The following is a 57,671-nucleotide window of genomic DNA, read 5'->3' as shown; positions in this document are numbered from 1 at the left end:
TGCTCGTCACCGGCACCGAGGACGCGCTCGGCAACCTCGTCACCGTCGGCGAGCGGGACGCCGAGGAGCGGGCCCTCGGCAACGGCAACGACTACCGGGTGCTCCAGCCCCGGCTGGTCACCGATGCCAACCGCAACCGTGCCGAGGTCTGCTTCGACGCACTCGGCAGGGTGGCGGGCACGGCGGTGCGGGGAAAGCGCGAGGAGCGGCTCGGCGACTCGCTCGCCGGGTTCGACCCGGATCCGGCGGACGAGGCCGTGACCGGCTACCTCGCCGATCCGCCGACCGACCCCGCGGCGCTGCTGGGGGACGCCGGAACCCGTGTCGTCTACGACCCGCTTGCCTACTGGCGCACCCGTGACGACGCGGAGCCGCAGCCCTGCGTGACCGCGACACTGGCCCGCGAGATCCACACCGGCGACCTCGCGCCCAGCGAACACACCAGAGTTCAGCACAAGTTGGACTACTCCGACGGCTTCGGCCGGACGGTCCAGAGCAAGTCCCTCGTAGAGCCGGGCCCGTTGACCGACGGCGGTCCGGAGCTCGGCACCCGCTGGGCCGGGACGGGCTGGACGATCTTCGACAACAAGGGCAACCCGGTCCGCGAGTACGAGCCGTTCTTCACCGCGACCCACCGTTTCGAGTTCGCCGCGGCCACCGGGGTCGGCACGGTGCGCTTCTACGACCCCGTGGGACGGGTCGTCGCCGAACTGCGCCCCGACGCCACCTACGCCAAGACGGTGTTCGGCCCCTGGCGGCAGGAGACCTGGGACGGCAACGACACCGTACTGACCGATCCCCGCCGTGATCCGGACGTCGCCGGATACGTCAGCCGCCACCTGGACGGCATCGACGGCTGGACGACCTGGTACACCCGCCGCGTCGACGGCCGGCTCGGGCCGGCCGAACAGCGCGCGGCCGAACAGACCGCGCTGCACGCGGGGACACCGGCGCGCTCCTGGTCCGACTCCCTGGGCCGCACGTTCCTGACCGTCGCGCACAACCGGTTCCTGCGCGAAGGGAACCCCGTCGACGAGATATCCGCCACCCGCTCCCGCCTCGACATCGAGGGCAACGAGCGGGAGCTGCGCGACGCTCTGGGCCGGGCCGTCGTGCGGTACGGGTACGACATGCTCGGCAGCCGGGTCGCCCGGTCGGGCATGGACACCGGCGGCGGCGTCCTGCTGGCTGACGTCGTCGGCAAACCCCGCTACAGCTGGAACTCCCGGGGCTTCCGCTTCCGCACCGAGTACGACCCCCTGCACCGCCCGGCACGCTCCTGGGTCCAGGGCCCCGGACTCGCCGGGGAGGTGCTCCAGCACCGCACCGAGTACGGCGAGGGGCAGCCGGACGCGGCGGCGCGGAATCTGCGCGGCCAGGTCCACCGGCGGTTCGACGAGTCCGGGGTCGCCACCCACGAGTCGTACGACTTCAAGGGGAACCTCCTGGCCGCCGACCGGCGCCTGACCCGCCGGTACCAGGACACCCCCGACTGGAACCACGACGTCGAGACCGAAGAGCGCAGCTACCCCGGCACTACCCGCTACGACGCGCTGAACCGGCCGACGAGTGTGACGACACCGGACGGCAGCGTCCTCCACCCCGTCTACAACGAAGCCGGACTGCTGCACAGGCTGACGGGACGACTGCGCGGTGCCGCCGAGACCACGGTCCTGGTGGCCCGCCTCGACTACAACGCCCGCGGCCAGCGCACCCACATCGCACACGGCAACGGCAGCCGCACCGGCTACACCTACGATCCGGCGACCTTCCGGCTCACCGGCGTGCGCACCGAGCGGAACGGCCGGCGCCTCCAGGACCTCGCCCACACCTACGACCCGGTGGGCAACATCACGGCGGTGGACGACCGGGCCCAGCAGACGGTCTTCTTCCGCAACCAGGCCGTCCGGCCGGAGGCGGCCTACGTCTACGACGCGCTGTACCGCCTGGTCGAGGCGACCGGGCGCGAGCACCTCGGACAGACCGGACCGGTCCCGCCGCAGGCGGCCGACGCACTCCGGGCCGGACTGAGCCACCCCGGCGACGGCGCGGCGATGAGCCGCTACATCGAGCGGTACGTCTACGACGCCGTCGGCAACATCCAGCGGGTGTCCCACCGTACGACGGCCCGCGGCGGCTCCGGCTGGACCCGCGCCTACGCCTACGCCGAGCCGAGCCTGCTCGAACCCGGGCGGCACGGCAACCGCCTGAGCCACACCACCGCCGGAGGCGAGGCGGCCCCGCCCCAGCCGTTCCGCTACGACCAGCAGGGCAGCATCACGGAGATGCCCGAACTGCCGGTCATGTGCTGGGATCCGCAGGACCGCCTCCGGTCCAGCGCACGGCAGGCGGTCGCGGACGGCGTGCCGGAGACCACGTACTACGTCTACGACGCCACCGGCCAGCGCGTCCGCAAGGTGACCGAAAGCGCCACCGCTGCCGCGGGCGCCGCCCCCCGCCGCATGTCCGAACGCATCTACCTCGGCGCCTTCGAGATCCACCGCGAGTTCGGCGCCGACGGACAGGTGAGCGTGGAGCGCGAGACGCTCCACGTGCTGGACGACCAGCAGCGCATCGCACTCGTGGAGACCCGCACCCTCGGCGACGACGCCGGCCCGGAACAGCTGATCCGCTACCAACTCACCGACCACCTCGGTTCGTCCGTCCTCGAACTCGACGAGACCGCGCGGGTGATCTCCTACGAGGAGTACTACCCGTACGGCAGCACGTCCTACCAGGCCGTACGCGCCGGGACGGAGACCCCGAAGCGATACCGCTTCACCGGAAAGGAACGCGACACCGAGTCCGGCCTCTCCTACCACGGGGCCCGCTACTACGCGCCCTGGCTGGGCAGATGGATCAGCAGCGACCCGGAAGGCACCGCCGACGGCCCCAACGGCTATGAGTACGCGCGGTCTTCGCCGACCCGCTTCGTGGATCCCACCGGGCGGTCGAACATCCCCTTCACGGACGCCGACATCGATCAGGCGCTGAGCCGCCTGGAGAGCGGCGCCCGAGCCGTGGGCAAGGGGCTGAGGGGAGCCGCCGCCAGGATCAACATCGACGAGATCCAGGCGGTCGCGCGCGGCGGCAGCTGGGACGATCCGGCGAACAAGCAGTTCCTGGAATCCATGACCAACCAGGTGTCGAAGGGCGCTCGCATCGATCCACGGGTGGTGGCCCCGCGACCGCCGTTCTCGCTGGCCCAGGCGGCCACCGAGGGCGAGGAGGCGTTCCGCCGTGCGGCGGGGGAGATGCTCACCCGGCCCTTCTCCGAGGTACAGGAACTGGAGGCGATCACGCGCGACGCCCGCGGTGCGATGACCTCGCTCAACAGGACGCCGCGGAAGCTCGCCGACGCGATCAACTCGGCGATCAGACGGCGTATCGCGACGGGTGCCACGACCGAGGCCGGTCTGGTCAACCGGGCACTGCGCACCGTGGGCATCGACCCGTCGACCTTGACCCAACTGCCCCAGCAGGCCTCAGCGGCCGCCGGGCAGGCGCCCGCCGCCGCGGCCGCGGGCGAAGGAACCGCGGCGGCGGCCACCGCCGTCACGGCCGAGGCGGCCGGGACCGGCGCCACCGTCGCCAAGACGGCGGCCACCGCCGGGCGCCTCGCCCGTGCCGCCGGGACGGCCGCCCGGGTGGTACGCGCGGCGGCTCCCGTCCTGCGCGCGGTCGGCAAGGTGGCCGGACCCGTCGCCCTCGCCGCCAGCCTGCACCAGGCGGCAACCGCGCAGAGCACGGCCGACAAGGCGGACGCGGCCGTCAATGTCTCCAGCAGCGCGCTCGCCGTCGCGTCGTCCAACCCGGTCACCGGCATCGCGGCGGGTGCGCTGGTGGCCGGTGGCTACGTGGGCAACAAGGTGGAGAGCGCGGTCACCGAAGCGACCGGGAGCCGGGCCGCCGGGGTGGCCTCCGGGACGCTGGCCGGGGCGGCGACCGGGGCGGCCATCGGTGCCGTCGTCGGATCCATCGTGCCCGGCGTGGGAACGGCGGTCGGCGCCGGCGTCGGTGCCGCGGCCGGAGCCGTCGGCGGCTTCATCAGGTCGTACTGGAAATAGCGCAACGGCAGACATGGACAGGGAGCCCGATCGTGCCCGACTTGATCATCGTCAGACTCCACCCGACGGAGCCGGTGACGGCCCAGACCTTCACACAGGCGTTGACCGGGCTCACGATCACGGCCTACGACCTGACGTTCGGCGACAGCACCCACGGTGTGGCGATCGGCACGGCGAAGGGGCTGGCCGATCCTCATGTGCCGCCCGGCGGCATCGATCCGGTGGACGACTCGGTGGATCTGACACAGACCCAGATCATCCAGCACTACAAGGACGTGACCATCGGTCTCGGTACGAAGGTGCGCGCGCTCCAGTCGGCCGCGACCGCGGTCATCGTGGCCGACCCGCCCGGCGGCCACACCGAGTACCCGACCGCCAACTCCTTCGACCTGCGGCTGGACATCAGCCGCAACGGAACGCAGATCGCCGACAAGACGCTCGACTTCAACATCGTCGTCACCACCGTCACCACTCTGCCGACCGACCAGCCGGCCTGCTTCGGGATGGCTCCGAGCGCCTACGCGACGCTGCCGCCGCTGCTCGGGAACACGGTGATCGAGGTGCCGCCGGACGGCACGGCACCCGCCTTCGACCGGTTGGCCAAGGCGATCGACGCGGTCCTGGCCAAGGATCCCGCGGACGGTGTCGCGCTCAAGGACCGCGGCCCGCTGACCGCGGCGCAGAGTCGCCAGATCGCCTGGGAACTGGTCTGGGACCGCACCGTCTATCCGCCGCCCGCCGAGCCCCGCCCGCTCGGCGAGATGTACACCAAACCCTCGGACTCCCAGGACATCGACCGGGACGCCGACAACGACCGCAAGCGGTTCGAGGGGGAGCTCACCGGCTACCACGCCACCCATGGCGCCGAGGCCGACCGGCTCGCGAAGTTCGTCTTCACCGCGTCGGCGGCGGTCCAGTGCGAGCTGCTCAGCGCCGGCGGGACGATACCCAAGGCGGGTGCGTCCGGAGAGGACCTGGTCGGGGCACGGCTGGCGGCCTTCCCCTTCCCGGTCATCACCGGCGCGGGCGCGCCCCTGGACACCGCCGTCATCCTGCAGCCGGCGTCCGGGGCGACCCTCGTCGACCAGTTCACCGTCCCGGCCGCCTACTTCTACGCGCTGGCCGCCTCACTCCCCGCGCAGGTGGGCGTCGGCCAGCGGTACGACATGGCCCGGTTCGGCGCGGAGACCAAGACGCTCCAGGAGATCCGGACCGCGATCGACGCGGGATCCGTCACCGTGTCCGAGCAGCCTTCCACCCAGCCGTCCGCGGCGGTCAACCCCGCCCAGGCCGCCCGCCGGCTGCACGCGCTCGGCACGGTTCCCGGCTCGCTGCCCGCGGTCCGCTATGACGCGTCGATCGGGCTCCTCGTGACGGACTGGCTGGCCTACGCCGACTCCACCGCCGAGATCGACGCGAAGTTCTGGCAGGCCGAGGTGACCGCCACCCACCCCGCCGCCTACCTGGACCTGCTGCTCCACGTGGTGACCGAGAGCTTCCAGCCGCTCATCGACGCGATCACCGGACCGCCGCTCGGCATCACGTCCGCGCCCGCCCTGGTCGCCGTCACCGACCAGCGGTGGCGCGACCTGTTCCGCACCCCGGAGCCCCGGCTGGACCTGCTGCCGCCGTTCACCCAGCCGGGGACCCCCGCCCAGCGGACCGAGGCGTTCATCCGCCGCCTGCGGAAGTTCTTCACCGTGCCGCCCGGAGCCGTCAGCGGCACCGGGGCGACCCCCGAGGGCCCACCGGCTCTGCACACCTCCGCCGCGGACGTGTTCGCACGGTTCAGCGCCGCCTACGCGGCCCACGGCGGCGGCACCTTCGCCTTCGGCACCGCACGTGACGCGGACGCCTCGTCCGCCGCCGTCGCCGACACGTGCCCCGGGGACCGCGAGGCCCAGGCATGGCTGGCCGAAACACTGGACATCGTCGACGCGCTGTGCCGACTCACCGCGTTCGCCGCGCCACCCGACGCCCGGGCCGAGCTGCGCTTCTCGCTCATGGAAGCGCTCTACGCCCGGGGCTTCAGCGACGCCGAAGGGGTACGGGCGCTCGCCCCGGCCGACTTCCAGGCCGCGCTGGCCGGTACCGTCGCCCACCCCTACGCCACGGACATCCAGGCCGCGGCGGGCGGTTCGACCGCGTCGGGACCACGGGCACCGGAGGGGTTCCAGCCGGTCAACCCGGACGGTGCGCTGACCGACTGCGTTCCGCCCGCCCACCTGTCGCCCTTCGGCCCCGTCGGCTACCTGCACGAACTGCTCCTCGCCTCCGCGGCCTCCACCCTCGCCCAGCCGGTGGTGCCCGGCGACCCCGACCCTGTGGGCACACTGCTCGCCGGGCGACGCGGTCCGCTCGGCCGGCTGCACGTGACGCGCGCCAACCTGGAAACGCCGCTCCCCGCCATCGACCTGGTGAACGAGAGCCTGGAGAATCTGGCCGCCGCGGTCGCCCCCGGCGGATCGGCGGCGGCCGCGGGCGCGGTGCACGACACGGCCTCCGACGCACTGGCCGGCCATGCGCTGCATGGGCCTGACGCTACGTCAGGACACGATCCGGCCACCCTGTTCGCCGCGATCCCGGAACACTCGTCACCGGCGGCGGTGGCCGCGCCCGCGGCCGGAACCGCGGCCTACGCCGCACTGCGCACCGACTTCTCCGCACCGCGGCTCCCCTACGATCAGCCCCTCGACGTGGCCAGGTCGTACCTGCGCCAGGCGCGCACCACCCGGTTCGAGGCGATGCGCCGATTCCGCCGGCGGATCACCGAGTTCGTCCTCGATCCGGAACATGAGCCCGCCGGATTCGCCGACCACCTCTGGCGTTACCCGGTCAGCTTCGACATCGCCCGCGAGTACCTCGGCGTCTCCACGGAGGAGTACGACCTGCTCTACCGGCAGGACATCACCGACGACGAGAACCCCGGCGCGGGCCGCCTCGCGCTGCACCAGCTCTACGGCTTCGCCTCGGGCACGCTGAACGGCACCCCGTGGACCGAGATCGTGCTGGACGTCGCCACATTCCTGCCGAGGACCGGGCTGGACTACTGCGAACTCCTCGACCTGCAACGCTGCGGCTTTGTCGGTTTCGTCCGCGCCGGCTCGGGCAACGGCGAGCGGGCCGACGGGGAGAGGCCTGAGGGGGAGCGGGCCGGCGGGGAGTACGGCGGCTTCCCGCCGTGTGAGCCGTGCTGCCTTGACGATCTGCGGATCGCCTTCACCGACCCGCACCACGCGCAGGATCCCACGACCGCACTGCGCAAGCTGGCCGTCTTCATCCGCCTGTGGCGCACCCTGCGCAACGGACCCGTCCGGCACCTCACGTTCGCCACCGCCGCTCGCCTCGCGAGGGAGCTCCACCTGTTCCACGGCGACACGGTCAACCCGGACCACCTCCGCCAGCTCGCCGCGCTGCTGATGCTGACCGGAGAACTGCGGCTGCGCGGGCAGAGCCCCCTCGCGCTGCTCCCGCTGTGGCAGACACCGCGGCCCGGCACCTGGGAGGACACGGTCGCGCTGCTCCTCGACGCGGCCGAGGACCACGCCGAGGCACGGCACCGCTGCCCCCGCCGGGGCCCGGAATTCCGCAAGGTCATCGCCGACAACCTCGGGCCGCTGTCGGTCCTCGCGGGGTTCGATCCGGACACACCCGGCGACACGTGGTACGCGCTGCCCACCCACACGCTGCGGCTGGTCGAGGTACTGGGCAAGATCTACGCCTCGGACTTCACGGTCGGCGAGATCCTGTTCCTGTTCACCACGGGCGGCCACCTCGACGGCGACGACCCGTTCCCGCAGCAGGACGCGAACGAAGCGCTGGACGACCCCCTGGCGCTTCCGGAAGCCGAGGAGGGGGAGGAGGGGGACGGCGAGCATTCCCTGTGGGCCCTGCGCCGCACGCTGCTGGGGATCCGCGTGGAGAGCGAACAGGCCCGGCAGTGGAGCTGGCCGAGGATCGTCGCCTCGCTCCGCGAGGAGTTCGGACACCTCACCCCCAGCGGCGGACCGGACCCGCTGACCGCCCTCGGCCGGCGGTTCTTCCCCGGCACACTGCGGCGCTGCGGCCACTCCGCCGACCCGCGGGACCAGCAGTACCGCACGCCCCTCGCCGCCGCCGACACCTCCCCGCACATGTGGACCGCCCCACCGGACGGGCCGTTCGGCTACGACGAGGCAGCCGAGGAGCTGTGGACCAGTCTGCCGCTGACGGACGCGGCGGTGATCCGGCGGCTGAGCGTGCTGCGGCCGCTGGGGGACGCGGAGCGCGTCGCGGTCCGCAACCTGTACTTCGCGCCGCGCGCCGCCCTCGCGCCGATCGCCGCGGTCTTCGAGAACTTCGACCACGCCGTCGACCGGCTCGTCCAGGAGCCCGACGAGGCAGCGCGGTTCACCTTCTTCCAGCACGAGTTCGCCCGCTTCCACCTGCGCTGCCGGGCAGTCGCCGAGCATCTCGCCGCCCACGTCCGCGCCGTCACCGGCCGAGCGGAACCGGGGGACGGCCACGCCGCCGCATGGCGGGTGCTCCGTGCCCTGCTCGCCGACGAGAACGCCGCCCGCACCCCGTGGGAGGACGACTCGGGACGGCCGCCGGAGACCACCTGGGGACCGCGGCCGAGCGGCGGCGCCTTCTCCGCGCTGCTCGGCCTCGCCGGAACGGGCCTGCTCGGCGAGTTCCGTACCGCCGGCGGCGACCTGGTGTGGCGCGAGACCCGCGGCCCGCTGAGCGCGTTCGGCCCCGTACGTGACGCGCACAACGCGCCGGTGCCCACCGTGCTGCCCGCAATGGGCCTGGAACTGACGCAGGATCAGCTACGGTTCGTCGGTGCCCGCAACGGCTTCGCGTTCCTCGACAGCGATGGTGAACCGCTCGGCGGCGCCCAGCCGTTCAGCGTGTGCTGGAGCGGGGTGCTGCTCGTCGAGGAACGCGGCGCCTACCGCTTCCACGCCGGCCCGCCGGCCGGCGACAGCGGCGAACCCGGCCCCGAGGCCGCGGCACACCAAGGCTGGCGGATCACCGTAGGACGTGGGCAGAAGACCTGGACGCTGCTCAACCACCACTGGGGCGGCGAGGACGCACCCGCGCACCACTCGGAACCGCTGACGCTGCGCCGAGGCGCCTACCGCATCCGCGTCGAGCTCGCACAACACCGCCCCGCCTTCGACCGGCCCGAGGACATCTGCCCGGTCACCACCGGCTTCCAGGTCACCTACGCCGGTCCGGACACCGGCGGTGTGCCCCAGTCCCTCCCGTACGACCGGCTGTTCCGCGACACCAAGGACAGCACCCTGGGATCCGGTATCGTCCGGCACGACCACACCGACGTGCCGAACGACTCCGGCCCGCGCGGAGCCGCCGACCCGATCCACGCCGGTGAACAGGCCGCCGCCTACCTGGACCGGCACTACACCAGCACACTGCGGGATATCCGCCGCACCTACCAACGGGCCTTCAAGGCACTGCTGTTCACCGAACGCTTCCGGCTGTCCGCCCACCCGGTACCCGGGTACCGGCAGTCCGAACTCGGCTTCCTGCTGGACTCGCCGCAGGCCTTCGAAGGCACCGCCCACCCACGGACCGGCAGCGGGTCCTTCGGAGTCCACCACGCCTGGTTCGACCCCGACCTGCTGCCCGTGGCCGACCCGTACCCGCCGGTGGAGCTGCTGGGGCGTGACACCGCGGTGCCCGACCAGCGGTCCGACCCCAGCCCGCAGCGCCAGGCAGCGCTCTTCGACTGGTGGGAGCGGATCTTCGACTACTGCGCCCTGCGCGCGCGGACCGAACGCGCCAGGGAACGGCCGGCCTGGCTGCTCTTCGCCGAAGTGGCCGAGCGCAAGCCGGACAACCCGGCCGAACTGCTGCGGCATCTCGGCGTCGACCTGCGCCACGCGCCCCTGGTCCTCACGCAGTTCGACCCGCGGGCCACACCACCGCTGTACGCGGTCGGCGACCTCGGAAGCCCGGATCTGACCGACGAACGCTGGCCGGTGCGGATCTGGCACGCCGAGACCTGGCTGAGGGAACTGCGCCGCCACTTCGCCGTGGCCCGGATCGAGACCGCCCGGCCCGCCCTGTGGGCCGCCGACGACCCGGGCGCCCAGGTGGACGCCCCACCCTGGATCTCCCCGCCGCAGTCCGGGAACGCCAACCTCACCCGGTTCCTCCAGGACGGCTTCCTGGAGCGCGGCGAGCCACGCCGGTACGAAGACCTCCGGCGGCTCAACGACGGACTGCGGGAACGCGCCCGTAACGCCCTGCTCGCCTACCTGTGCGGGAGGGACCGGGTGGCGCTGCCGTGGGCCGCCGGCCGGTACGCCCGCACCCCGCAGGACCTGTCCGACCTGCTGCTCCAGGACGTGGAATGCGGGCTCGCGCAACGGGCGAGCCGCGTCGAGGAGGCCGTCGGGGCCGTACAGACGTACATCCAGCGCGCCAGGCTCGGCCTCGAACCCGGGTTCACCGTCACCCCGGCGTTCGCCCGTCTCTGGGAGCGCAGGTTCGCCGCCTTCCCTGTCTGGTCGGCCGCCAGGCGCCGGGAGATCTACCGGGAGAACTGGATCGAATGGGACGAGCTGCGCACGGCCGACGGCTCGGAGGCGTTCCGGTTCCTCCGAGACGAACTGCGCAGAAGCGCGCTCACCGTTCCGGTCCCCGGCGGGCCCGAGTGGTGGCCCGAGCCGTCGGGCGGACGCCCGCCCGCGCATCCCGCCCTCGTCGCACGGCAGGCCCTGGAGCCCGCCGAGATCCACCTCCTGCCCACCCCGCCCGAGGGGCTCGGCCTCCTCGGCACTCCGCGGCACGCGGCGCAGCCGTCCTGGCTCGCACCGGTCTCGTACGGCGACAACGACGGCGACAGCGGACAGAGCGGTGAACGCGGAGGCGAGGACGCCGCGGTGGCGGCCACCGGCGGCGCCCCGTCAGCCGACGGCCGACGGCTTCCCCTGTGGCTTCAGGCCGCCGCCAACCTCGGCGCCCGCTTCGTCCGCGTCGCCGCCGCCGGGACACCCCGGGCATCGGCCGCGTTCGTGCCCCGCCCGCACCTCCGCGAGGACGACTGCCGCGCCCGGTACGGCCAGGAGCGGCCCGCGACGGTCGACGAGTACTACTTCTGGCTCGCCGACGCGCGGTTCTTCGCGGAATCCGGGGCGCCGCAACACGCCGACGCCGGGATCGTCGTGGAGCACGACCCGGCCGTCACCGCCCAGCAGACCTCGGACTGGCACCGCCCCGACGCCCTGCCGGGGCTGCTGAACTGGGAACCGGAGCAGCAGGTCCACCTGTACTGGTCCCGCCTTCGGGACGGCGAGTTCGAGCCCCCGCGGCGCTCGGACGAGGCGCTGGCCGTCACCGGCGAGGCGACAGCGCTGCGCTTCGACGGGCGCACCGGGGACTCCCTGCGGTTCGAGGCGGTCGACGGCCCGGTCAACGTCGGTGTGACACCCACCGGATACGGGAACTACCCCGGCGCGCCCGCCCCCGGCTTCCGGTACGACCTCGCCACCGACTCCGCCGTCGTGCTCCCCCTCGTGGCCGAGCCCGGCGGCCCCGCGCAGCAGGAACACTTCGGCCTGCCCGCGTACCCCTTCTTCGCCTACGCGGCACCGGGTGCCCCGCTTCTCCCGCAGTCGCCCTTCGCGGTCGCGATGACCGTGGCCGGTGCCCTGCGCACGCGGTGCGGCTTCGAGGCCGCACTGAAATGGTACGAGCTGGTCTACGTGCCGACCTCCCGGGACAACACCTGGGCTCACTGCTTCACGGACGGCGCACGCTTCACGGACGACGCAGGCCTCACGGACGACGCACGCGCGCGCAACCGGCGACGGGATGTGGAGTGCTGCCCCACCTCGCCGGTGACCGACGATCAGGCCCGCGACCGTGCCGTTCTCCTGGAATACCTGGACACCCTGCTGCGCTGGGGGGACTCCCTGCTGTGCCGGAACTCGCCCGAGAGCTCCCGGCAGGCCGCCGTGCTGTTCGAGACCGCTGACCGGCTGCTCGGCGCCCGTCCCACCGTTGTTCCGGCACAGGACGACACGGGCACCCCGCGCACCGTCGCGACGTTCCGGGCCCGGCCCGCTCCTCTCAACCCGAGACTGACCGCGCTGTACGAGCGGACCGCCGACCGGCTGGCCATGGTCCGCCATGCGCTCAACGGCCGTCGGCTGCACGGCCGGAACGGGGGAGCGGACCGGGCGTTCTGGGGTGACGACGCCCTCGGCGACGAGGGGTACGGAGCCGCCGTCGACGCATGCGACGCGGAGTGCCCGGGTGGTCAGGAGTGCCTGTGCCGAACCGGGCCGTACCGCTTCGGCTATCTGGTGCAGAAGGCCCTCGACCTCGCCGGCGAGGTCCGTTCACTCGGAGCCGAGTTGCTCGCCGCCTACGAGAAGGGCGACGCGGAGGCTCTCGCCGCGCTGCGTGCCGCCCATGAGCGGCAGCTGGCCGAACTCACCCGGAGCACCCGTCAGTTCCAGTGGCGCGAAGCCGACTGGCAGGTCCAGGCGCTCCAGAAGACGAAGGAGGGCGCGCTGGCCCGGCTGCGCTACCACCAGCAGCTCATCCTGCGCGGCCTCAACGCCGGGGAGACCGCGTACGAGGCGCTCACCGGGGTCTCCATGACGTCGCGCACCGTCGGCAACGTGTCCGAGGCGATCGCCCAGGGCATCGGGATCATCCCCGATATCGCTGTCGGCGTGGCGGGGCTCGGCCCGTACGAGGCCACCCAGCTACCGATCGGCACGAAGCTGGCGAACGCGAGTTTCGCCACCGCGGCCCGGATCATGAACGCGCTCGCCGATATCGCGGGCACCGGCGCCGGTCTCAGCCTCACCGAGTCGGGCTGGCAGCGGCGGCTGGAGGAGTGGCAGCACCAGGTCGAGATCACCGGCATCGAGATCGACCAGATCGAGCGGCAGATCCTCGCTGCGGAGCGGCACCGGGACGCCGCCCTGCGCGACCTCGACAATCAGCAGCGGCAGTACGAACACACCGTGGAGGTACAGGACTTCCTCCGCGACAAGTTCACCCACACCGAGCTCTACCTCTACCTGCAGAAGGAGACCGCGGCCCTGCACCGGCGGCTGTACGAGGTGGCATTGCGTACGGCACGCCGGGCGCAGCGGGCGTACACCCACGAACGCGCCGAGCCGGGCCGGGCCTTCCTGCCCGAGAGCGGCTGGGACAATCTGCGGGACGGTCTGGCGGCGGGGGAGCGGTTGCAGGTCGCCCTGCGGCAGATGGAGATCGCCTACCTGGAGGCCAACTGCCGTGAGTACGAACTGACCAAGCACCTTTCGCTGCGGCTTGACTTCCCGTCCGCCTTCCTGCGCTTGCAGACCACCGGTACGGCCGAGATCGAGATCCCCGAGTGGCTCTTCGACCTGGACCACCCCGGCCACTACCTGCGCCGGATCAAGAATGTGACCCTCAGCGTCCCGTGTGTCGTCGGCCCGTACACCGGGGTGCACTGCCGGCTGACCCTGCTGAGCAGCACCACACGGCTCACCCCGCGGCTGACCGCACCGGTCGCGGGCTGCTGCGGGGAGCGCGGCGACGAGTGCCACTGCCCGGACGGCTACCGGCCGCTGCCCGACGACTCGCGCCTGACCCGCAGCTTCGCGGCCACCGAGGCGATCGCGACGTCCAGCGGCCAGAACGACTCCGGACTGTTCGAGCTGAACTTCCGGGACGAGCGCTATCTGCCCTTCGAGTTCGCCGGCGCGGTCAGCCGTTGGCGGATCGAGCTGCCGCCGGAGAACAACCGGTTCGACTTCGACACACTCGCGGACGTGGTGCTGCACCTGAACTACACGGCACGCGAGGGCGGTGAGGCGCTGCGGCGCGCGGCCGGCGCACTCGCCCAGCGGCACCTGCCGGGCGCCGGACTGCGGCTGTTCGACATCCGCCACGACTTCCCGGACGACTGGTACCGGCTGACCTCCGGCGAGCCCGACGGCCGGCACGTGCTGCCACTGAAGCTGGGCCGGGAGCACTTCCCGTTCCTGCCCGGCGAGCGCGATCTGAAGGTCACCCGGGTGGAACTCTTCGTCGAACTAACCGATGTCGAATTCACCGATCCGGACCGCCGTGCAGCACTGCCCGTACGGTTCGTCACCGAGCACGAGAGCGACCACGGGGTGCGGGAGGCGTGCCGGTGCTCCTGCCACGACATCGAGTGCGTCTCCAGCGCCGAATGGCCCGCGCTTTACCACGGCGTGCTCGATATCGCGCTGCGGCCACTGCGTCATCGCGGCGACCGCGAGCTCGGACAGTTCCATTTCCCGGCGCTGCGGCAGCCGCTGGGCCGGGTATTCATGATCTGCCGCTATTCCGCGTCGCATGCGAAGGGAGGGCGGCGCTGATCGGCCATGAGGCCATGAAGCTTTGAGGGCCATGAAGCTTTGAGGCCACGGGACCCCGGGGTGGCGCGCTGCCGGCGTGTCGCCCCGGTATTCCGAAGACCGGAAAATGGCCGGGTTTACCTACCGCTAAAGCCGCAGCTGCGGCCGCATGTGCCGCCCCGGGCCGGCTGGGGCGACGGGCCGTACCGCCTCCCGGACGAGCATCTGGAGGGCGGGCGACGGCGCGACGCCGAGTTCGCGATGGAGCAGTGTCCGGTAAGCGTGATAGGCGCTCAGCACCTCGCTGTGATTCCCCTCCGCGATGTGGACCTGGATCAGCAGCCGGTGCGGGGTCTCGCGCAGCGGATCGGCCCGCAGCGCCCGCAGTGCCGCATCGAGTGCGTCCGCGTAGCGCCCGGTACGAAGGTGGTGCGCCGCGAGATTCTCCAAGCCGTGCAATGCGCACTGGCGAAGGCGTTCCCGCTCCACCAGTACCCATTCGTCGAGCCAACCGGGCAGCAGCTCGCCGCATCCGTGAGCCAACAGGGCTGCATCCGAGGCCGAGTTGTCGTCGGTGAGCACCAGCCGGGCGGCGTGGACGAGCGCGTCGACATCGACCTGCACACGGGTGTCGAGGGCGAGGGTTTCCCCCTGGGCGACCACGATCCGCGGACCGCACTGCTGTAGCCGCCACAAGGCCGTGCGCAGACTGCCCAGGGCCTTGTCCTCCCTTACCTCCGGCCACAATCCGCCCACGGTGTCTGCCCGTGTGGTCCGGTGGCGCAGTCCAATGAACGCGACCAGTCTCTGGAGCGTCTTCGGCAGCTCGACGTGCGTTTCGCCGTCGGCCAGCGTGAATCCCCCCAGCAAGCCGAGCCGTGTACCGTACACCATTCCCCCCGCAAGAATGCGATGGCCAGTCAGCCGGACTGGCCATTGAGGCCCAAACGAGTTATCGACATTCCGCTACTTCATTCGAACGATCCCATGGCCTTCTCGCTGGGATAGGTGAGAAAGAAGTGAATGGATTCCGACTGTGAAACTGGCAGTGAAGTAGGAAGATGCGGATTCCTCGCTGCGGCCCTCCAAGGTTCCTCGCCAACAAGGTCAGCGTCAAGATAGAAGGTTTGACGTCCCAGCGGGAAGTTTTTTGCGTCTACTCGGATGGTGAGTACCTGTACTCATGTTGGGTTGCCCACAGATGGGGCGAGTTGTGCTTCATATACAGGAAGGGCATGATTCGTGGCGTCTTCCGGCGGTATCGGCGCATACGTCGCGCTGATGCGCCGGCGGCAGTTCTTGCTGGTGTGGGTGGCGTCCTGGTGTGCATGGTCGTACCCGCGGGTGCGACCATCGCCTACCTCGCGATGGCGCAGGAGCGGCGACACCGCGGTGGCCGGCCGGTGGCGGGATGAGTGACGGGCGGGGCGTTCCTCGGTACCAGGGGCTACACGGTTGTCCCCGTCCGGCTACATCCCCGCGGATGTCGTGCAGCGGAGAGCGAGTGTCTCAGCGCCGGGCGAAAGAGACGAGAATATCCGGTCGGTCCGGCCTTCGGCGCCCGCAGACGGGGTGGCGGAGGCCGGTGCCTTTTTGCCTGCCGCGCTTCTCCCTTGTGCTCCCTGGAGCGTACCGCCGCGCCACGAAATAGCACTTAGGTCTACCTAACTTGGCACCCTGGTCCACAGTCCGCTTCCCGCGCTCGTGATGGAATCAATTCCAGCGGATTTCACCGGAGATGACGGAGCGTTGCGCTCCCCAGGGCCACCGGAGAACGCTGCCGCGACACGAAACGCGCAGACCTTCGCCATGGCGAGGGCGGGAAAGGAAACTCCCAAGTGACTTCTGATATTTCGCCGAGGTTCCGGGGCCGGTCGGCCACCAGCAGGCGCACCATGGTCATGGCCGCAGCGGCCTTGGCGGCGGTCATGGGCACCACCGCGGCTGCGACGGATGCCGCAGCCGCACCGAGGCCCGACCGGAGCAGCAGTTCCGCCGACACGACCGGCGACTGGCGCACCCGCGCAACGCAGCCCAAGCCCTACGTCACGCACCTCCACGCCGAGACGTTCCAACTGTCCGCGAAGCCGTCACAGGCCGAGGAGCAAAGGCGTCTGAAGTCCTCGTTCCAGCTGAGCGGTGCGGAGAGCACCGGTCTGTTCCTGCCGCCGAACAGGCGGGTGCTCGCCGATGTGGCCGACACCCCGGACAGCCGGGCAGGAAAGGTCAAGCTGCGGATCGGTGTTCCAGGCGCCGAAGGCGAGGGGGGCAACCAGCGCGTCCTCACCCTCAAGCCCGGCACCAACCGCATCGGCGACGAGACCGGCGGCATGCTCTACCTCACCGTCGAGGGGAACTCGTCCGCCACCACCTCGGTGGAGCTGCTGGGCGGGATGGCGAAGGCCCCGCGCTTCGTGCTCGGCGAAACGAGCAGCGAGGAGTTCCGTGCCATGCTCGACGACGCCGGTGCACCGTGGGTCGAGTACGTCAGCAAGCGGGCCATCGTCACGGTGGACCGGGCCACAGCTCTGAAGTACCGCGACCAGAACCCGGAAAGGCTGATGCGGCTCTACGACGACATCGTTCGCATACAGGATGGTGTCAACAATGTCGGGGAAGGCCGAGGATTCGCCCCCAGTCCGCTGCGCCAGCACGTCGTCCTGGACGGCCTCAAGAAGAACGGTACGGCCCAGGCCGCGGATGGCTATATGGCCTTCGATCCCGCCCACGCCGATGTCCTTCTCTCCCCGGACAAGTTGTCCAGGGGTGGGACCGCTTGGGACGTCTGGCGAGAGCTGAGCCGCCCGCGTCAGCTCAAGCCCATGAGCGGTGGAGGGCTGAGCGAGGCGGTGGGGGGCATCTACGCCGCCCAACTCGACCGGCTCCTGGGGCGTTTCGACGTCGGATTCAGTGTGGGGCTGTGGTCGTGGCACCCCAACACGCTGGAGAAGCTCCGCGAGACGAACCCCTCGCTGGAGAGTGTGCGAGGGGCCGTCATGCTCGACCAGCTCACTCTCACCTATGGACGGAACTATTGGAGCAAGGTCAACGACCTGATCCTCAGGGGCAATCCCAAGAACTCGCGCGGTGCCCAGGACACCCTGATCCTGACGACCAGTGTCATCGCAGGTGAGGATCTGCGGGACTTCTTCGCGAAGTCGGAGATATTCGCAAGCGGGTCCGCCGGCAAGGTCTTGGACAGTCTGGACCTTCGGAAGGCGAAGGCCGATCCGTCCACCCGCGGGGGTAAGAAGAAGTCCTCGATAATGCCCCTCGCTGAGTAGTCGGGGCTCGGTGCTAGATAGCCCCGGATGACGGGTGTGGATCCGGATAGGGATGTTCGCCTTTCAAGTACCTTTCCGGGGCTGTCAATCCTGATAGTCCGGCTCTGACGCGCTGTCAAGAGGTTACGCGTGCGAGTGTGGTTGGTTACGTATGGCCCTTTCTGGAGGGACTTTGGTCCCTAGGGGGCTTGCTCGCGCGCTGCAATGATCTTGTGAGGGAGAGGGTGGGCGGCCGAAACTGCCTTCGGTATTGTCTGCGCCCCTCGTCCTCTTCCTCGTGGTCCGCATTCCGTGGGTGCGATGCGATGGTGTCGCCTGACGTCGTTCAATGAGTTCTGAAGTGCTGAGCTGCCGTCGATAAGTCCTGGCAAGGCCGTCGGCCAGCGTGAGATAAGGAGTTGTGGGTGCCTAATTATCTGTCCCCGGGCGTGTTCGTGGAGGAGATGGAGGGCGGATCGCGTCCTGTCGAAGGGGTGGGCACCGCAGTAGCGGCCTTTGTCGGATTCGCAGAACAAGGGCCGCTGGACCGGCCCGTGCGCATCACCAATTGGAGCCAGTTCACGAATATATTCGGCGACTTCATGGAGGGCTCGTACCTCGGGCACTCGGTCTACGGGTACTTCGCCAATGGCGGTGGCACGTGTTACGTGGTGCGGGTAGCCGGAGACGGTCCGGCCGGGGCGGGGCGGGCTACGACGGGCTCGGCCGTGCCGGGCGTGGTGGAGGCGGCGGCTCCGTCGCAGGTGCTCGGGGGCTTCCGGATCGCGGCACTGCCGTCGGCCGCCGGGCAGGACATCTCCATCGACGTGCAGCGCGTGGAGCCGGATGGCGGCACGGGGACCAGGACTCGTAGGTCCGCCGCCGAGAGCGCGAAGAGCAGGGCAGGTGGGAAGGACGGTGACGAGGCGTCCGCCACGAAGGACGGTGACAAGGAAGCCAAGCCCGCCACGGATGCCAAGAACGCGATGGACGCCAAGAACGCCCTCGACGGGCAGGGTTCCTACCGGCTGGCCGTGCATGTCGGCGGCTCGCCGGTGGAGACGTTCGATGTCTCCACCGACAAGTCCTCGGCCCAGTACGTGGTCACCCAGGTCCGCGAGCGGTCGAAGTTCATCCTCATCGACGAGGCTCCCACCACCGGCGCCACCGGTGCCGCCCTGGCGCTCCCCGAGAAGAAGTCCCTGATGCTGCCTGCCGCTTCGGCAGTGGGCGAGGACGCTCAGGGAACCGGTACGGCGGGCGCGACAGGCAGCACGGTCGGCCGCTACGTCGGCGACGTGAGCAGACGCTCGGGGCTGTCCGGTCTGGAGGCGATCGACGATGTGACCATGGTCGCCGTCCCCGACCTGATGGCGGCGTACGAACGCGGTGCCCTGGACCGCGAGCAGGTCAAGGCCGTTCAGATGGCGGTGATCAACCACTGCGAGGGCATGGCCAACCGCATGGCGATCATCGACCCGCTGCCGGATCTGGGCCCCTCCGAGGTCTACGACTGGCGGCAGAACGAGGCCGGCTTCGACTCCAAGTTCGCCGCCCTGTACTACCCCTGGATCAAGGTGGCGGACCCGTCCAGCGGCAAGAGCTTTCTCATGCCCCCCTCCGGCCATGTCGCAGGCCTGTGGGCGCGCAATGACGAAGCCCGTGGGGTGCACAAGGCGCCCGCGAACGAGGTTCTGCGCGGTGCGGTGGACTTGGGCATCCAGATCACCAAGGGCGAGCAGGAGCAGCTCAACCCCGCAGGCGTCAACTGCATCCGCAGCTTCCCCGGCCGCGGCATCCGCATCTGGGGCGCCCGTACGCTCTCCAGCGACCCGGCGTGGCGCTACCTGAACGTCCGCCGGCTCTTCAACTACCTGGAGGAGTCCATCTTCCAGGGCTCTCAGTGGGTGGTTTTCGAGCCCAACGACGAGCGGTTGTGGGCCACCATGCGCCGCAATGTGGCCGCCTTCCTGGTGGGCGAGTGGCGGCAGGGCGCCCTCTTCGGCGCCACCCCTGACGAAGCCTTCTACGTCAAGTGCGACTCCGAGACGAACCCGCCGGACGTCATCGAGTCCGGACAGGTCGTGTGCGAGATCGGTGTGGCGCCGGTGAAGCCCGCCGAGTTCGTGGTCTTCCGCATTTCGCAGGAATCTCTGGGCGGTTCGGGGGCGTAACCGGAAACCGGACCTGCTCCTGAACCGGCGGAGGCTCGTCCGGACGGACACCCGGCCCGACGTAAGCCAACAGACTTCCAGAACCACACCCATACCTATACCCACACCCATACCCACACCCATACCCACACCCATACCCGTACCCATCTCAAAGTGCTGAGTGCAGCAACGAAAAGCGAGGATCGATAGTGGCGGATATGCAGGACAACTTCGTCGTCCACACCTTTGGTATCCAGATCGACGGTGTTCAGCTGGAGCAGCTGAAGAGCATCAGCGGGCTGAGTATGCAGCAGGACGTCATCACCAGTCAGCATGTGACGGACAAGGGCATCGTCTACACGCGGAAGCAGCCGGGCGCCAAGACCCCCGGCAGTGTCACCATCACCCGCGGCATGGACAAGAGCAAGGCTCTGGGTGACTGGATCAAGGAGACGTACGACAAGGGTGATGTGACCAAGGGTCGTAAGAACGTCACCATCGAGATGAAGGACAACACCGGAAAGACCGTCCGGCGTATCACTCTGATGCGGGCCTGGGTGAGCTCTTGGCAGAGCGGCGATCTGATCGCGGGTCAGACGAATGCGGTCGATGAGTCGGTCACCATCGAATTCGAAGAGATGAAGGTCGAGGACTCGTGAGGCGCGGGCGTATCACGGAAGGTCCGTCGCCGGCAGCGCCGGCGCAGCAGGCCGTGCCGCATACGCCCACCGCGCCCCTTCCGGCTGCGGGCTCGTCCCATGGGCCCGCAGCCCTCCCGACGGAATTCCCCTTCACCTTGCCGCGCGGTTACGTGGACGGCGCGGGGAATATCCACCGGGAGGGCGTGATGCGCCTTGCGACGGCCCGTGACGAGCTGATTCCGCTCAAGGACCAGCGGGTGCAGGAGAACCCTGCCTATCTGTCCGTCGTCCTGCTCGGGCGGCTGATCACCCGGCTGGGCACCCTGACGGACATTCACGCCGGGGTCGTGGAGGAGATGTTCGCTGCGGACCTGGCATTCCTGCAGAGGTTCTACGAGAAGATCAACACCGATGGCTCCGCTCTGGCATCCACGGTGTGCCCGAACTGCCGGCACGAGTTCCAGGTGGACATGGGGAGCCGCCTGGGGGAATGACGGTGTACGCGATCGACGACCTCCATGCGGAGATCGCGTACATCGCCTATCACTTCCACTGGCCGCTGAGCGAAATCCTGGATCTGGAACACGGCGAACGCAGGCGTTACATAAGGCAGATCGGAACCATCAATCAGCGGTTGGCGGGCGAGGACCAGGGGCTCAGGTGAGTCCAGGGCCGACAACGGTGACAGGGCCGACAAGGGCGATGGGCCGAAAAGGCTGATAGGGCTGATCAGGCCGACAAGGCAGTGAGGGACGGCAGGGAAATGTGGCAGCGGATGTTCGGCGGGGCGGGGCGACAGCGGCGGTCGGCCCCCGCAGGAGCCGAGGCGGGGATTTCGGGATCGCAGCCGGCGCCGGAGTCGGATCCGGAGTCGGATCCGTCGGCGGTGGCGGTGACGGAGCCTGGGCACGGTCCGGGGTCCCGGCTCATCTCTCCCCTCACCCTTGCCTGTGTGGATGGCGTACGGACCGTCACGGACGCGCCGCGCGCCGGCGCTGCTTTGACGGCCTGGCGCGACCCTCGGCTGAGCGGGGAGCAGAGGCTGGTGGTCGATGTGGAGCCGCCGTTGGTGTTCCGTACGGCCATCGGCCTGTGGAGCGCGGCCGGTTACCCGCTGTACCGCCGGGCGGCGCCGCTGGTGTGGGCCGTGGACCGGGAGCGGGATGGGGACGGGGATGGGGCTGGGGCTGGGACTGGAATGGGAATTGGGGCTGGAGGTGGGGATAGCGAGCAAGATGGGCAAGATGGGCAAGGCGGGGGGAGTGCCCGCCGGGAGAGGCGGTGGCGGGCCGGCCGGCGGCGGCGCGGCGGAGACCGAGCCCGCGCCGACCGGCTGATGGGGTGGCAGGACACCAACGATGTGCCAGAGGAGATGAGTTCTGCGTCGGTGCGGCGGGCGAGGAGCCGGGGCGCCGATCGGACTTCTCCCGTGCTGGGCGAGAGGCCGGACGGCATGGGGGACTGGGAAGTAGCGCCGCCTCACGTGGGATCGCGCCGTGAAGGGACTTGGGTGGATGCTTCGGCGGGAATTCCGGTGCATGCCGAAGCGAAGCGCAATGACCAGGCAGAGAAGACGAGTTCGAGGGTGAGTACTCCGATCGGCGTAAGCGCTTGGGAGGGCGGCACATCGGGGGCTGACCAGGGTGTTCCTTCGGTGAAGCGGTGTAAGGGTGACGAGGGGAACGCGGTGCCACATACCCGTGGTGCATGGCGGTCACTCGTGTCCGAGCACGCGAAGCGTGAAGAGCGGCCTGCCGAGGCCAGTCGGCCTGCCGAGGGCAGTGGCGGACGCGCGGTGAGAGGTACGCAGGACCGGCCGGGACGAGATCCGCAGGCTCAGCTGGAGGAACGATGCACGCGGGAACAGTCGGAGGAACAGGGCGACCTGGGCGGGCCGACTGGGCGGCCTGTGCAGACGGAACGCCGGAGCAGTTCAGTTGATGGGGACGCACCGGTATGGGGTATGCGCAGCGCATCGGTCGAAGCTGCCGGACGAGCCGCAGGAACCGGAGAGGCCGAAGGGGCAGGAGAGAGGCCGGCACGACACGATGTGTCCCCAGTGATGTCGTCCGAGTCACCTGTGTCTGCTGACGGGTTGCGCGGTGGCCGCGACTGTAGTGCGGGGCGGACGAGTACACCTGAGGCTGCTGGGCCCCGTGCGCGCGAGTCGGTGTCTGCTGGGGCCGAGCCGGTGCTCGCCAGTCCTGGGACGGTGTCTGCTGAGGATCGTCCTCGGTCCGGCGGAGCTGCGCTGTCCGCCCATGAACGCCCCGAGGTGGCAAGGGAGTCGAAGGCCGACGTGCGGGCGCCTCTCGACGTGCAGGTCTCGCGCAACCGTCCTCCGGCGCGTGCTGAGGAACGTGCTGAGGAACGTGCTGAAGAAGCTGAGTACGTCGTGGGGGAGGCCGGCGTTGGCGCCGGTTGGGAGTCGGGTGCGGGGCATGGCCCTGCGGTGCAGGTGGTGACGGGCGTTGGCCGTGCTGAGCCCGGTGCATGGGGCGGTCGGGCCGACAAGCCGGGTACCGCCGGCTCGGCGGCACTGCCGGAGCCGGTGGTGAGGCTTGCTTCCCTTGCGGGGAGTCCCACCGCATCGACTCAACTTCCCCTGCGCGGGGCGGTGTCCGAACCGCTGGTGCTCGGTGGGGGCTGGCTGGAGGGGCTGGGGGCGTACGGGTGGGTGCGACGGCTCCCCGGGGCAGCTCGCCCTGTGCGCAGCCGAGGTGTGCGTACGGACGGGGTACCGCGAACACGCCGATTGCAGGAGCGGATGCGGTCGGAGGGACAGACGCAGCCGGAGGGGCAGTCGCGGCGGACACAGCCGCAGTGGCCGGTGCGTTCGTCACTCCACCGCATGCGCCGGCGAGCACCGGTCGTGCGGAAGGCAGGTCTGGCAGCGCAGTCCCCGGTATTCGGCGCCTTGTCCGTCTTGACGCGGCTTGGTACCGGGCCGCTTGTCACAACGAGCGTCTCAAGAATCTCAAGCTTGCCGAGCGTCTCAAGTGTCTCAGGCATGTCGAGCGTGACGAGGGAGTTGGGAGCGACGAGGGAGTTGGGGGTGACGCTCGTGACAAGGGTGACAGGGATCGCTGGGATGCCGAAGGCGACGAGCGCGATGGGCGTGACTGGTGTGACTGGTGTGACGGGTATGGCGAGCGTAGGGCCGAACGACGCAAGGAGTGGGCCTGCGCGGGCGGGCAGCCGTGCCGTGTGGCAGGAGACGTTGAGGAACTCCGGAGGTTCAGGTCGCTCAGAGGGCTACACGGGCTCAGGGGGGCCAGCGGGTCCGAGGAATTCATGGTCGGAACCATGGGGGGAACGGGGCGATCTGGCGGTGTGGACAGAATCGGAAGAGGCGGCGTCGTGGACGGATGGGGTCACGGCCGCCGCGTCGGGCCTGCGGGCGGACAAGGTGAGGGCCGTGGGCTTGGCCTCCCGCCCCGAGTCGCATCCGCAACCTGTCCGGTACGGGCACCCCGATCTGGACGCGCACGCGGTTGCGTACGGGCACCCGGTTGCGTACGAGCGTCCCTTCCCGAACACGGGCCCCCTCCCGAACACGGGCCCCCTCCCGAACACGGGCCCCCTCCCGAACACGGGCCCCCTCCCGAACACGCATCCCCTCCCGGACACGCATCCCGTCCCCGACGCGCAACCTGTCCGGTACGCGTACCCCTCCCCGTACGCACATCCCGTCTCGCACCCCCTCCCCGCCGTCACCGGAGCGTCCCTGTCCCCGCCCGTATCCCCGTCTCCCTCCCCGCCTCCCTCCCCACCCCCCTCCCCGCCTCGGCGGGCCTTTGCCGCCATCGCGTCGACCGCTCCTGTGATCGACCCGGAGGTGTGGGACGAGCAGGGGACGGCTGAAGGGCGCGGAGGGGCGGGCGCGGCGCAGTCCGCGCTGCCGATGAGCGGTGGTCGCAGCCGGCTGGCCTCCGGACTTCCGGTCGGCGCCAAGTACCGGACGCAGAGGGGGAGTCGGAGTATCCCGGCGCGTGGAAGCGGCCCGGCCGCGACTCGCACGCCGCCAGCGGCGGGCACCGACAGGGCGGACGCAGGCGGGGCCGGCACCGACGGGCGGCCATGAACGGCCAGGGGAAAGACAGGGGAAAGAACAGGGGAAAGGGATAGCAGAATGTCAGGAATATCGGCAGCGGCGGCCGATCCGGGAACGACGCACCGCTTCCGGCTCGCCATCGACGGAACCGACCTGGGTGTCTTCACCCGGTGCACCGGTCTGGCCTGCACGGTCGAGGTCGAGGAGTACACCGAGGGCGGCCGAAACGACTCGGCCTGGTATCTGCCCCGGCGGATCACCTATCCGCCGTTGGTCCTGTCGCGTCCGGTGACCGCCGACGCGGAGAAGACCAGCCAGTGGGTGCTCAACGCGGTGAACGACACCCGGCAGCGCACCGGGCAGATCGCCTCGCTCTCGGCCACCGGCTCGGTGCTGGCGAAGTGGGATCTGCTCAATGTGGTGCCGGTGTCCTGGAGCGGGCCGAACTTCGACACGGCGGCACCCGACGCGGCCATGGAGGTGCTGGAGATCGTGCACCACGGATTCTTCACGGCGGGGACGACATGAGCGGGCCGCAGGAGAGCCGGGACAAGATGGTGCGGGCGACCCTGGAGATGTACGCCCCGCCCAGCGGCGGCGGAACCGACCCCGGGCCGCTCGTGGACGAGGTCCGGATGCAGTTCAACCCGGCCGAACTGGTCCTGGCCAAGGGGGCGGCCTGGGCTCGGCACACCGTACGCTCCGCGCCCCGCACCGCCGTCCCCGAATTCACCGGAAGCCGCCCGCGCGTCCTGGCCATGACGGTGCTGCTGGACGGCGCCGACAAGCGCGGGCGCTCGGTCGATGCCCGGGTCTCGAAGCTGCTGGAGTGCTGCGCGCCGACCGAGTCCAGCATCGATGCGGAGCGTCCGTCGCCGCCATGGGTCAGGTTCCGGTGGGGCGACTTCGCCTCGGTGTCCTTCCTGGCGTACATGCGCAAGGTCCACGCCACCTACACCCGCTTCTCCCCGCAGGGCAGTCCCCAGCGGGCGGTCTGCGAGATCACGCTGGAGGAGATCGGCGGTGCGACGAAGGGGCAGAACCCGACATCCGGTGCGCTGACGTCGCGCCGAGCACGCACCGTCGTCGCGGGCGACTCGCTCCCTTCGATCGCGCACCAGGAGCTGGGCAGCGCGGCGGCTTGGCGCGACATCGCCCGGCTCAACGGGCTGCGCGACCCCTGGCGGCTGCGTCCGGGCGCACAGGTCCTGCTGCCGGGTCACGAGGATCAGTGACGGCCTCATGGCGGCGACGGCAGGGGCATAGCGGCGAGGGGAGCTGAAGAGGCACGGCGCCAAGGAGAGTTCCGGGCAAGTCGGTCAGCTGGGGCGGGCAGGAAGCGTGGAAGGCAAGTGAGGGAAGGTAAGTGATGGAGCGTCATACCGCAGGGCTCACCGTACGGGTCGGTGGGCAGCCCTTGCCCACGGCCTGGGGTCTCGCTCTGGGATGGGCGGTCGTCGAGGAGTCCCTTCGTGCCTCGGCCTCGGCGGAGCTGGGATTCCGCGACCCCGGCTGCGAGCTGCCCGCAAGGACCGGGCTCAAACTCGGCGCGCCGCTCCAGGTGACCGCCCGCGACGGCAAGGGCGCCTTCGAGCTCTTCGAGGGCGAGATCACCGGCTGCGAGGCCCGTGCTTCGGAGTCGGGCACCTTCAGCGTCGTCCTTGCCGAGGACTGTGCCCACCGGCTCAAGCGGGGTCGCCGGGTGGCCGGCTACCAGCAGATGTCGGCCGGCGAGATCGCCGCCAAGCTGGCGCGGCAGGCGGGCCTGAAAGTCGGCACCGTGGACCGTACGTCCCTGGTCTACGAGATCATCACCCAACCCGGCGTGTCCGACTGGGAGTTCCTCACCCACCTGGCACGCGAGAACGCCTGCGATGTCTTCGTACGGGAGGGCGCGCTGCACTTCCGTGGCCTCGCCAAGGCCACCGAGGCGCCGGCCAGGGGGACCGGCGCCCGGCAGAGCCCCTTCGTCCTGGAGTACGGACGGAATCTGGTGCAGGTGCGTACCGGCGCCACCCTGCGCGAGCAGGTGACCGCGGTGCAGGTCCGCGGCTGGGACCCGCACCACAAGAAGGAACTGGTGGCCGACCGGCGCATCGGCGGCACCCCGTCACGCGATGTGTCCTGGAAGGCGGGGGAGCGGGCCGTCCGGGGAACGCCGCTGCAGCTGTCCTCGGTGCCGCGGTCCAGCCAGAACGAGGTCGAGGCGGTCGCCGATGCCATGGCGCAGGAGGTCGCCGCGGGCCTGAGCGAACTGGAGGCCGTGGTACGCGGTGAGCCCCGGTTGCGACTGCGCTCGGCGGTCACCCTGGGCGGGCTGGGCAGCAGCCATGCAGGCCGCTACACCGTCACCTCCGTACGCCACGAGTACCACCCCGACACCGGCTACCTCACCGACGTCGTGGTCCGCGAGGGCGCCGACCGCGCGGTGGCGGGGCGGCCGGGCGACGCGGAAGCGGGCCTGCGCCGGATACCGGGGATGGTCTCCGCCCAGGTCGTGGACATCAAGGACCCCAAGGACGAGGGGCGGGTCAGGCTGCGCTTCCCATGGCTGTCCGACGACTACGTCAGCGACTGGGCCCGCACGGTGCAGTTCGGCGGCTGCAAGGGCGGCGGCATCATCGTCCCGGAGGTCGGCGACGAGGTGCTCGTCGGCTTCGAACAGGGCAGCCTGGATCGTCCCTACGTCATCGGCGGGCTCTACAACGGCGTCGACAAGCCGCCCCGGCATTCCGTACCGCTCTACGACAAGACCAAGGGCGTCACCAACCGCCGCTCCTTCGCGTCGAAGAAGGGGCACCGGCTGGAACTGCTGGACGCGGACCGGGGGCGGCTGGGTGTCCTGATGGCCACCGGTGACGACAAGCTGCAGATCGAGCTGGACCAGAGCGGCACTCGGATCGCCATCCAGAGCAACGGCACCGTCGAGATCGAGGCGAAGCGGGCCGTGAGCGTCAAGGGCGACGGCATCACGCTGGACGCCGGGTCGGGCGCGCTGAAGCTGAACGGCACGCAGATCAAGCTCTCCGGCACACAGGTCGATGTTTCCGGAACCGATGTGAAGGTGTCCGGGAGCGGAGCGGTGAAGGTCAAGGGTGGTGCGCTGGCGGAGCTCTCCGCCGCGCTGGTGAAGATCAACTGAGCCGGATCAACCGAGCGAGAAGCAGTACCGAACCGGATCAGAGTCAACCGAGCGAGCCGTACTGAGCCGGATCAGAGTCAACTGAGCGAGCCGTACTGAGCCGGATCAATCAACCGAGTAAGGAGAAGAGAACCCCCATGCCCCCCGCAGCGCGGATCGGCGACGCCACGTCCCACATCCCCAACCCCACCCCGGTACCGGTCCCGGTGGGCACCGGCGCCATCACCGGGCCGCCGATGGTCCCCACCGTGCTGATCGGCGGTCAGCCCGCGGCGGTGGCCGCGTCCCTGGCGACCTGCATGTTCCCCGCGCATGTACCGCCGCTGCCGCCCATGCCGCTGATCGCCGTCCCGGTGCCCGGCAAGACCGTGCTCATCGGCGGCATGCCCGCCGCGAAGATGGGTGACAAGCTGCCGTGCGGTGCGACGGTCACCGGCGGGGCGCCCACCGTACGGATCGGTGGCTGACATGTCCGAGGTCTTCATCGGACGGGGCTGGTCCTGGCCGATCGGCGTGAGCCCCTCCGGAGGGACGGCCATGGCCGAAGGGCCCGCCGACGTGGAGCAGGCCCTCCGGCTCATCCTGGGCACCGAACCCGGCGAGCGGCCCATGCGGCCCGAGTTCGGCTGCGCGATCCGGGACCGGATCTTCGGCTCCTTCGACGCCGCGACCAGCGGAGCCATCGCCCACGAGGTATGGCGGGCGCTGGAGCGCTGGGAGCCGCGCATCGTCGTCGACGACGTGGACGTCGTGCAGAGCGCGGACGAACAGGACGTGCTGCGCATCCACGTGGCCTATCGCCTGGCGAGCACCAACAGCCGCCGCAACCTGGTCCACCCGTTCTACGTGATCCCCGCACACGAGGGGGACGGCGAGCCGAGGGACAGCCAACCCGGGCACAACCAGGGTGTGTTGAGCACGCCCCCTGCTGCCCCGACCCTCCGCTGACCCGTCCCCACCCGCCGACCTACCCCCTCTCCGAACCACCCCACCACCCCTTCAGCAACCCCGCCCTCACCAAACCACCCCCCCGACCCGAGCCCCACCGACCGCAGAGCGACCCTCCGGAGCCCCATCGATGCCCCTGCCCAGCCCGAACCTCGACGACCGCCGGTTCCAGGACCTGGTCGACGACGCCAAGAGGTTCATCCAGCGCCGTTGCCCGGAGTGGACGGACCACAACGTCTCCGACCCCGGAGTCGCCCTCATCGAGGCGTTCGCGCAGATGGTCGACCAGCTCTCCTACCGGCTCAACCAGGTCCCGGAAAAGGTGCACCTGGGCTTCCTGGACCTGCTCGGCATCCAGCGGATGGCTCCTCAGGCGGCTCGTACGGAGCTGACGTTCTGGCTGTCCGCGCCCCAGGAGGCGGTCGTGTCCGTCCCCGTCGGCACCGAGGTGGCCAGGCCGCGCACCGGACACGGCCCGGTTTGCGTGTTCACCGTGGACCGCGAAGTGGACATCGTCCCCAGTGCGTTCGCGCACATCGGCACCGCGGAAGCGGGTCACACCGCGGTCCTGGTCACCGAGCGCTTTCTCGCGGGCGATGTGGTCACCTGCTTCGCGCAGCCCCCCGTCCCCGGCGACAGCCTGCTGATCGGGCTGACCGAGGCCGCCCCTCGCTGCGCGGTGGCGCTGGGCATCGACTGCTCGCTGGAGGGGGTGGGCGTGGACCCCCGCCGTCCCCCGCTGGTGTGGGAGGCGTGGTGCGGCCGGAGCTGGGAGGAGTGCGAGGTCGGCAGTGACACCACCGGTGGCCTCAACCGGCCCGGCGAGATCGTGCTCCACATCCCGGACGGCCATGTCCCGTCGCTGATCGGACGGCGCCGCGCCGGATGGCTGCGCTGCCGGGTGCTCGCACCCGCCCCCGGCCGGCCCGACTACTCCGCCTCGCCCCGCATCACCGCCATCGAGGCCCACACCATCGGCGGTACCACCACCGCCCTCCACGGAGAGGTCGTCACCGACGAGGAGCTCGGCACCTCCGACGGTACGCCCGGACAGGTCTTCACGCTGGAGCGCACCCCGATAGCCGCCGGGTCGCTGAGTACGGTCACCACCGAGGGCACCGGGGGACGCCAGGAGTGGACCGTCGTCGCCGACTTCGCCGGCTCGGGCCCACAGGACCGGCATGTGACCGTGGACGAGGTCAGCGGCGAGGTGAGCTTCGGCCCTTGTGTGCGCGAGGCGGACCGTACCGTGCGCCAGCGCGGCGCCGTCCCGGAGATCGGCGCCCGCATCGGCGTCGCCGCGTACCACCAGGGAGGCGGCCGCGACGGCAACGTCGTCTCCGGCACCCTCTCCGTACTGCGGACCCCGCTCGCGCTGATCGCCCATGTGGAGAACCGCAAGGGCGCGGTGGGCGGCGTGGACGCCGAGTCGGTGGAGAGTGTCAAACAGCGCGCCGCACAGTGGCTGCGCACCCAGGAACGCGCGGTCACCGCCCGCGACTACGAGGCCATCGCGGCAGCCGCCTGCCGCGAGGCGGGCCGCGTCGAATGCCTCGCGGACACCTCCGGCGATGGGCCGCCGCTGGTACGGGTCCTGGTCGTGCCCAGGGTTTCCGAACCGGGCCGCGTCCAGGACCCGCGGGAACTGGTGCCCTCGGCGGGGATGCTCGACGCGGTGGCCACGGCCGTCGAGGCCGCCCGGCCGCTGGGCACCCGGGTCGCGGTCAGCGGCCCCGCCTACCAGGGCGTGACCGTGGTCGCCGAGGTTGAGCCGGTGGCCGGCGCCGACCAGCGGGCCGTACGCGCCCAGGTGCTGGAGGCGCTGCACCGCCTGCTCAGCCCGCTGCCCACCGGTACGGGGGCGGGCGGCGGCTGGCCGCTCGGCCGCGCCCTGCGGCTGAGCGACGCCTATGCCGTGGTGGCGCGCTGCCCGGACGTGGAGTCGGTGCCCAAGCTCGAAATGTATCCGGCCGATCCGGCCACCGGTGAACGGGCACCGGCGCAGGAGCGCATCGAGGCGGGCCCCACCGGGCTCTTCGTGTCCTACCGGCACCAGATAGCCGTCAAGACGGCGAAGCGCGCGCGATAGGAAGGGGGAGAACATGCCAGACGCGCCAGACCTGCCCGACGCACGAGGCCTGCCAAACGCACGAGACCTGCCAGACGTGCCAGACCTGCCGGTGACGCTGGGGCGGGCTGCTCAACAGAGCTGCGCGGCAGGGGAGTTGCCGCCGCTCGTTCCGGGCAGCCGGTCGCTGCGGGCCCTGCTGCCGGAGAGCTACCGGCACGGTGACTTCGCCGACCGTCTGCTGCTGGGCTTCGACGACACCATCGCCCCGGTGATCCGCGCCCTGGACTGCCTGGACGCCTATTTCGACCCGCGGACCGCGCCCGCTGACTTCCTGGACTGGATGCTCGCCTGGACGGGCACCGAACCGGCCGCTCCGGTGGCCGAGCCGGGCCGGCGCCGGGCTCTGCGACTGGGGGCCCGGCTCCAGGGCCTGCGGGGCACCCGTGCCGGGCTGGAGCTCTTCGTGCGCGAAGTGCTCGGCGGTGAGGTGCAGTTGGCCGAATCCGGCGGTACGTACCAGTCCCCGCGCCCCGATGAGTGCCCCGCGGCCGCACACCGGGCCTGGGCCGAGATCCGCGTCGTCCTGCCCGCCGCGGCGACCGCGTCCGACGGGTGCACCACGACGGTGGATACGGCTACGGATACAGCGGTGGATACGGTGGCGGATACGGCGGTGGATACGGCGGTGGCTGTCGACGAAGCAACCGCGGACGTCGTCGAACGGCTGGTGCGCGACTGGGTACCCGCCGATGTCGACGTCCGCGTCCGTGTCAGCGTCGGCGTCGGCGTCGGCGCCGCGGGCAGCGGCCCCGCGGTCGCACAGGGCGTGGTCTGATTGACGGCACGAGCACACGGCGAGTCCGGCACCGGCCCGGCCGGGGGCGCGGGGATGTGCCACGCCTGTGGGGTGCCCGCGTACGGCGGTGAGATGTTCTGCGTGGCCTGCGGCGCCTACCTGGGGTGGGAGGAGACCGGCGGCCGCCCCGCGGTCCGGCAGCCCCCGGAGCGGCCCGGGCCGGCCTCGCCCCCGGGTGCCGCGCCGGCTACCGCACCGGGCCCGGTGCCCGGTTCCGTACGCGTGCCGAAGACACAGTCCGGATCGGCCCCGAAGGCGCGGTCCGGCCCGGCCCCGGAGCCGTACGCCGGTCACGGCCAGCCGTCACCGGAGGCACGGACCGTGCCCGCCCGCGACGAGACGCTCCAGCTCTCCCGCGCCGTGGTCCCCCTCCCGTACGGAACCGGTCACGGCCCCGGCCCCGGCACCGGCCCCGGCCCCGGCCGTGGGAACGGTGAGGGGAGCGGAACCGGGCAGGCGGACGCGCACGGGACCGGCGAGCACCCGCAGGGCTACGACCACTTCCCCCGGCTCCTGCTGTGCCCCGACTGCCGCTCGGACAACCCCGACACCCGCACGTACTGCGGGCTGTGCGGTGCCCTGCTGCGCCCCGTCCCCGAGCCGCCGCCGCTGACCCGGTGGCAGGAGCTGCGCACACGCTGGTCCGGCCGTCCGCGGTTGTGGCACTGGGACCGCCGCTGGCTCGCGGTGCCACTCGCCCTGCCGCTGTGCTTCGCCGTGGGCACCTCCGGCGGCTGGCTGGCGAGTACGGCACGTGAGGCGGTACCGGCGGTGCAGGACCGGTTCAGCGGTCAGGCGGCCGTGGCGCCCGTCAGCGTCGAGGCGTCGACCGAGGAGCACGGGTTCGGGGCGGGGATGGCCGCCAACGGGGTGAGCAACAGGTTCTGGGCCCCTGCGCGCAAGGGCGCGGAAGCGGTCGGCGAGACCTGGACGGCCACGTTCGGGCAGCCTTTCCGGCTGACCGCGCTGGTGATCTTCAACGGGGCGGCGACCGATCCCAAGGCCTATCTGGCGGCCGGCCGTCCCACCCGCCTCACCGCGATCGCCGAGACGGTCGGCCAGGACGGCAGGAAGACCGTGCAGAAGGAGATCGATCTGGCCGATCAGCCCGGCGCGCAGGACTTCCGGTGGGGCGTGGATGACGTGGTGTCGCTGACGCTGCGCATCGCCGCCGTTCACGCCGGAGCCCAGCCCGACAGCCCCGTAGCCCTGGCCGAGGTGCAGTTCTTCACCAGGCGGGCACGATGACGCTCAGGGCCCAACTGGTCGTCCCCGAAAGCGCCGTCGAGCCCGGGGACTCGCTCACCGCGCAGCTGCTGGTGTGGAACGAGAGCCGTATCGTCGATGCGTACGACCTGACCCTGCTCGGTCCGCCGGCGCAGTGGGGCGAGGCGCGTCTGGGCCAGCTCGCGGTGTACCCGGGCAACCACGAGCAGATCACCATCCCCCTCACCGTGCCCCGCAGCAGCGACATCCCGCCGGGTGCCCTGGTCTTCGCGGTCAGGGTCGCCTCCGCCCAGGACCCGGCCCAGGTCGCCGTCCCCGAGGCCGAGATCACGATCGGCGCGTTCCGGGAGGTGGAGCCGGAGCTGACCCGTGCGCGGCTGGGCGGCCGCTTCTTCGGCTCCAACCTCGTCACCCTGACCAACCGCGGCAACACCGCGGTGCAGTTGCGGCTCCGGACCGCCCCGGAGGACGCCGAGGCACCCGTGCGATCCCGGGTACGCCGTTCCAGGGTCGCGCTGCGCGTCGGCGAGAAGGCCCGTATCGGGGTGCTGCTGCGCGTCACCAGGCCGGTGGGACTGGGCACACCCGTCGGATGGAACGTCGGGGTCAGCGCAGAGTGGGACGCTCAGGAGGTCCGCCGCGAGAACTTCACCTTCGAGCAGCGGCCGCTGCTGACCAAACGGGCGGTGAAAGCACTGACCGCACTGGCCGCGGCCGCGGTGGCCGGGACCGTGCTGTGGATGTCCCCGGTGGGCGGCGGTGAGCCGAAGGCGCAGACCGTGTCCGCCGATGGCCCTTCCCAGCAGGAGCAGGCCAAGGCCGCCGAGCAGAAGACGGCCAAGGACGAGGCGCGGAAGAAGAAGGACGAGGAGAAGCAGAAACAGGAGAAGGAGAAAGCGGCGGAGGAGGCCAAGGCCCCGAAGAAGAAGCCGTTGCAGCGGTCCCTCGTCGTGAAGCTCCAAGGCGGCACCGGACAGGACGCGTTGACGGTGGCCAAGGGATACCGGCTGAAGCTCTCGGCCATCCAGATCACCGCGGCCGGACCGCCCACCGCCACCCTGACGCTGACCGCCGGAACCCTGCCGCTCGCCACCATGAACCTGGACAAGGCAAAGGACTTCACACCCAAGACGCCCGTCGTCATCCAGGAAGGGCAGACGGTGCGGCTGACCGTCCGGTGCCCCGCCGGCGGCGGCACCGGGCCCTCCGTCTCGCCTCCGTCCTCGGCCTCCCCGGACGGCGGTACGGCCCGGGCGCCCACGGACTGCTCGGTCATCGCGCTGGTGACCGGGGAGCAGATCCCCAACCAGGGCCCGTTCTCGAAAGACGCCTGAACCACAGGCCCCGGTCTGCGACCCCTGCCCCTCTGCCCCCTCTGCCCCTCTGCCCCCCGAAGGACCCACACCCCATGAGCGTTGTTCACCGGGTCGACGAGACCCTGAAGGAAGGACTGCTGCGCGGCCCGCTGCGGGGCGCCCATGTCCAGGTGCTGTTCGAGACACCGGACTCCGACTGGGCCGCCCGGCGCTCCGGTCCGTGTGTGAACGTCTTCCTGTACGGCATCGAGGAGGACTCCTCGCGCAGCCAGTCGGGCGGCGTCAGCGTCATCGACGAACAGGGTGCCGTGGTCGGCTACGGCGCCCCGCCGCGCTTCTTCCGGCTCACCTACCTGGTCAGCGTCTGGGCCCAGTCCGTACAGGACGAGCACCGCATGCTCGGCACACTGCTCGAATGGTGCGTCAGGACAGAGGAGTTGACGCTGACGCCGGCTGGGTCGGGGTCGGGGGCGGCGCCGGGGTCGGGGTCGGGGTCGGCGGGCGGCGCTGACGGCGGAACACGGCTGTCGCTGGGCCTGCGGGAGACACCCCCGGGAGCGGAGAGCGCCGCTTCGCGCCTGTGGTCGAGCCTGGGTACTCCGGCCCGGCCGGTGCTGGACCTGGTGGTGACGGTTCCGCTGGGCAGGCCCGTACAGGACACCGGACCGGCCCCCGCCATGGGACTGGCCCTACGGGCCCGCCAGTTGCCGGATACGGAGCAGCCGGCCGGGGATCCCGCGTCGGCACCGCCTGCGAGCGAGCCGGGCCGGCCCGTGCGCCGGCGCGACATCCGGGAGATGGCATGACCAGCGGCCTGCTGCGGGCGCGCCTGGCCGTGCTGGAGGAACGCCTCCTCCAGCACGCGGCACGCGCGGTCGGATCCGGCGATGCCACTGTCGTGGGCGCCGGGTCCGGAGAGGCCGGGGCCGGGGCCGGGGACGGGGACGGGGACGGGGACGGCGGCGGAAGCGGCCCGGACCCGCAGGCTCCGGCAGCCGGCCCGCCGACGACCGGGCACGAGACCGACGGCGATGACCACAGCCACTACGGCGACCACGACTCCTTGCCCTACGGTGACGACGACTCCCTGCTCTACGGCGACCACGACTCCCTGCACTACGGTGAGGACGACTCCCTGGCCCACGTGGAGCGGGAGTTCGGACTCAGCCGTACCGAGCGTGACCTGCTGGTGGCCTGTGTACTGCCGGAGCTGAGCACGGTCTGTGGCGCCGCCTGCCGGGTGCTGACCGGGGCGGCACCGGCCTCCCGGCCCACCGTGGCCGTAGCCCTGGGGATCCTCGGGATCACACCGGCCCAGGCCGTGACCCGGGGGCTGCTGCGTACGGGCGGTCCGCTGCTCGATTCAGGCCTGGTGCGGTACGAGAACCCCGAGGCGCCCTATCCCGACCGGCTGCTGCGCGTACCGGACCGGGTGCTGGACTTCCTCGTCGGCGCGCCGCAGCCGGCTTCCGCCACGGGCGGTCTGCTGCGGAGGCTGCCCGCCGGCCCGGGATCCGTTGCCGACGAGGCGGTCGACCGCCTCGTCGAGGCGCTGAGCCGCAGTGGCACCGGCAGCCTGTACATACGCGAGGGCATCGACGGCTGGGCTCTGCCCGCCGCTGGTGCCGCGCTGCGCGAACTCGGCCGGGTGCCGCTCCTGGTGGCTCCCGAGGATGTCGAGGACGGCCCTGCGGATCTCCCCGCCCTCCTCGCCGACGCCGTCCTGGAAGCGCGGCTGCTCGGCGGCGGGGTGATCGTCCCGGCTTTCACCCCGCCGGACGGGCCCGCCGGGAGCCTCCTGCGCGCGGTGCTGCGCACCTTGGAGCGGGTGCCGCTGCCGCTGGTGGTGTACGGCGGGGAGGAGTGGGACGCCGAGGCATGGGGGGTCGCGCCGACGGGGTCCGTGGACCTGTCGGCGACTCCTCCCAGTGAGTGGGAGGCCGGGGCGCCCGGACGGGAGCCGGTGAACGCGGCCGCGGCATCGGTCGTGGACCGGGCTCGGCGCACGGCCGCCCTGCACGGTGGCGTCTTCGGCCCCGGCGATGCCGGATCCCTCGCCCAGCAGTGCGCGGCCCAGCACCTGGCCCGGCTGGCGCGGCACATCCGGCCCCAGGTCACCTGGAGCGATCTGGTACTGCCGGCGGCCGTACGCGAGCGCCTGGACATGCTGATCTTCCGGATTCGGCACCGTGAACAGGTGCTGGGGGAGTGGGGGTTGCGGCGCGGCGGAGGACGGGGCTGGGGTGCCACGGCGCTGTTCTCGGGCGAGTCGGGCACGGGCAAGACCATGGCGGCCGAGGCCATGGCGGGGGAACTGGGCGTGGACCTGTTCACCGTCAGCCTGCCCACGGTGGTTTCGAAGTACGTCGGCGAAACGGAGAAGAACCTGGAACGGATCTTCTGTGCGGCCGAGTCGCTGGGCGGGGTCGTCCTCTTCGACGAGGCCGACTCGATGTTCGCCAAGCGCGGTGCGGTACGCGATGCCAACGACAAGTACGCCGCCATGCAGAGCGGCTACCTGCTCCAGCGCCTGGAGGCCTTCGGCGGCCTGGCCGTTCTCACCACCAACCTCCGTTCCAACATGGACAGCGCCTTCACACGCCGGTTCGACGAGGCCATCGAATTCGAGAGCCCGGGACCGGACGTACGGGCCCGGCTGTGGCGGAAGTTCTTGGGCGCGGCCCTCGCCGACTCCTGTGACATCGACCGGATGGCGACCGCGTTCCCGATCGCCGGAGGCAGCATCCGCGCGAGCGTGGAGACCGCGGCTTTCGCCGCCGCGGCGGCAGGACGGAAAGTGTCGACGGAGGATCTGCTGAACGCCGTTGAGGTCGAATACCGCAAACAGGGCCGGCTGTTCGATCGTCCTGAGCCCCTGAGCCCCTGAGCCCCTGAGCCCCTGAGCCCTGAGCCCTGATCTCCCGAATTATCTGAACTGGGGAATGCCCATGCTGTCCACCAGGACGTTCGTCAACCGCACCGCCGCCGAATTCATCAACAGACGCGGGGCGCGCGTCTTCGCCGGTGCGCCGATTCCACCGTCGGCCGTCTCGTCCGCGGCGCGGCTTGCACCCGGCACTTCGGGAACGCGGCAAGCGGGGCTGCCGATACAGGCCCTCACCGCCGCCGGCCGGTTGCCCGCCCTGCTCGACGTCCCCGCGGCCCTATCAGCTCCGGCGGGCCCGGATCCGCGGGCCGAGGCGGTGCGGGCCGAGGCGGTGCGGGACCGTGCGCATATCGCCATCGTGCGGCTGACCGCTCAGCTGGAGGCGCTCGCGCAGCAGCGCAAGAACCTTCTGGAGCGGGACCTGGAGCTCGGCTACCGCCTCATGGAATCCGCCCCCGGCAGCGAGACCGGACGGCACTTGCAGACCACGGTCGACGGCATCAAGTCCGCCCTCGCCGAGAACGACACACTGACCGGTGAGTACGAGGCCCGCCTTGACGACGCCCGGCGCATGCACCGCCTAGCCATGGCCCGCGCTTGCAGAGCAGGAGCAGGAGCAGGAGCAGGAGCAGGAGCAGGAGCCGCGGGCCATGGCCCGGACGCGGCCCTGGCCGTGGCCGGAACGCTGCAGGCCGAGGCCGATATGTCCCGGCTCGGCGACCGCAGACGGGAGTTGGCGAAAGAACGGGCCGTACTCGAAGAGCACATCACGGGCGTGGCCCGGCGGCTGGCCGAGGCCACCGGTGACGAAGCGGAAGCCCTGGCCGTATCCCTGGAAACCGCCCAGTCCGCCCTACGGGACAACGCGGCGGAGTACGAGGTCATCGCATCCACCCTTGAGACCGCCACCACCCACTACGAAGGCGCACTGCGCGTCACGCCCGGACTCTTCGGCGACCCGGCCACCCGTATCGACCTCGCGGGCCACGCCTTCACCACCGTCTCCTCGCCGCTGGAGAACCGCCTCACCCAGCTGACCGACCGGCCGGACATCCGGCTCGTTCCGTCGGCCCGCACCCTCCAGGACGTGCCGGAGCCGGAGGAGTTCGACTCCCGGGCCCAGGCGTGGCTGACCCGGCAGGAACTGAAGTCCGGCCGGCAGGCGGCCGAGCTGCTCGGGCCCGCCGCCCTGCAGGCGCTCGGCGGGTACGGCAACCCCGCCCTGGAGCCCGTCGGCCTCGGCGCCGCCGCGCCGTCCCACGAACTCGTCCAGCAGCGCCTGGCCCGCACCCGTGCCCTGGACGGCCACGCGGCAGGCGCGATCCCGGGCGCCCCGGGAGCCCCAGGCACCCCGGACGTGACCACCACCGACCTGACGGCCGAGGCGACGACCGCGTTGCTGGAGTCCGACCGAACCGCCACCGAGAACCTCGTCTCCGGGGTGTCGCGGCTGCGCCCCATGGCAGGACCGGTCTGGGTGGTCACCACCGCACCGGGCAGCGTCGGTCAGCCCGATCGGGCCCCGGCGGCCAAGGAACAGCGCGCCGACGGCGAGGAGTTCGTGCCGTGGTCCGCCACGGTGGCCTACGAATCCGCGTTCACCCGCTTCTACGCCGATTCCGAGCGGCATGCCGCACTGGCCGATTTCGACCGCATCATCGCCGGGCTGAATTTCAGCGCGGCGGGCACCGTGGTCGGCGGCGAGCTCACCAAAGGCACGCTCTCCGCGCTCTTCGGTCTGCTGACCGGGGGAATCGAGCGCTTCACCAGTTCTGCCATGAGCCGGCTGTGGAGCCTCTCGCTCGATCTCACCAGCATCACCCTGGCCGGTGGGGGAGTGAAGAGCCGCACCGTCGGCGCGCTCCTGGACGAGATCCGGGACGCCCCGTTCGGCTCCTTGTACAAGGGAGTGCAGGAACTGGGCAACAACGTCTGCGCGGTTGCCGCCAAGGCCCAGGACAAGCTGCTGCACCTCCTGGAGAACGCCCCGGAGATCCAGCAGCAGGTCGTGGCGGCGACGGGAAAACTGGACCAGGGCTGGGACCGGATCTGTGCCGTTGCCATGAAGGCGCTCGGCATGATGAAGGGAGCGCTGAGCGCCCTGGGCGGGAAATTGACCGCTCTGTGGAACTCGCTCCCCGCCCTCCAGGAGAAACTCTCCGCTGCCTGGACCAGGATCGCCGAACTGGTCGGGAAGAACCCACACTTGGAGCGCGTCGCGAAGTGGCTGAAGAAGGCCGTCGCCATTTTCCGGGAGAACATCGTCGATCTCCTGACGAAGCTGCAGAATCTGCCGGACCTCATGAACGCACTGTCCGGCCTGGTGAACAGCATCGGAAAGGCGCTGCTGGAGGCCGTTCCGGCCCGGGCGCTGAAGGAGGCCATCAAACTGGCCGGTGAATGGACCGCCAAGTGGGGCGGGCAGTTCGCCATGCGGCTCACCGGCGGAAAGGAGGGGTTCGACCGGACCCTGGAATCCTTCTCGCAGCATCTGGCCGACCTCAAGTCGAGCACGGTCGACTATGCGCTGAGCCGCTCACGCCACGAAGAGCACAGACCCGCCGTGGGACAGCGCCTGGAAACCCAGCGGCCGGTCCTGGCCTTCCGGGACCAGCAGGCCGCATTCGACCACGCCGCAGACCGGGCCGCCACCGAGCCCAGGGACCGGCATGTGGTGCTCACCCAGGTCCACCTCAACGACCGTTCCGGACGGGACCTCGGCCCCCTGCTGTCCTACTCCCCGCACCACCGCGGCCAGGACGTCCTCCTGCTCCCCGGGGCACAGTTGGAGATCACCGAGACCGGCGTACTCGACGTCGGCAACGGCGCCGGGCGGGTCGAACTCCTGGCTGCCAAGGAGACCGTGGGCCAGGGCGAGATCGTCGGCACCGATCGTAGGACCACGGGCCTGGAGAACCTCATGTGGCTCACCGCGGCACCACCCCGGCCCTCGCACGGCGGAGCGGTGAGAAACGCCCTGGAGATCGGCACCCGTGCCCATGCCTTCCACCAGATCGCCCGGTTCGTCATGCGCTACTACGGCGGGCGCGTGGAGAAATGGGTCGCCGAGGTCCTGGGCGAGATGGCCTCGCGGACCTGGCTCGCGGTACGCGACCGCTACGACAGCGAGGAACCCCCGGAGGGCCTGAACGTCCTGCGGGGCAAGGCGGCGGCCTGGGCGATGCGCAAGACCGGCCTCGGTGAGGAACTCGCCATTCTGGTCGAGAATCTGGCGTCCGGCGTCGGCCTGAAGGACTCCCTGGCCGAGGTCCGTAAGCACCTGGAAGGGCAGGGCGACGGCGACAGCGCCCGCACCCAGGCCATCACCAAGGCCATCGCGCTGGCGGAAAAGGCCCTGGACGAACGCGAGTACCGCAAGGAGAAGGCCCAGCGGAAGAAGAAGGCGGAACGCACCGCCTTGGCCATCGGTGCCGCGATGGGGGTGATCGAGACGATTCTCAAGCACGGCCCGCAGGAGATGGTGGACACGATGATGGCCGTCAAGGGCCCTGGCGGCGCGGCTCTGCGCGGATTCTTCGCCCACCGCTTCACCGATCAGGGATACGACTTCGTCCGCCGGACCGACGGGTACACCGCGGCCGTGTTCGGTGGTGCCGCGGCCCAGGGCATGCTGTGGACGCACTGGGCGGCCCGGGGCGTCCGCGACCTGTACGCCAACCCCTACGTCGGCGGGGCCATGGCCCTGGCGCCCTACGTGAGCGGAGGCCTGGTACTGGCTCCCTATGTGGCTCCCTACGCGGCCGGAATGCTCGGCCTGTCGGCATTCGGCCCCTCGACGTCCTCCACGCTGAGCGTCACGGCCGGTATCGCCGTGGCCGCCGCCAAGGGAATGCACACGCTCTGGAACACCCAGACCGTGCAGAAGTTCTCCGGACTCGGGGAAGAGGCGGTGAAGGATCTGGCAGGACTGGCCGGCGGCGCCGGTGCCGGAATGGGCGCCGGAGCGGTCAGCCTCCTGGAGTGGCTCTCCTCGCGGTACCACCCGTCGGCAATGGCCCCGGCCACCACCTGAGGTCGTGTTTGTGCCCCTGCTATGGTGCGCCGATGTCTTCGATCAAGCAGTTCCAAGTCACCTTCGACTGCGCAGAGCCTGCGCGCCTCGCCGGATTTTGGTGCGAGGTGTTGGGGTACGTCGTACCGCCGATTCCGAAGGGGTTTGCCACTTGGGAGGACTACCATCGCTCGCTGCCGCCAGAGGATCAGGTCATCTACTTCGCATGCAGTGATCCCTCGGGTGTGGGCCCGCGCCTGCTCTTCCAGCGTGTTCCCGAAGGGAAGATCGTCAAGAATCGGGTGCATCTCGACGTGCGGGTCGGCACCGGACTCGTGGGTGAAGAGCGCCTCGCCGCATTGGAGGCCGAATGCGCACGTCTGATCGCGCTCGGTGCGGTACATCTGCGAACGCTGCTTGCCGATGACGACAACGAGTCGTGCATTCAGATGCAGGACATCGAGGGCAACGAGTTCTGTCTCGACTGAGCATCCTCCGCGACGGCGAGACCGAGGGAGCCGTCTCCCTCGGGCTCTCCCTGCTCTGGCCGCGTTCGCGCCGGTGTCCCGCGCACGCATGGTGCGCGGGACACCGAGTTCTCCTGGCTCCTCTTGGTTCAGTTGTTGCCGGTGACCGAGGTCTCGGTCAACGTGCACTCCGGGCGGGCGGTTTGCCGCAGTCACCGCCGGCGCACTTCTTCAGCCAGTCGGCGAAGTCGGCGTCGTACCTGGTGCCGATGGTGTCGTGGAGCAGGCTGTGGGCGGCGTCGTACTCGCCTGCGCGGTAGTGGCCGAGCAGGGTGGCCACATCGTCGGGGTGCGACTGGAGCATGTAGCGGACGCCCAGGTAGCCCCACTGGTAGATGCGGGTGGTGTCGGCGTTGTCGTAGGTGTTCTCGAAGAGCTGGCTCAGCTGGTACGTGCCCTTGCCCGCCTCCTCGATCGCCCGGTCGTAGTTGACGCCGCGGTACGTGTAGGAGACGTACTCGGCGAAGCCCTCGACCCACATCACGGTCGGGGTCTTCTGCCCGGCCGCGAAGTCGCCGTACATGTCGAACCGGCCGTCGAGGTAGTGGGTGTACTCGTGGTTGAGGTTCCAGATCTGGAAGGCGCCGTCGTCGGCCGGCTGCTCGTAGGCGATGAAGCGCGGCTGGTTGCCCTCAGCGGCCGGGTCTCCCTCCAGGTACATACCGCCGTTGTTGGTGTCGATGCCGAAGACGACACCGGCGTAGGTCTTGTAGTCGGTGCTGGAGTTGAAGGCGACGATCTCGATGTTGGTGTTCTTGTCGTCCTTGACCGGGCCGTTGTCCTTGACGATGCCGTGGAAGACCGGGTCCTGCTTGAGGATGCTGTCGCAGGTGGCCGAGAGTTCGGACTCCTTCATCTCCTGCGCGAGGATCTTCGCGCTCGGACCGCACTCGTGCTTGATCGTCAGCACGGCGTCGCGCACGCGGTTCTGCAGGTCACAGGTGTTGTACTCGGCGCAGTTCGCCTTGTCGAACTCATCGGTCATCTCGGCGATGCCGACCCAGAGCGGGGCGGTGCGCCCAGTGATGTCGCTGCGGCCGAGCAGCTCCTTGACCAACGGCTTGACGGTGTCCTTGAGGTCGGCGTGCTGGAGGAAACGGCCGAGTTCGCGTCCGGCGTTGCTGGCCAGGTAGGACTTGTCGGTGCCGAGCAGATCGTCGTGGGCGACGGCGAAGTCACGCATTCCGGTGAGGACGCTCGGGTCGGCCTTCACGGCTTCCACGAACTCCGGCAGCTGGTGGCCGCGGAACAGCACGGTGTAGGTGTTGTTGACCGCCGCGAGCATCCCGTAGAACTTGTCGTACGACGCGTTGTAGTCCTTCTGCAGACGCTTGACCACGTTGAGGTAGCGGGCGTTCTCCTCGGAGCTGTCGATCAGGGTGACCGTCTCGGCCAGGGTCTCTCCGTTGGCCTCGGTGACGTCGAAGGCGTGGGACGAGCCGAAGAAGCCGTCCAGGGCGCCCTGAATGGCGCTCTTCAGCGCCGGGCCGTACTTGCCGACGTTGTCCGGCTGGTTGTACTGGATGTAGTAGCCGGCGCGCAGGTACAGCACCACCTGGGCGGTGGAAGTGCTGTTGTCTCCCGGGTAGTTGGCCGCGAGGTCCTTGAACGCGTTCGCGACCGTGACCATCTGTTCCTCACGGAAGAGGGCCTTGGAGTCCTCACCGGTCACGTTGAACAGCGTGTTGATGCAGGTGGTCTCCGACTTCTTGATCTGCTCGACCAGTTCAGCACCGGTCTTCGAGGTGAAGTCGCTGACGTTGCAGTCCGCCGCGGCCTTGGCCGCGGAGCGGGCCTTCTTGCGCTGCGCGGCGTTCTGGGCCGCGGGGAGCGGAGGGCGTTGCGCGGAGTTCGGGGCCTTCGCGGCCGAGCGCGCGGGGGCGGCGGCGTGTCCGGGGGCGAGATCGGCGGCGAGGACGGTGGCAGCGGCGGGCTGCGGGGCGGGGGCCGACCTCGGTGCGGGCTTGGGCGCCTCGGTGCCGGCCGGTGCTGCCCCGCCGTTGGGGGCGAGCATGGTCAGCCCCAGGCCGGCGGCGGCCACGGTAGGTATCAGCAGTCGGGCGAGTCTCTTCACTGTGGGGGGTCTACGCATAGCGATGGCCTCCAGGCCAGTCGGCAGCCGCGCGAGGGGCACGGCAGTGGGGGCGCGGACCTTGACGGCACCGGGAGTTGAACACTCTCGGGGCTGTCATGTCCGCGAAAAGTGTGACCGTACAATGTCACAGTTCACGTGTCAGTGAAAAGGGGGTTGCAAGCAACAGAACAAGCCCCGTTTTCCGTCCCTCCAGCGCGTCTTGCTCGCCGGGCTTCGGTAAGCGCCCCGGCGCTGGTTCCGATGGAGAGGTCGTCCGCAGGCCCGGTCGGTCAGGGCGCGGCTGTCACCGGTCGGGCCGCGTGCGGGTTCCGTTCCCGCCAGCGCGCGTACACCGGGCTGTCACCGCATGCGGCCAGATAGCCGTCGGCGACTCGGCGCCGGATCTCGGTGCCGTACGGTGCGAGCGGACCGTCCTGGTGCCAGGCCAGAATATGCCGGTACCACAAGGGGTTTTCGGCCAGGGGACGGACCACGACGCCGGGTACCTCGATGAACGTGGCCTGACAGAGGCTCACGGCCAGGCCGGCTCGCACGAGCTCGATCAGCTGCCGCCCCTCGGCTTCATACGGGGTGAAGGGAGCGCGGCCGGTCGAGGCGCAGACGGAAGCCCAGTACTCGGGGGTCCGGTCGCTGTCGGGCCGGGGGACCGCCCAGTCCTCCTCCACGAGTTCGGTCAGCCGGACCTCGTCCCGCGTGGCGAGCGGGTGGGCCGCCGGCAGCAGGGCGAAGACCGGTTCGGTGACGATCGTGTGGACTGTCACGCCCGCACGCTGCGGCAGCTCCTGGTCGGGGTGGTCGCCGAGTACCGCCGTTTCCAGGCGGCGTGCGGCGAGGTCGTCGAGCAGAGCGACGGGGGAGTACTGGCAACGGCAGGTCAGGCCGGCCTCGGGCAGCAGTGCCCGGACGGCCAGGAGGAGGTGCCCCAGAAGCGGGGCGCCGACTGAGCCGACGCGGATCCGGTCCGCGGCTGTCATGCGATGGGCGGCACGGTCCGTGTCGGAGAGCAGTCCGTCGATGCCCGGCAGTATGGTGCGGGCCCGTCCGATGACCAGCTCGCCGAGGGGCGTGGGGGCGGTGCCCGACTGCCCCCGGTCGAACAGGGGCCCGCCCAGCGCGGCCTCGATGCGGCGCAGTTGGGCGCTGAGCCCTGGTTGTGTCATACGGAGCGAGGCGGCGGCGCGGGTGAGACTCCCCGCCTCGGCGATCGCGCACACCACCCGCAGATGCCGTAGCTCCAGGTCCATGGCGTGGATGCTATGGACCGGCGATGGCTTTCGGACAGGGGCGTGCGTCCGCGGTCTTGTGTGACATGAGGCAGGCGATGCGCAGGTGCGGAGATGGGGTGATGACCTGAGACGGATCGTTTGCCGGGTGCACCGAGTGCCCGGCCGACGACGCCCCCGGTTCCCGGTCGGGAGCCGGGGCACGACCGCGCTCAGGCCGTTTCGGGGAAATGGCACGCCACCTGCCGGGCCGGGCCCGGAGCTGTGCTCCGTAGGGTGGGTGCCTCGGTGCGGCAGATCTGCTGGGCCTTGGGGCAGCGCGGGTGGAAGGTGCAGCCGGGCGGGGGAGCGGCGGGGCTGGGAGGGTCGCCGAGCAGGGTGATCCGCTCGCGGGCCCGTTCGGCGGCCGGGTCGGGCAGCGGGACGGCGGACAGCAGCGCGCGTGTGTAGGGGTGCGCCGGGGCGGCGTAGACCTCGTCCTTCGCTCCGATCTCGACGATCCGGCCCAGGTACATCACGGCGACCCGGTCGCACACCCGCTTGACGACGGACAGGTCATGGGCGATGAAGAGATAGGCCAGGCCGAGTTCGCGCTGGAGCCGTTCCATCAGGTTGACGATCTGGGCCTGGACGGAGACGTCGAGGGCGGAGACCGGTTCGTCGGCGACGACGAGGCGGGGGCCGGTGGCCAGTGCGCGGGCGATGCCGATGCGCTGGGCCTGGCCGCCGGAGAACTCGTGGGGATAGCGGTCGATGTGCTCGGGGATGAGCCCCACCAGCTCCATCAGCTCGGTGGCCCGCGCTCTGGCATCCGCCGCCGAACTGCCCCGCACCAGCAGCGGATCGGAGATGATCCGGGCCACCGTCTGGCGCGGATTGAGCGAGGAGTGCGGGTCCTGGAAGACCATCTGCAGGTCCTTGCGGAGCGGCTTCAGTGCCCGCTGCGACAGGTGGCTGATGTCGCGTCCGTCGTACGTGACGGAGCCGGCTGTGGGTTCCAGGAGCCGGACGACGGTGCGGCCGGTGGTGGACTTGCCGCAGCCGGACTCGCCGACGAGGCCCAGCGTCTCACCCTCCGCCACGTGGAAGGTGATGCCGTCGACGGCCCGGACCGGCGCGGATCGCCGCCTTCCAGGGAACGTCACCGTCAAGTCCCTTAGGGACAAAAGGGGTTGGGGCGTGGTCGTCATGAGGCCTTGCCTTCGTACGCGGGGAAGTGACAGGCGGCCGGATGCCCGGCCGGGCCGTCGAGGAGGGGGAGTTCGCTCTCGCATCGGGAGTGCTCCCCGGTGGGGGCGCCGGCCAGCCGGGGGCAGCGGGGTGCGAACGCGCAGCCGGGGGCCGGGGTGAGGAGGGACGGCGGGCTGCCCGGGATCGGCCGCAGCGGTTCCTCGTCGCTGTCGTCGAGACGGGGAAGGGAGTCGAGGAGGGCGCGGGTGTAGGGGTGGGCCGGTTCCGCGAACAGGGTGTCCACCGGGGCCCGTTCGACGCCTCTTCCCCCGTACATCACCAGGACGTCGTGGGCGACCCGGGCGACCACGCCCAGATCGTGCGTGATCATGATGACGGCCAGTCCCCGCTCCTCCTGGAGCCGGGCGATGAGCTCCAGTATCTGCGCCTGGACGGTGACATCCAGGGCGGTGGTCGGCTCGTCCGCGATGAGCAGCTCGGGTTCGCAGGCCAGGGCCATCGCGATCATCACGCGCTGGCGCATACCGCCGGAGAACTGATGCGGGTACTCCCTGGCCCGGCGCCGCGGCTCGGGGATACCCACCTCGCCCAGCGCTTCCACGGCCCGCTCGCGGGCGGCCCTCCTGCCGCTGCCGAAGTGCACGCGGTGGTGCTCGGCTATCTGTTCGCCCACGGTGTAGTACGGGTGGAGGCTGGAGAGCGGGTCCTGGAAGATCATTGCCATCTTCCGGCCGCGCAGCCGGTTCAGCTCGCGCTCCGCCAGGCCCGTCAGCTCCTGGCCGCCCAGGGCGATGGAGCCGGTGACCGAAGCGCCGGTGTGCAGCCCCATCACCGCCAGGGAGGTGACGGACTTGCCGGAGCCGGACTCGCCGACGATGCCGAGGGTCCGGCCCCGCCGGACCTCGAAGCCGAGGCCGTCGACGGCCCGTACCGGACCGCGCGGGGTGGCGAAGGTGACCGTCAGATCCCGGACCGAGAGCAGGGGTTCACCGGTGGCGCTCATCAGTACCTCACTCGGGGGTCGACGACGGCGTAGAGCAGGTCGACGGCCAGGTTGGCGACGACGATGAAGGTGGCGGCCAGCAGCGTCACTCCGAGGATCACCGGCTGGTCGCCGCTGGAGAGCGCACCGTAGAAGAGCCGCCCGACGCCGGGGAGCCCGAAGATGGACTCGGTGATCACCGCGCCGGCGAGCAGTCCGCCCAGATCCATGCCGAAGAGGGTCAGGACCGGGGTCATTCCGGCCCGCAGCCCGTGTTTGACCACGACCGTCCGGCGCGGCAGGCCTTTGGCGCGGGCGGTGCGGATGTACGGCTCCGCCATCGTCTCGATCATCGAACTGCGGCTCTGCCGTGCGTACATCGCCGCGTACAGGATGGCCAGCGCCAGCCAGGGCAGCAGCAGGTTCGACGCCCAGTCCAGCGGGCCGTCGCCGAACGGCACGTACTGCGGGTAGGGCAGCAGGCCCGCGATCCGGATCACCCCGTAGATCAGCATCATCGAGGTGAAGTAGACCGGCAGCGAGGCGGCGGCCACCGCGCCGACCATCAGCACGCGGTCGGTGAGGGTGTCCTTGCGCAGGGCCGCGGCGACCCCCGCGGACAGCCCGAGGACCAGCCAGATCACGGCCGCGCCGAAGGCCAGCGAGGCGGAGACCGGAAGGCGGTCCATCAGCAGGTCCCAGACGGCCTCGCTGTTTTCGTAGGAGTAGCCCAGGCACGGGAAGCCGCAGTGCAGCTCGTACTGCCCCGTGCCCATGGTGCGGCCGGTGAAGATGCCGGTGACGAAGTCGGCGAACTGCCGCCACAGGGGCTGGTCGAGGCCCATGTGCGCACGGATCGCCGTCAGCCGCTCGGTGCTGCACGACTTGCCGCAGGCCGCGGCCGCCGGGTCGGACGGCAGGACGTAGAAGATGGTGAAGGTGATGGCGGCGATGGCGATCAGGACGCCGATGACGCCGAGTGTCCGGCGCCCGAGGTAGAGGATCATGTGCGGCTTCCCCTCGGGTCCAGGACGTCCCGCAGTGCGTCGCCGAGCAGCGTGAACGCGAGCACGGTGAGGAAGAGGCAGGCGCTGGGGATGATGAAGTACATGGGGTCGGTGTCGTAGAAGGCGACGCTCTCGGCGATCATCTGGCCCCAGGAGGGGGTGGGCGGGCGGACGCCCACGCCCAGGTAGCTCAGGGCCGCCTCGGTGGCGATCATCCCCGGAATGATCAGGGTGGTGTAGGCGATGACGGGCCCGGCGACGCCCGGGAGGATGTCGCGGGTGAGCACCCGCCAGGGGCCGGAGCCGCCGACCCGGGCGGCATCGACGTACTCGCGGTGTTTGAGGGAGAGCGTCTGGCCGCGTACCACGCGGGCGATGCCGGGCCAGCCGAAGAGCCCGATCACGGCGGTCATCAGCACGATCCGGTTGACGTCCCGGGCCACCGACATCATCGCGATCATGAAGATGAGGGACGGGAAGGACATGATGAGATCCATCAGCCGGGAGAGCACCGCATCGGTGCGGCCGCCGAAGTAGCCGGCCGCGATCCCGGCCGCGGTACCGGCGGCGACGACGATCGCGGTGGCGGCGAAGGCGATGAGCAGGGAGACCTGCGCGCCGTGCACGACGCGGGCGAACAGGTCGCGGCCGGTGACGGGTTCGACTCCGAGCCAGTGATCGGCGGAGATCCCGCCGAGCGGGCCGATGGGCTGCCCGCCCAGGTAGGGATCGACGGCGGTCTTGTCGAACTCCTCGGGTGACCAGCCGCCCAGCATGCTGAGCAGCGGGGCTCCCGCCGCCATGACGGCGAAGAGCACGATCACGACGAGGGAGATCTGCACGGCGGTGCGTCGGCGCAGTTGCTGCCGCGCGAGCTGCCAGGGGCCGCTGCTCGCCGGAGCGGTCTTGGCGGCCGGTGCGGAGAGGGAGGTGGTGGCCATGGTGGGTGCGCTCCTCAGCCCTCGCTCTGGGCAGGGTTCTTGAGGCCGACCGAGGCGTAGTCGAGCTGGCCGCCGTAGGAGGTGTGCCCGTACGCGCCTGCGATGTTGGTCCCCACCACCAACGGCCAGCGACGCACCAGGACCGGTACCGCCGGGGCCTTGGCGAGGATGTCGCCGTCCAGCTCCTGCCAGGCCACGCTCGCCTTCTTGGCGTCGGTCATCGCGGCGATCTCGTCCATCCGCCGCATGGTCGGCTCGTCGCGGAAGAGGGAGTGGTTGCCCGAGTTGCCCTTCTCCTTGATGTAGCGGCCGTCGAAGACGAAGGGAAGGAAGGTGGAGCCGGAGGGGTAGTCCTGGCACCAGCCGGTGTACACCATGTCGGTGCGGTTGGCGGTGTCGCCGATGGTGGCGTAGAACGCGGACGGGTCGACCGTTTCAATAGTGACCTTGATACCGGCCTTGGCGAGCGACTGCTGGATCGCCTCGGCCCGCCCCTTGTCACCGTTGGAGACCGTCATCTTGGTGGTGAAGCCGTCCGGCTTCCCGGCCTCCTTCAGCAACTGCTTGGCCTTGTCCGCATCGCCGGTGGCGGGGATCTTCAGGGTGTCCGGCTGCTTGCCGCCGAAGAGGGCCGCGGGCATGTAGGCGTGGGAGACGTCATTGAAGGCGGGGCCGCCGGAGGAAGTGATCACGGCCTCTTTGTCGAGGGCGTACTGCACGGCCTGACGGACTTTCACCTTGTCGAAGGGGGCCCGCCCGGTGTGCATCTGCACCATGTCGGTGCAGTTGGTCGACTCGGCCAGCAGCCGCTCGCGCACCTCGGCCCTGGGCAGGACCTTGCCCGCGCTCTCCGGCCGCAGCGCGTACCACGGGACGGCGGAGGCATCCGTGCCCTGGGCGGCGATCATCCGGTCGTCGATCTGGTTGGGCTTGAGCCCCATCACCATGACCAGTTTGTCCGGGTACGCCTTGCGTATCTCATCGGTCCTGGGGTCCCAGTGCCGGTTGCGGACCAGGGTCAGCTTCTTGTTGCGCTGATACGTCTCGATCCTGTACGGGCCCGAGGAGAACGGTCGGTTGTCGTAGCGGGGCCCGTTGTCCTTCGCCTTCGGCACCGGGGCGAAGGTGGGCAGCACCGTCGTGTAGGGGAACTCGGCGAAGGGCTTGCGCAGTTCGAAGACGATCGTCCGGTCGTTCGGCGTCCTGACGGAATCCAGGTGCTCGCCCTGGGCCGGGCCCCGGTAGTCCTTGGCGTCCTTGAGGTAGCGGGCCGCGTAGTCGGCGCCGCCGGGCAGGTCCGGAGAGAAGGACCGCTCCACGTTGTACTTGATGTCCTGGGCGGTGACCGGCGTCCCGTCCTCGTACTTGACTCCAGGTTTGAGGTGGAACGTCCAGGTCTTGGCGCCGTTGGAGGGCGTGCCGAGGTCGGTGGCGAGGTCGGGGACCAGCTCGCCGCCGGCGGTTCCGGGGGCCGCCTTGTACGACACCAGGGTGCGGTAGAGCAGCCGGGTCCCGAAGTCCATGTCGTTCATGACCCAGTTGCGGGCCGGGTCGAGGTGGCTGAAGTCCTGGTTGGACAGGATGGTGAGGGTGCCGCCCTTCTGCGGCGTCCCGCCGATCGCCCGGCCGCTGTTGGCCGTTGCGGGGTTCTCGCGGCCGTGGGTGCCGTCCGCCTTCTGTCCGCCGGAGCAGCCGGCCGTGCCGAGGGCGAGGGCCGCCACCAGTGCGGCGGCCAGAGCTGTGCAGGTGCGCTTGTTCATGAGCGGTCACTCCGGAGGCAGTTGGGCAGCTGGCTGGAATGTGACGGGTAACATAGTAATGTGAAATTGCACTGACAAGGCTTCGGCGACTTCGTTACTCACCCGTGGCCGAGGGTCCCTCCCCTGCCTGTCAGCGCTACAGGGGGCGGACGCAATTGGCCTGACGCGATGAGCCGCGGGCTCTTGGCACGGGCAGTGCAATGTGAAATATTACTGACGTGCTCACAAGGAACTCCGCAGACGTGATCGTCGTCGGGGCAGGCGTGGTCGGCGCGGCCTGCGCCCACTACGCCGCCCGGGCCGGCCTCCGGGTCCTGGTGCTCGACCGCGGCCCCGTGGCGGGCGGTACGACGGGGGCAGGTGAGGGCAACCTCCTGGTCTCCGACAAGGAGCCCGGACCCGAGCTCGAACTGGCCCTGCTCTCCACGAAGTTGTGGCGCGAGCTGACCGAAGAGCTCCCGCCGGCAATCGAGTACGAGCCCAAAGGCGGACTGGTCGTCGCCTCCGGCGAGGCCGCGCTGGCCGCGCTGCGGGACTTCGCGGCCGGGCAGCGGAAGGCAGGTGTCACGGCGAACGAGGTCCCGCCCGACGGCCTGCACGACCTGGAGCCCCATCTGGCCGCCGGCCTGGCGGGCGGCGTCCATTACCCCCAGGACGCGCAGGTCATGCCGGCACTCGCCGCCGCGCATCTGCTGCGCGCGAGTGGCGACCGGATCGGGTTGCGGCTCGGAGAGGAGGTCACCGGCCTGCTCACCGGGTCGTCCGGCGAGATCCGAGGGGTGCGGACGACGGCCGGGGAGGTGCACGCCCCGTACGTGGTCAACGCCGCCGGGACCTGGAGCGGCGATCTCGCCCGCCTCGCGGGTGTCGCGCTTCCGGTACGGCCCCGCCGGGGCTTCGTCCTGGTCACCGAGCCGCTGCCGCGCGTGGTGCGCCGCAAGGTGTACGCGGCCGACTATGTGGCCGACGTGGCCAGCGGCTCCGCCGCGCTGCAGAGTTCGGCGGTGGTGGAGGGCACCCCGGCGGGGCCGGTGCTGATCGGCGCGAGCCGGGAGCGGGTCGGCTTCGACCGCACGCTCTCCGTGGAGGTGCTGCGGCGGCTGGCGGCCCAGGCCACCGCACTCTTCCCGGCCCTCGCCAGGGTACGGGCGATGCGCACCTACGTCGGCTTCCGCCCGTATCTGCCGGACCACCTGCCCGCTGTCGGCCCCGATCCGCGGGTCCCCGGTCTGCTGCACGCCTGTGGTCACGAGGGCGCGGGGATCGGGCTCGCGCCCGCCACCGGGCTGATCGTCGCACGGTCGCTCACCGGCGGCGAACCACCGCTCGACATCACTCCGTTCAGGCCGGAACGCTTCCCCCCGCCTGCCTGAGACCGCCTGCCGTGACCGCCGTAACTGCGATGACCGCCATGCCCGCCATGACTGCCATGACCGCCATGAGAGGAGCAATCGTGGCCCGTACCCCCGCCGAGCTGGTCGGCGCTCAGCCCGGTTCACCGTTCCGGATCACGTTCGACGGCCGCGCGGTGACCGCCCTGCCCGGTCAGTCCGTCGCCGCCGCACTGTGGTCTGCCGGAATCCTGTCCTGGCGCACCGCCCGCAACGGCGGGCGCCCGCGCGGCGCGTTCTGCGGCATCGGCCAGTGCTACGAATGCCTGGCCACGATCAATGGAGAGCCCAACCGGCGGGCCTGCCTGGTGCCGGCCCGGCCGGGGGACACCATCGCCACACAGGAAGGACACGGCCATGCCGCTCTCGGCGTCTGAACCGTACGACCTCGCGGTGATCGGTGCGGGCTCCGCCGGCCTCGCTGGCGCCGTCACGGCCGGCGAACTCGGCCTGTCCGTCGCCTTGTTGGACACCTCCACTCATACGGGCGGGCAGTTCTACCGCACCCCGGCACCCGCCCTGGGAGCCGTCCGGCCCGAAGCCCTGCACCATGACTGGTCCGCCTACACCGACCTGCGCCGACGCCTTGCGCGGAGCGACGTCCGCCATCTTCCCGGACACCACGTGTGGAGTGTGACCAAGGACGACGAGGCCGCCGATACGTGGGCGGTGCACGCCGTCACGGGAGCTGACGGCGAGGGTGAGCGTCCGGTGCGGGTGCGGGCCCGCGCGGTACTCCTGGCCACCGGCGCGTACGAACGGCAGCTTCCTTTCCCTGGCTGGACGTTGCCCGGCGTCGTGGGTGCCGGGGGAGCGCAGGCCATGCTCAAGTCCGGGCTGGTGCTGCCGGGGCGGAGGGTGGTCGTGGCGGGCAGTGGTCCGCTGCTGCTCGCGGTCGCCGCGTCACTGGCCGCTGCCGGGGCGAGAGTGCCGGCCGTCGTCGAGGCATCCGGCTATCTGCGGTACGCCCGGCACCCCCGCGCGCTGGTCACCAACCCGCACAAGGCGGCCGAGGCGCTGGTCCACGGTGCCGCCCTGCTGTGGCACCGAGTGCGGGTGAGACCGCGCAGCGCGGTCACCGAAGTGCACGGCACCGACCGGGTGGAGGCCGTCACCGTCAGCCGCCTCGATCGCGACTGGCGCCCCGTACCGGGGACGGGACGCCGGATCGGCTGCGACGCGCTGGCCGTCGGGCACGGCCTCGTCCCCCAGACCGACCTGGCCACAGCGCTCGGCTGCGCCACCCGCGCGTTGCCCGACGGCACCAGGGCGCTGACCCTGGACGGCCTCCAGGAGACCTCGGTACGCGGCCTGTGGGCGGCGGGTGAGACCGGGGGAGTCGGCGGGGCCCAACTGGCCAGAATCGAAGGTGAGTTGGCGGGAGTGGCCATCGCCGCACGGGTTCTGGGGCGCGCCGCCCATGGCGGCCGGGTCGGGGAACTCGGACGACGCAGGGACCGGATGCGCGCCTTCGCCGAGGTGATGGTCGCGGCTCACGCGCCGGGCCCGGAGTGGTCGCGCTGGCTCGCGGACGACACCGAGGTGTGCCGCTGCGAGGAGGTCTCCGCCGGGCGGATCCGCGAGGCGGTCGAGGACCTCGGCGCACGTGACAGCCGCACCGTCAAACTGCTGACCCGGGCCGGTATGGGGTGGTGCCAGGGCCGGACGTGCGGCCCCGCGGTGCTCTGCCTCGCGGCCCGCGGCCGGACCGCCGAACCCGCGCCCGAACCCGCGCCCGAACGCCGCCCGTTCGCCGTACCCGTCCCGCTCTCGGCGCTCGCCGCGCTCGACGACCCCGTCGTCGACGCGCCCGGGTGCCCGTCCCGGACCACATCCGAGCCCGGCGCCGCTCCCGGCGCCGATGGCTGATCCGGCGGTGACGGTGCCCCGCGGCGAGTCACCTCGGAGCACCGCACCGCACATGTCTCACTCCGTAGAGAGGTTTTCCGGCATGACCCCCACCACGTGGAACAACGCCCGCCCCTGGCGCGGCATCATGGTCGCCACCGCCCTGCCCCTGCGCGACGACCTGTCCGTCGACCACGACGCCTACGCCGAACACGTCCGCTGGCTGCTCGACAACGGCTGCGACGGCGTCGTACCCAACGGCTCGCTCGGCGAGTACCAGACCCTGACCGACGAGGAGCGGGCCCGCGTGGTGCGGACCGCGGTCGAGGCCGCGGGCGGCGGGGCGCGTGTCATGCCCGGCGTCTCCGCGTACGGCAGTGCCGAGGCCCGGCGCTGGGCGGAGCAGGCGGCCGACGAGGGCTGCGGCTCGGTGCTGCTGCTGCCCCCGAACGCCTACCGGGCCGGTGAGCCGGGCGTGCGCGCCCACTACGCCGAGGTCGCCCGGGCCGGCGTGCCCGTCGTCGCCTACAACAACCCCATCGACACCAAGGTCGACCTCACCCCCGGCATGCTGGCCCGGCTCCACCAGGACGGCAGCATCGTCGCCGTCAAGGAATTCACCGGCGATGTCCGCAGGGCATATGAGATCGCCGAACTCGCCCCGGAACTCGATCTGCTGATCGGCGCCGATGACGTCCTGCTCGAACTCGCCGTCGCCGGTGCCGTCGGCTGGATCGCCGGATACCCCAACGCCTTCCCCGCCGCCTGCGCCACCCTGTACCACGCCGCGGTCGCCGGAGACCTGGAGACGGCCCTCCCGCTCTACAAGTCCCTGCACTCCCTGCTGCGCTGGGACTCCAAGACGGAGTTCGTCCAGGCCATCAAACTGTCCATGGACCTCGTCGGGCGCCGGGGCGGGCCCACCCGCCCACCGCGTTCCCCGCTCACTGGGGAGACCGCGGTGGCCGTGCGGGCCGCCACCGAGAAGGCCGTCGCTGACGGCCACCGCTGACCACACCACACCTGACTACACCACACCTGACCGAAAGGAAGCCCGGTGCGTACCCGTCACGTCTTCCACGCCGTCGACTCGCACACCGAGGGCATGCCCACCCGCGTGATCACCGGTGGCGTCGGGGTCGTTCCCGGCGCCACCATGGCCGAGCGGCGGACGTACTTCATGGAGCACATGGATCACCTCCGGACGCTCCTGATGTACGAGCCGCGCGGCCACGCTGCGATGAGCGGTGCCATCCTGCAGCCGCCCACCCGCCCCGACGCCGACTACGGGGTCCTGTACATCGAGGTCTCCGGGCTGCTCCCGATGTGCGGACACGGCACGATCGGGGTCGCCACCGTCCTGGTCGAGACGGGCATGGTGCCGGTGGCCGAACCGGTCACCACCGTGCGTCTCGACACCCCGGCCGGGCTGGTGACCGCCCAGGTCCAGGTGGTGGACGGCGCCGCCACAGCGGTCACGCTCACCAACGTGCCGGCGTTCTGCGCCGGGCTCGACCGCAAGGTCCAGGTCCCTGGCCATGGCACGGTCACCTACGACCTGGCATTTGGCGGGAACTTCTACGCCTTCGTCGAACTCGACGCGCTGGGGCTGCCGTTCGACCGCGCGCGCAAGGACGACCTGTTGGCCGCCGGGCTCGCCGTCATGGACGCGATCAACGCCTCGCCCCAGCGGCCCGTGCACCCCGAACAGCCGGAGATCGCCGGAGTCAAACACGTCTACCTCGCCGCTCCCGGATCCGACGCCCGCCACTCGCGGCACGCGATGGCCATCCACCCCGGCTGGTTCGACCGCTCCCCGTGCGGGACGGGCACTTCGGCCCGGATGGCTCAGCTCTACGCCCGCGGCCGACTGCCCCTCGGTCAGGACTTCGTCAACGAGTCCTTCATCGGCACACGCTTCACCGGCCGTCTGATCGAGAAGACCACCGTGGGCGCACTGTCCGCCGTCGTACCGACCGTCACCGGACGTGCCTGGATCACCGGCACCGCCCAGTACTTCCTCAACCCGGACGACCCCTTCCCCGGAGGATTCCTCCTATGACCGACGCTGCCGTCACCGACTCCGTCTCCCTGATCACCTCGCGCAACCCTGCCGACCCGTCCGACGTCCTGCTCCAGATCGCCGCTCCCGGTGCCTTCGCGGCAGCCGACGCCGTGGAACGGGCCCGCGTCGCCCAGCCCGACTGGCTGTCCGGCGGGGCGGCCGCCCGCTCGGCCGCCCTCGGCGCGGTCGCCGCAGCAATCGAGGCTGCCGGGGCCGAGCTGGCCGCGCTCGCCGTCTGCGAAGTGGGCAAGCCCGTCACCGAAGCCCGCGCCGAGGTCGCACGCACCGTCGCGATCTGGCGCTACTACGCCCAGGCACCGTACGAATCCGTCGGCGCCGTCCACGAGACCGCCGCGGGTCCCGGCCTGCTGCTCACCCGCCGTCGCCCGCACGGCGTGGCCGGACTGATCACCCCCTGGAACTTCCCCTTCGCCATCCCGAGCTGGAAGGCCGCCCCGGCGCTCGCGGCCGGCAACGCGGTCGTCCTCAAGCCCGCCCCCGAGGCCACCGCCTGCGCGCAGCGCCTGGCCGAGATCGTCCAACAGGCCCTGCCCGAAGGGGTGTTCACCATGCTGCCCGGCGGGGCGGTGGAGGGCGGCGCGCTCGTCTCCGCCGCCGACGTCGTCTCCTTCACCGGCTCGACCACGGTCGGCCAAGCCGTGGTACGCGACGCCACGGCCCGGGGCATTCCGGTCCAGGCGGAGATGGGCGGCCTGAACGCCGCGATCGTCCTCCCGGACGCGGACACCGAGCGGGCCGCCGCCCACATCGCTGCCGCGATCGCCGGCTACGCGGGCCAGAAGTGCACCGCCACCAGCCGCGTCATCGCGGTCGGCACGGCCCTCGTCCCCCTGCGCGAAGCGCTCTGCGAGGCCCTGCGGGCGATCCCGGCCGGCGACCCGGCCGATCCGGCGACCGTGTGCGGGCCGCTCATCGACGAACGCGCCCGCGATCAGGTCAGCGACGCCCGGCACGGCCTGGACGCGCTGACCGGCGGCACCGTGCCCGACGGTCCCGGCTGGTACGCGGCCCCGACGCTGGTCGAGAAGGTCCCCGCGGGGCACCGGCTGCTGCGCGAAGAGGTCTTCGGGCCCCTTGCGGTCCTGCTGCCCGCCGATGACGTGGCACACGCCGTACGCCTCACCAACTCCGTGCCGTACGGACTGGTCACCTCGGTCCACACCGCCGATCTGGACGCGGCGCTGTACGGCCTCGACGGGCTCGACACCGGGATGATCCGGCTCAACGCCCCGTCCACCGGCGTCGACTTCCACCTGCCGTTCGGCGGCACCAAGGCCTCCAGCCTCGGGCCGCGCGAACAGGGCCGGGCGGCACTGGAGTTCTACACCTCCAGCCGGACCTACACCCTGTCGCCCGCTCGAGAAACGTGACATTGTACGGTAGTGGTCCATACCAGGCGAAGGGATCATCACCACGATGGGGCACCTGAAGCACCGTGACCTCAACGCGGGCCGGGAGCGGCTGCGCGATCAGGTGAGCCATGCTCTGCGAGCCGCCTTGATCTCCGGCGAGCTGCGTCCGGGTGTGGTGTATTCGGCGCCCACTCTCGCCGGGGATTTCGGGATCTCCGCCACGCCGGTACGTGAGGCGATGCTCGACCTGGCCCGTGAAGGCCTGGTCGAGCCTGTCCGGAACAAGGGCTT

The 57,671-nt window shown here is 70.8% G+C and carries 36 protein-coding genes (1 of these 36 running past the window's edge); 28 read left to right on the top strand and 8 right to left on the bottom strand.

Annotation, left to right across the window (positions count from 1 at the left end):
- On the top strand, window positions 1–4,067 hold the 3' portion of the coding sequence (locus ACFY12_RS27395; protein WP_390718567.1) for a SpvB/TcaC N-terminal domain-containing protein. 3,811 nt of this gene lie to the left of the window's left edge; only the last 4,067 of its 7,878 coding nucleotides appear in the window; its start codon lies beyond the left edge, outside the window; it ends in the stop codon at window positions 4,065–4,067.
- A gap of 32 nt (window positions 4,068–4,099) precedes the next feature.
- Window positions 4,100–14,428 carry a neuraminidase-like domain-containing protein gene (locus ACFY12_RS27390; RefSeq protein ID WP_390718566.1) on the top strand — a complete coding sequence of 3,443 codons (10,329 nt, stop codon included), beginning with the start codon at window positions 4,100–4,102 and terminating at the stop codon, window positions 14,426–14,428.
- A gap of 126 nt (window positions 14,429–14,554) precedes the next feature.
- Here the strand turns inward: ACFY12_RS27390 and ACFY12_RS27385 are convergent, their stop codons facing one another.
- Complete coding sequence (locus ACFY12_RS27385) at window positions 14,555–15,277, bottom strand: BTAD domain-containing putative transcriptional regulator (protein WP_390718565.1); 723 nt, start codon at window positions 15,275–15,277, stop codon at window positions 14,555–14,557.
- A gap of 968 nt (window positions 15,278–16,245) precedes the next feature.
- On the opposite strand from ACFY12_RS27385, the gene ACFY12_RS27380 reads away from it, so the two are divergent.
- The 19 genes from ACFY12_RS27380 (at window position 16,246) to ACFY12_RS27290 (ending at window position 41,465) form a co-directional block, all read left to right on the top strand.
- On the top strand, window positions 16,246–17,691 hold the full coding sequence (locus tag ACFY12_RS27380) for a M60 family metallopeptidase (RefSeq protein ID WP_390718564.1): 1,446 nt from the start codon (window positions 16,246–16,248) through the stop codon (window positions 17,689–17,691).
- 404 nt (window positions 17,692–18,095) lie between these two features.
- Window positions 18,096–19,844 carry a phage tail sheath family protein gene (locus ACFY12_RS27375; RefSeq protein WP_390718563.1) on the top strand — a complete coding sequence of 583 codons (1,749 nt, stop codon included), beginning with the start codon at window positions 18,096–18,098 and terminating at the stop codon, window positions 19,842–19,844.
- Between the two features lie 197 nt (window positions 19,845–20,041).
- Complete coding sequence (locus ACFY12_RS27370) at window positions 20,042–20,482, top strand: phage tail protein (RefSeq protein WP_390718562.1); 441 nt, start codon at window positions 20,042–20,044, stop codon at window positions 20,480–20,482.
- A complete protein-coding gene (locus ACFY12_RS27365) occupies window positions 20,452–20,958 on the top strand; it encodes a hypothetical protein (RefSeq protein ID WP_390718720.1) in 507 nt (168 codons plus the stop codon). The genes ACFY12_RS27370 and ACFY12_RS27365 overlap by 31 nt, the downstream gene beginning before the upstream one ends.
- Window positions 20,959–20,960: 2 nt before the next feature.
- A complete protein-coding gene (locus ACFY12_RS27360) occupies window positions 20,961–21,128 on the top strand; it encodes a DUF6760 family protein (protein ID WP_390718561.1) in 168 nt (55 codons plus the stop codon).
- 511 nt (window positions 21,129–21,639) lie between these two features.
- Complete coding sequence (locus tag ACFY12_RS27355) at window positions 21,640–21,801, top strand: hypothetical protein (protein WP_390718560.1); 162 nt, start codon at window positions 21,640–21,642, stop codon at window positions 21,799–21,801.
- A gap of 2,795 nt (window positions 21,802–24,596) precedes the next feature.
- A complete protein-coding gene (locus ACFY12_RS27350) occupies window positions 24,597–25,046 on the top strand; it encodes a phage tail protein (RefSeq protein WP_390718559.1) in 450 nt (149 codons plus the stop codon).
- Window positions 25,043–25,753, top strand: a complete 711-nt coding sequence (locus tag ACFY12_RS27345) for a peptidase M23 (protein WP_390718558.1) — start codon at window positions 25,043–25,045, stop codon at window positions 25,751–25,753. The genes ACFY12_RS27350 and ACFY12_RS27345 overlap by 4 nt, the downstream gene beginning before the upstream one ends.
- A gap of 134 nt (window positions 25,754–25,887) precedes the next feature.
- Window positions 25,888–27,660 (top strand): VgrG-related protein, encoded by a 1,773-nt coding sequence (locus tag ACFY12_RS27340; RefSeq protein ID WP_390718557.1) that lies wholly within the window; start codon window positions 25,888–25,890, stop codon window positions 27,658–27,660.
- Between the two features lie 137 nt (window positions 27,661–27,797).
- Window positions 27,798–28,127, top strand: coding sequence for a PAAR domain-containing protein (locus ACFY12_RS27335; protein WP_390718556.1), 330 nt, complete (start codon window positions 27,798–27,800; stop codon window positions 28,125–28,127).
- 1 nt (window position 28,128) lies between these two features.
- Window positions 28,129–28,608, top strand: coding sequence for a GPW/gp25 family protein (locus ACFY12_RS27330; RefSeq protein WP_390718719.1), 480 nt, complete (start codon window positions 28,129–28,131; stop codon window positions 28,606–28,608).
- A gap of 130 nt (window positions 28,609–28,738) precedes the next feature.
- Window positions 28,739–30,697, top strand: a complete 1,959-nt coding sequence (locus ACFY12_RS27325) for a putative baseplate assembly protein (protein WP_390718555.1) — start codon at window positions 28,739–28,741, stop codon at window positions 30,695–30,697.
- A 76-nt stretch (window positions 30,698–30,773) separates the two neighbouring features.
- A complete protein-coding gene (locus tag ACFY12_RS27320; RefSeq protein WP_390718554.1) occupies window positions 30,774–31,514 on the top strand; it encodes a hypothetical protein in 741 nt (246 codons plus the stop codon).
- Window positions 31,515–32,783, top strand: coding sequence for an NADase-type glycan-binding domain-containing protein (locus ACFY12_RS27315; protein ID WP_390718553.1), 1,269 nt, complete (start codon window positions 31,515–31,517; stop codon window positions 32,781–32,783).
- Window positions 32,780–34,096, top strand: a complete 1,317-nt coding sequence (locus ACFY12_RS27310; RefSeq protein WP_390718552.1) for a hypothetical protein — start codon at window positions 32,780–32,782, stop codon at window positions 34,094–34,096. The genes ACFY12_RS27315 and ACFY12_RS27310 overlap by 4 nt, the downstream gene beginning before the upstream one ends.
- A gap of 74 nt (window positions 34,097–34,170) precedes the next feature.
- Entirely contained in the window at window positions 34,171–34,884 is a 714-nt protein-coding gene (locus ACFY12_RS27305) for a DUF4255 domain-containing protein (protein ID WP_390718551.1), read from the top strand.
- A complete protein-coding gene (locus ACFY12_RS27300) occupies window positions 34,881–36,965 on the top strand; it encodes an ATP-binding protein (protein ID WP_390718550.1) in 2,085 nt (694 codons plus the stop codon). The genes ACFY12_RS27305 and ACFY12_RS27300 overlap by 4 nt, the downstream gene beginning before the upstream one ends.
- A gap of 61 nt (window positions 36,966–37,026) precedes the next feature.
- On the top strand, window positions 37,027–40,998 hold the full coding sequence (locus tag ACFY12_RS27295) for a hypothetical protein (protein ID WP_390718549.1): 3,972 nt from the start codon (window positions 37,027–37,029) through the stop codon (window positions 40,996–40,998).
- 32 nt (window positions 40,999–41,030) lie between these two features.
- The gene (locus tag ACFY12_RS27290; protein WP_390718548.1) at window positions 41,031–41,465 is read left to right on the top strand and encodes a VOC family protein; all 435 of its coding nucleotides are present in this window, start codon (window positions 41,031–41,033) and stop codon (window positions 41,463–41,465) included.
- Window positions 41,466–41,622: 157 nt separating this feature from the next.
- Here the strand turns inward: ACFY12_RS27290 and ACFY12_RS27285 are convergent, their stop codons facing one another.
- The 7 genes from ACFY12_RS27285 to ACFY12_RS27255 form a co-directional block, all read right to left on the bottom strand.
- Window positions 41,623–43,578, bottom strand: a complete 1,956-nt coding sequence (locus ACFY12_RS27285; protein ID WP_390718547.1) for a collagenase — start codon at window positions 43,576–43,578, stop codon at window positions 41,623–41,625.
- A gap of 290 nt (window positions 43,579–43,868) precedes the next feature.
- Window positions 43,869–44,843, bottom strand: coding sequence for a LysR family transcriptional regulator (locus ACFY12_RS27280; RefSeq protein WP_390718546.1), 975 nt, complete (start codon window positions 44,841–44,843; stop codon window positions 43,869–43,871).
- Between the two features lie 191 nt (window positions 44,844–45,034).
- Window positions 45,035–46,012: an ABC transporter ATP-binding protein gene (locus tag ACFY12_RS27275; protein WP_390718545.1), complete on the bottom strand. Its 978-nt coding sequence runs from the start codon at window positions 46,010–46,012 to the stop codon at window positions 45,035–45,037.
- The gene (locus ACFY12_RS27270) at window positions 46,009–47,016 is read right to left on the bottom strand and encodes an ABC transporter ATP-binding protein (RefSeq protein ID WP_390718544.1); all 1,008 of its coding nucleotides are present in this window, start codon (window positions 47,014–47,016) and stop codon (window positions 46,009–46,011) included. The genes ACFY12_RS27275 and ACFY12_RS27270 overlap by 4 nt, the downstream gene beginning before the upstream one ends.
- A complete protein-coding gene (locus ACFY12_RS27265; protein ID WP_390718543.1) occupies window positions 47,016–48,002 on the bottom strand; it encodes an ABC transporter permease in 987 nt (328 codons plus the stop codon). The genes ACFY12_RS27270 and ACFY12_RS27265 overlap by 1 nt, the downstream gene beginning before the upstream one ends.
- Window positions 47,999–48,943: an ABC transporter permease gene (locus tag ACFY12_RS27260; RefSeq protein WP_390718542.1), complete on the bottom strand. Its 945-nt coding sequence runs from the start codon at window positions 48,941–48,943 to the stop codon at window positions 47,999–48,001. Before ACFY12_RS27260 ends, ACFY12_RS27265 begins: the two co-directional genes overlap by 4 nt.
- Window positions 48,944–48,957: 14 nt before the next feature.
- Window positions 48,958–50,703: an ABC transporter substrate-binding protein gene (locus tag ACFY12_RS27255; RefSeq protein WP_390718541.1), complete on the bottom strand. Its 1,746-nt coding sequence runs from the start codon at window positions 50,701–50,703 to the stop codon at window positions 48,958–48,960.
- A 218-nt stretch (window positions 50,704–50,921) separates the two neighbouring features.
- Here ACFY12_RS27255 and ACFY12_RS27250 point away from each other — a divergent pair, with 218 nt between their 5' ends.
- The 7 genes from ACFY12_RS27250 to ACFY12_RS27220 all read left to right on the top strand — a co-directional run.
- Window positions 50,922–52,076, top strand: coding sequence for an NAD(P)/FAD-dependent oxidoreductase (locus ACFY12_RS27250; RefSeq protein ID WP_390718540.1), 1,155 nt, complete (start codon window positions 50,922–50,924; stop codon window positions 52,074–52,076).
- 80 nt (window positions 52,077–52,156) lie between these two features.
- Window positions 52,157–52,471, top strand: coding sequence for a (2Fe-2S)-binding protein (locus tag ACFY12_RS27245; protein ID WP_390718718.1), 315 nt, complete (start codon window positions 52,157–52,159; stop codon window positions 52,469–52,471).
- The gene (locus ACFY12_RS27240; RefSeq protein ID WP_390718539.1) at window positions 52,452–53,963 is read left to right on the top strand and encodes an FAD-dependent oxidoreductase; all 1,512 of its coding nucleotides are present in this window, start codon (window positions 52,452–52,454) and stop codon (window positions 53,961–53,963) included. Before ACFY12_RS27245 ends, ACFY12_RS27240 begins: the two co-directional genes overlap by 20 nt.
- 82 nt (window positions 53,964–54,045) lie before the next feature.
- A complete protein-coding gene (locus ACFY12_RS27235; protein ID WP_390718538.1) occupies window positions 54,046–54,954 on the top strand; it encodes a dihydrodipicolinate synthase family protein in 909 nt (302 codons plus the stop codon).
- 45 nt (window positions 54,955–54,999) lie between these two features.
- Window positions 55,000–56,004 (top strand): proline racemase family protein, encoded by a 1,005-nt coding sequence (locus tag ACFY12_RS27230; protein ID WP_390718537.1) that lies wholly within the window; start codon window positions 55,000–55,002, stop codon window positions 56,002–56,004.
- Complete coding sequence (locus ACFY12_RS27225; RefSeq protein WP_390718536.1) at window positions 56,001–57,398, top strand: aldehyde dehydrogenase family protein; 1,398 nt, start codon at window positions 56,001–56,003, stop codon at window positions 57,396–57,398. The genes ACFY12_RS27230 and ACFY12_RS27225 overlap by 4 nt, the downstream gene beginning before the upstream one ends.
- Before the next feature lie 46 nt (window positions 57,399–57,444).
- On the top strand, window positions 57,445–57,671 hold a 227-nt coding region (locus ACFY12_RS27220; protein WP_390718535.1), incomplete at its 3' end, for a GntR family transcriptional regulator.

Source organism: Streptomyces sp. NPDC001339 (assembly GCF_042895955.1).
GTDB lineage: Bacteria > Actinomycetota > Actinomycetes > Streptomycetales > Streptomycetaceae > Streptomyces.
This window is presented reverse-complemented; position numbering and strand designations above follow the sequence as displayed.

What these genes read in the sequence shown, in the direction of transcription:
- ACFY12_RS27370 (WP_390718562.1), top strand. Translation starts at nt 20,042, where the DNA reads ATGCAGGACAACTTCGTCGTCCACACCTTTGGTATCCAGATCGACGGT.
- ACFY12_RS27235 (WP_390718538.1), top strand. Translation starts at nt 54,046, where the DNA reads ATGACCCCCACCACGTGGAACAACGCCCGCCCCTGGCGCGGCATCATG.
- ACFY12_RS27305 (WP_390718551.1), top strand. Translation starts at nt 34,171, where the DNA reads ATGAGCGTTGTTCACCGGGTCGACGAGACCCTGAAGGAAGGACTGCTG.
- ACFY12_RS27310 (WP_390718552.1), top strand. Translation starts at nt 32,780, where the DNA reads ATGACGCTCAGGGCCCAACTGGTCGTCCCCGAAAGCGCCGTCGAGCCC.
- ACFY12_RS27265 (WP_390718543.1), bottom strand. Translation starts at nt 48,002, where the DNA reads ATGATCCTCTACCTCGGGCGCCGGACACTCGGCGTCATCGGCGTCCTG.
- ACFY12_RS27270 (WP_390718544.1), bottom strand. Translation starts at nt 47,016, where the DNA reads ATGAGCGCCACCGGTGAACCCCTGCTCTCGGTCCGGGATCTGACGGTC.
- ACFY12_RS27335 (WP_390718556.1), top strand. Translation starts at nt 27,798, where the DNA reads ATGCCCCCCGCAGCGCGGATCGGCGACGCCACGTCCCACATCCCCAAC.
- ACFY12_RS27300 (WP_390718550.1), top strand. Translation starts at nt 34,881, where the DNA reads ATGACCAGCGGCCTGCTGCGGGCGCGCCTGGCCGTGCTGGAGGAACGC.
- ACFY12_RS27355 (WP_390718560.1), top strand. Translation starts at nt 21,640, where the DNA reads ATGGGGCTGGGGCTGGGACTGGAATGGGAATTGGGGCTGGAGGTGGGG.
- ACFY12_RS27255 (WP_390718541.1), bottom strand. Translation starts at nt 50,703, where the DNA reads ATGAACAAGCGCACCTGCACAGCTCTGGCCGCCGCACTGGTGGCGGCC.
- ACFY12_RS27240 (WP_390718539.1), top strand. Translation starts at nt 52,452, where the DNA reads ATGCCGCTCTCGGCGTCTGAACCGTACGACCTCGCGGTGATCGGTGCG.
- ACFY12_RS27295 (WP_390718549.1), top strand. Translation starts at nt 37,027, where the DNA reads ATGCTGTCCACCAGGACGTTCGTCAACCGCACCGCCGCCGAATTCATC.
- ACFY12_RS27345 (WP_390718558.1), top strand. Translation starts at nt 25,043, where the DNA reads ATGAGCGGGCCGCAGGAGAGCCGGGACAAGATGGTGCGGGCGACCCTG.
- ACFY12_RS27325 (WP_390718555.1), top strand. Translation starts at nt 28,739, where the DNA reads ATGCCCCTGCCCAGCCCGAACCTCGACGACCGCCGGTTCCAGGACCTG.
- ACFY12_RS27275 (WP_390718545.1), bottom strand. Translation starts at nt 46,012, where the DNA reads ATGACGACCACGCCCCAACCCCTTTTGTCCCTAAGGGACTTGACGGTG.
- ACFY12_RS27290 (WP_390718548.1), top strand. Translation starts at nt 41,031, where the DNA reads ATGTCTTCGATCAAGCAGTTCCAAGTCACCTTCGACTGCGCAGAGCCT.
- ACFY12_RS27340 (WP_390718557.1), top strand. Translation starts at nt 25,888, where the DNA reads ATGGAGCGTCATACCGCAGGGCTCACCGTACGGGTCGGTGGGCAGCCC.
- ACFY12_RS27225 (WP_390718536.1), top strand. Translation starts at nt 56,001, where the DNA reads ATGACCGACGCTGCCGTCACCGACTCCGTCTCCCTGATCACCTCGCGC.
- ACFY12_RS27330 (WP_390718719.1), top strand. Translation starts at nt 28,129, where the DNA reads ATGTCCGAGGTCTTCATCGGACGGGGCTGGTCCTGGCCGATCGGCGTG.
- ACFY12_RS27350 (WP_390718559.1), top strand. Translation starts at nt 24,597, where the DNA reads ATGTCAGGAATATCGGCAGCGGCGGCCGATCCGGGAACGACGCACCGC.
- ACFY12_RS27260 (WP_390718542.1), bottom strand. Translation starts at nt 48,943, where the DNA reads ATGGCCACCACCTCCCTCTCCGCACCGGCCGCCAAGACCGCTCCGGCG.
- ACFY12_RS27280 (WP_390718546.1), bottom strand. Translation starts at nt 44,843, where the DNA reads ATGGACCTGGAGCTACGGCATCTGCGGGTGGTGTGCGCGATCGCCGAG.